The 55,590-nt window shown below is 69.5% G+C and carries 52 protein-coding genes and 1 pseudogene (2 of these 53 running past the window's edge); 26 read left to right on the forward strand and 27 right to left on the reverse strand.

The features are described from left to right. The 13 genes from EIM47_RS12525 to EIM47_RS12585 form a co-directional block, all read right to left on the reverse strand. Positions 1 to 889: the 5' portion of an efflux RND transporter periplasmic adaptor subunit gene (locus EIM47_RS12525; RefSeq protein WP_125077096.1), read on the reverse strand. The gene continues 659 nt to the left of window position 1, outside the view; the window shows 889 of its 1,548 coding nt (coding positions 1-889); its start codon is at positions 887 to 889; the stop codon falls past the left edge of the window. Beyond that, positions 886 to 2,208 (reverse strand): TolC family protein, encoded by a 1,323-nt coding sequence (locus EIM47_RS12530; RefSeq protein WP_240626232.1) that lies wholly within the window; start codon positions 2,206 to 2,208, stop codon positions 886 to 888. The genes EIM47_RS12525 and EIM47_RS12530 overlap by 4 nt, the downstream gene beginning before the upstream one ends. 126 nt (positions 2,209 to 2,334) lie before the next feature. Further along, positions 2,335 to 2,757 carry a hypothetical protein gene (locus tag EIM47_RS12535; RefSeq protein WP_019398947.1) on the reverse strand — a complete coding sequence of 141 codons (423 nt, stop codon included), beginning with the start codon at positions 2,755 to 2,757 and terminating at the stop codon, positions 2,335 to 2,337. 44 nt (positions 2,758 to 2,801) lie between these two features. Next, complete coding sequence (locus EIM47_RS12540; protein ID WP_276312193.1) at positions 2,802 to 5,225, reverse strand: heavy metal translocating P-type ATPase; 2,424 nt, start codon at positions 5,223 to 5,225, stop codon at positions 2,802 to 2,804. A 61-nt stretch (positions 5,226 to 5,286) separates the two neighbouring features. Beyond that, positions 5,287 to 6,216, reverse strand: a complete 930-nt coding sequence (gene copD / locus EIM47_RS12545) for a copper homeostasis membrane protein CopD (RefSeq protein WP_125077098.1) — start codon at positions 6,214 to 6,216, stop codon at positions 5,287 to 5,289. A 10-nt stretch (positions 6,217 to 6,226) separates the two neighbouring features. Continuing rightward, complete coding sequence (copC, locus tag EIM47_RS12550; RefSeq protein WP_125077099.1) at positions 6,227 to 6,610, reverse strand: copper homeostasis periplasmic binding protein CopC; 384 nt, start codon at positions 6,608 to 6,610, stop codon at positions 6,227 to 6,229. Positions 6,611 to 6,772: 162 nt separating this feature from the next. Continuing rightward, positions 6,773 to 7,087 (reverse strand): four-helix bundle copper-binding protein, encoded by a 315-nt coding sequence (locus EIM47_RS12555; protein ID WP_240626233.1) that lies wholly within the window; start codon positions 7,085 to 7,087, stop codon positions 6,773 to 6,775. A 106-nt stretch (positions 7,088 to 7,193) separates the two neighbouring features. Beyond that, on the reverse strand, positions 7,194 to 7,718 hold the full coding sequence (locus EIM47_RS12560) for a DUF411 domain-containing protein (RefSeq protein ID WP_240626234.1): 525 nt from the start codon (positions 7,716 to 7,718) through the stop codon (positions 7,194 to 7,196). 14 nt (positions 7,719 to 7,732) lie between these two features. Further along, a complete protein-coding gene (locus EIM47_RS12565; protein WP_125077100.1) occupies positions 7,733 to 8,242 on the reverse strand; it encodes a nuclear transport factor 2 family protein in 510 nt (169 codons plus the stop codon). A gap of 17 nt (positions 8,243 to 8,259) precedes the next feature. Further along, a complete protein-coding gene (locus tag EIM47_RS12570; RefSeq protein ID WP_039731392.1) occupies positions 8,260 to 9,030 on the reverse strand; it encodes a cytochrome c in 771 nt (256 codons plus the stop codon). A 13-nt stretch (positions 9,031 to 9,043) separates the two neighbouring features. Beyond that, complete coding sequence (locus tag EIM47_RS16120) at positions 9,044 to 10,216, reverse strand: copper resistance protein B (protein WP_276312194.1); 1,173 nt, start codon at positions 10,214 to 10,216, stop codon at positions 9,044 to 9,046. After that, a complete protein-coding gene (locus tag EIM47_RS12580; RefSeq protein ID WP_026010589.1) occupies positions 10,213 to 12,099 on the reverse strand; it encodes a copper resistance system multicopper oxidase in 1,887 nt (628 codons plus the stop codon). Before EIM47_RS12580 ends, EIM47_RS16120 begins: the two co-directional genes overlap by 4 nt. A gap of 104 nt (positions 12,100 to 12,203) precedes the next feature. Next, entirely contained in the window at positions 12,204 to 12,623 is a 420-nt protein-coding gene (locus tag EIM47_RS12585) for a CopL family metal-binding regulatory protein (RefSeq protein ID WP_125077101.1), read from the reverse strand. A gap of 281 nt (positions 12,624 to 12,904) precedes the next feature. On the opposite strand from EIM47_RS12585, the gene EIM47_RS12590 reads away from it, so the two are divergent. From EIM47_RS12590 to EIM47_RS12610, 5 genes are read left to right on the forward strand one after another with little or no spacing between them, the layout of a single operon-like run. Further along, positions 12,905 to 13,297 carry a hypothetical protein gene (locus EIM47_RS12590; RefSeq protein WP_125077102.1) on the forward strand — a complete coding sequence of 131 codons (393 nt, stop codon included), beginning with the start codon at positions 12,905 to 12,907 and terminating at the stop codon, positions 13,295 to 13,297. A gap of 54 nt (positions 13,298 to 13,351) precedes the next feature. Continuing rightward, entirely contained in the window at positions 13,352 to 14,632 is a 1,281-nt protein-coding gene (locus tag EIM47_RS12595; protein WP_125077103.1) for a TolC family protein, read from the forward strand. Further along, positions 14,629 to 15,600 carry an efflux RND transporter periplasmic adaptor subunit gene (locus EIM47_RS12600; protein ID WP_125077104.1) on the forward strand — a complete coding sequence of 324 codons (972 nt, stop codon included), beginning with the start codon at positions 14,629 to 14,631 and terminating at the stop codon, positions 15,598 to 15,600. The genes EIM47_RS12595 and EIM47_RS12600 overlap by 4 nt, the downstream gene beginning before the upstream one ends. 22 nt (positions 15,601 to 15,622) lie before the next feature. Further along, a complete protein-coding gene (locus EIM47_RS12605; RefSeq protein ID WP_164514612.1) occupies positions 15,623 to 18,799 on the forward strand; it encodes a CusA/CzcA family heavy metal efflux RND transporter in 3,177 nt (1,058 codons plus the stop codon). Position 18,800: 1 nt separating this feature from the next. Beyond that, positions 18,801 to 19,394: a cation transporter gene (locus EIM47_RS12610; protein WP_095208872.1), complete on the forward strand. Its 594-nt coding sequence runs from the start codon at positions 18,801 to 18,803 to the stop codon at positions 19,392 to 19,394. A gap of 8 nt (positions 19,395 to 19,402) precedes the next feature. Here EIM47_RS12610 and EIM47_RS12615 read toward each other — a convergent pair whose 3' ends face one another. Next, on the reverse strand, positions 19,403 to 19,798 hold the full coding sequence (locus EIM47_RS12615) for a helix-turn-helix domain-containing protein (protein ID WP_095208871.1): 396 nt from the start codon (positions 19,796 to 19,798) through the stop codon (positions 19,403 to 19,405). A 94-nt stretch (positions 19,799 to 19,892) separates the two neighbouring features. On the opposite strand from EIM47_RS12615, the gene EIM47_RS12620 reads away from it, so the two are divergent. Next, positions 19,893 to 20,513, forward strand: coding sequence for a cation transporter (locus EIM47_RS12620; RefSeq protein WP_125077106.1), 621 nt, complete (start codon positions 19,893 to 19,895; stop codon positions 20,511 to 20,513). A gap of 165 nt (positions 20,514 to 20,678) precedes the next feature. Here EIM47_RS12620 and EIM47_RS15830 read toward each other — a convergent pair whose 3' ends face one another. Both EIM47_RS15830 and EIM47_RS16185 read right to left on the reverse strand, forming a co-directional pair. After that, a complete protein-coding gene (locus EIM47_RS15830) occupies positions 20,679 to 21,122 on the reverse strand; it encodes a cation diffusion facilitator family transporter (RefSeq protein ID WP_233581687.1) in 444 nt (147 codons plus the stop codon). Positions 21,123 to 21,228: 106 nt separating this feature from the next. Then, a pseudogene (locus EIM47_RS16185) lies at positions 21,229 to 21,882 on the reverse strand (cation diffusion facilitator family transporter); the annotation flags it as partial. A 208-nt stretch (positions 21,883 to 22,090) separates the two neighbouring features. Here EIM47_RS16185 and EIM47_RS12630 point away from each other — a divergent pair. Further along, positions 22,091 to 24,571, forward strand: a complete 2,481-nt coding sequence (locus tag EIM47_RS12630; protein ID WP_125077107.1) for a glycoside hydrolase family 9 protein — start codon at positions 22,091 to 22,093, stop codon at positions 24,569 to 24,571. A 156-nt stretch (positions 24,572 to 24,727) separates the two neighbouring features. Here the strand turns inward: EIM47_RS12630 and EIM47_RS12635 are convergent, their stop codons facing one another. From EIM47_RS12635 to EIM47_RS12650, 4 genes are all read right to left on the reverse strand, one after another. Continuing rightward, positions 24,728 to 25,132: a DUF4124 domain-containing protein gene (locus tag EIM47_RS12635; RefSeq protein ID WP_125077108.1), complete on the reverse strand. Its 405-nt coding sequence runs from the start codon at positions 25,130 to 25,132 to the stop codon at positions 24,728 to 24,730. 199 nt (positions 25,133 to 25,331) lie between these two features. Further along, a complete protein-coding gene (locus EIM47_RS12640) occupies positions 25,332 to 26,651 on the reverse strand; it encodes a replication-associated recombination protein A (protein ID WP_232207922.1) in 1,320 nt (439 codons plus the stop codon). A 172-nt stretch (positions 26,652 to 26,823) separates the two neighbouring features. Beyond that, entirely contained in the window at positions 26,824 to 27,453 is a 630-nt protein-coding gene (lolA, locus tag EIM47_RS12645) for an outer membrane lipoprotein chaperone LolA (RefSeq protein WP_019398932.1), read from the reverse strand. A 168-nt stretch (positions 27,454 to 27,621) separates the two neighbouring features. Further along, positions 27,622 to 29,967: a DNA translocase FtsK gene (locus EIM47_RS12650; protein ID WP_125077109.1), complete on the reverse strand. Its 2,346-nt coding sequence runs from the start codon at positions 29,965 to 29,967 to the stop codon at positions 27,622 to 27,624. A gap of 212 nt (positions 29,968 to 30,179) precedes the next feature. Between EIM47_RS12650 and trxB the strand changes: the two genes are divergently transcribed. From trxB to EIM47_RS12675, 5 genes are all read left to right on the forward strand, one after another. Then, positions 30,180 to 31,133, forward strand: a complete 954-nt coding sequence (gene trxB, locus EIM47_RS12655; protein WP_019398930.1) for a thioredoxin-disulfide reductase — start codon at positions 30,180 to 30,182, stop codon at positions 31,131 to 31,133. A gap of 82 nt (positions 31,134 to 31,215) precedes the next feature. Continuing rightward, positions 31,216 to 32,358 (forward strand): GNAT family N-acetyltransferase, encoded by a 1,143-nt coding sequence (locus EIM47_RS12660; RefSeq protein WP_125077110.1) that lies wholly within the window; start codon positions 31,216 to 31,218, stop codon positions 32,356 to 32,358. 2 nt (positions 32,359 to 32,360) lie between these two features. Next, positions 32,361 to 33,098, forward strand: a complete 738-nt coding sequence (gene aat, locus EIM47_RS12665) for a leucyl/phenylalanyl-tRNA--protein transferase (RefSeq protein WP_019398928.1) — start codon at positions 32,361 to 32,363, stop codon at positions 33,096 to 33,098. Positions 33,099 to 33,176: 78 nt separating this feature from the next. Next, positions 33,177 to 33,395 carry a translation initiation factor IF-1 gene (gene infA / locus EIM47_RS12670; RefSeq protein WP_013535213.1) on the forward strand — a complete coding sequence of 73 codons (219 nt, stop codon included), beginning with the start codon at positions 33,177 to 33,179 and terminating at the stop codon, positions 33,393 to 33,395. 212 nt (positions 33,396 to 33,607) lie between these two features. Next, positions 33,608 to 33,979 carry a hypothetical protein gene (locus EIM47_RS12675; RefSeq protein WP_125077111.1) on the forward strand — a complete coding sequence of 124 codons (372 nt, stop codon included), beginning with the start codon at positions 33,608 to 33,610 and terminating at the stop codon, positions 33,977 to 33,979. A 115-nt stretch (positions 33,980 to 34,094) separates the two neighbouring features. Here EIM47_RS12675 and clpA read toward each other — a convergent pair whose 3' ends face one another. Both clpA and clpS read right to left on the reverse strand, forming a co-directional pair. After that, complete coding sequence (gene clpA, locus EIM47_RS12680; RefSeq protein WP_028915026.1) at positions 34,095 to 36,377, reverse strand: ATP-dependent Clp protease ATP-binding subunit ClpA; 2,283 nt, start codon at positions 36,375 to 36,377, stop codon at positions 34,095 to 34,097. A 117-nt stretch (positions 36,378 to 36,494) separates the two neighbouring features. Further along, entirely contained in the window at positions 36,495 to 36,815 is a 321-nt protein-coding gene (gene clpS / locus EIM47_RS12685; RefSeq protein WP_019398925.1) for an ATP-dependent Clp protease adapter ClpS, read from the reverse strand. Positions 36,816 to 36,924: 109 nt separating this feature from the next. On the opposite strand from clpS, the gene EIM47_RS12690 reads away from it, so the two are divergent. The 6 genes from EIM47_RS12690 to EIM47_RS15700 all read left to right on the forward strand — a co-directional run bounded on the left by EIM47_RS12690 (position 36,925) and on the right by EIM47_RS15700 (position 41,111). Further along, positions 36,925 to 37,398: a hypothetical protein gene (locus EIM47_RS12690; RefSeq protein WP_019398924.1), complete on the forward strand. Its 474-nt coding sequence runs from the start codon at positions 36,925 to 36,927 to the stop codon at positions 37,396 to 37,398. Beyond that, entirely contained in the window at positions 37,398 to 37,838 is a 441-nt protein-coding gene (locus EIM47_RS12695) for an NUDIX hydrolase (RefSeq protein ID WP_019398923.1), read from the forward strand. Before EIM47_RS12690 ends, EIM47_RS12695 begins: the two co-directional genes overlap by 1 nt. Further along, entirely contained in the window at positions 37,835 to 38,965 is a 1,131-nt protein-coding gene (gene mnmA, locus EIM47_RS12700) for a tRNA 2-thiouridine(34) synthase MnmA (RefSeq protein WP_125077112.1), read from the forward strand. The genes EIM47_RS12695 and mnmA overlap by 4 nt, the downstream gene beginning before the upstream one ends. Before the next feature lie 10 nt (positions 38,966 to 38,975). After that, positions 38,976 to 39,587 (forward strand): high frequency lysogenization protein HflD, encoded by a 612-nt coding sequence (hflD, locus tag EIM47_RS12705; protein ID WP_026010585.1) that lies wholly within the window; start codon positions 38,976 to 38,978, stop codon positions 39,585 to 39,587. 88 nt (positions 39,588 to 39,675) lie between these two features. Further along, positions 39,676 to 40,869 (forward strand): methyl-accepting chemotaxis protein, encoded by a 1,194-nt coding sequence (locus EIM47_RS12710; RefSeq protein WP_125077113.1) that lies wholly within the window; start codon positions 39,676 to 39,678, stop codon positions 40,867 to 40,869. Between the two features lie 59 nt (positions 40,870 to 40,928). Next, on the forward strand, positions 40,929 to 41,111 hold the full coding sequence (locus EIM47_RS15700; protein WP_028915029.1) for a hypothetical protein: 183 nt from the start codon (positions 40,929 to 40,931) through the stop codon (positions 41,109 to 41,111). A gap of 520 nt (positions 41,112 to 41,631) precedes the next feature. Here EIM47_RS15700 and EIM47_RS12715 read toward each other — a convergent pair. After that, positions 41,632 to 44,406, reverse strand: coding sequence for a bifunctional diguanylate cyclase/phosphodiesterase (locus tag EIM47_RS12715; protein WP_125077114.1), 2,775 nt, complete (start codon positions 44,404 to 44,406; stop codon positions 41,632 to 41,634). A 133-nt stretch (positions 44,407 to 44,539) separates the two neighbouring features. Here EIM47_RS12715 and EIM47_RS12720 point away from each other — a divergent pair, with 133 nt between their 5' ends. Next, on the forward strand, positions 44,540 to 46,570 hold the full coding sequence (locus tag EIM47_RS12720) for a PAS domain S-box protein (RefSeq protein ID WP_125077115.1): 2,031 nt from the start codon (positions 44,540 to 44,542) through the stop codon (positions 46,568 to 46,570). A 6-nt stretch (positions 46,571 to 46,576) separates the two neighbouring features. Further along, entirely contained in the window at positions 46,577 to 48,301 is a 1,725-nt protein-coding gene (locus EIM47_RS12725; protein ID WP_125077116.1) for an EAL domain-containing protein, read from the forward strand. Between the two features lie 12 nt (positions 48,302 to 48,313). Here EIM47_RS12725 and EIM47_RS12730 read toward each other — a convergent pair whose 3' ends face one another. From EIM47_RS12730 to flgA, 4 genes are all read right to left on the reverse strand, one after another. After that, positions 48,314 to 49,501 carry an ATP-binding protein gene (locus EIM47_RS12730; protein ID WP_019398915.1) on the reverse strand — a complete coding sequence of 396 codons (1,188 nt, stop codon included), beginning with the start codon at positions 49,499 to 49,501 and terminating at the stop codon, positions 48,314 to 48,316. 84 nt (positions 49,502 to 49,585) lie between these two features. Further along, entirely contained in the window at positions 49,586 to 49,930 is a 345-nt protein-coding gene (locus tag EIM47_RS12735; RefSeq protein ID WP_019398914.1) for a flagella protein, read from the reverse strand. Positions 49,931 to 49,935: 5 nt separating this feature from the next. After that, complete coding sequence (flgM, locus tag EIM47_RS12740; RefSeq protein ID WP_019398913.1) at positions 49,936 to 50,241, reverse strand: flagellar biosynthesis anti-sigma factor FlgM; 306 nt, start codon at positions 50,239 to 50,241, stop codon at positions 49,936 to 49,938. Between the two features lie 89 nt (positions 50,242 to 50,330). After that, complete coding sequence (gene flgA / locus EIM47_RS12745; RefSeq protein WP_125077117.1) at positions 50,331 to 50,975, reverse strand: flagellar basal body P-ring formation chaperone FlgA; 645 nt, start codon at positions 50,973 to 50,975, stop codon at positions 50,331 to 50,333. 95 nt (positions 50,976 to 51,070) lie between these two features. Between flgA and EIM47_RS12750 the strand changes: the two genes are divergently transcribed. From EIM47_RS12750 to EIM47_RS12775, 6 genes are all read left to right on the forward strand, one after another. After that, positions 51,071 to 52,018: a chemotaxis protein CheV gene (locus EIM47_RS12750; protein WP_019398911.1), complete on the forward strand. Its 948-nt coding sequence runs from the start codon at positions 51,071 to 51,073 to the stop codon at positions 52,016 to 52,018. Positions 52,019 to 52,119: 101 nt separating this feature from the next. Continuing rightward, positions 52,120 to 52,539: a flagellar basal body rod protein FlgB gene (gene flgB / locus EIM47_RS12755; protein WP_019398910.1), complete on the forward strand. Its 420-nt coding sequence runs from the start codon at positions 52,120 to 52,122 to the stop codon at positions 52,537 to 52,539. 13 nt (positions 52,540 to 52,552) lie between these two features. Next, a complete protein-coding gene (gene flgC, locus EIM47_RS12760; protein ID WP_019398909.1) occupies positions 52,553 to 52,960 on the forward strand; it encodes a flagellar basal body rod protein FlgC in 408 nt (135 codons plus the stop codon). Positions 52,961 to 52,971: 11 nt separating this feature from the next. Next, complete coding sequence (locus EIM47_RS12765; RefSeq protein ID WP_028915036.1) at positions 52,972 to 53,640, forward strand: flagellar hook capping FlgD N-terminal domain-containing protein; 669 nt, start codon at positions 52,972 to 52,974, stop codon at positions 53,638 to 53,640. Between the two features lie 32 nt (positions 53,641 to 53,672). Further along, entirely contained in the window at positions 53,673 to 54,893 is a 1,221-nt protein-coding gene (gene flgE, locus EIM47_RS12770; protein WP_028915037.1) for a flagellar hook protein FlgE, read from the forward strand. A 111-nt stretch (positions 54,894 to 55,004) separates the two neighbouring features. Next, on the forward strand, positions 55,005 to 55,590 hold the 5' portion of the coding sequence (locus EIM47_RS12775) for a flagellar basal body rod protein FlgF (RefSeq protein ID WP_019398906.1). 164 nt of this gene lie beyond the right edge of the window; only the first 586 of its 750 coding nucleotides appear in the window; the start codon lies at positions 55,005 to 55,007; its stop codon lies beyond the right edge, outside the window.

The raw sequence follows: 55,590 nt of genomic DNA on the forward strand, positions 1-55,590 counted from the left end.
CCGGCTGCACGAACGTCACCGTGCCGTCGAAGCGACGGCCGGGCAGGGTGGTGGATTCGAAACGCGCGGCCTGTCCGACCCGCAGCTCCGCCGCCTGCGCGGCTGGCACGTGCGCCACCGCCCACACCGTGGACAGGTCCGCCAGCCGCAGCACGGTCTCGCCCGGCTCGAAGCGCGCGCCCTGCACGACCGGCTTCTCGATCACCACCGCGTCCGCCGGCGAGGTCAGCACGAAGCCGCCGTCGCCCTGTCCGAGCTGGCGCGGGGCGATCTGCCAGTTGCGCAGGCGGGCCACCGCCGCATCGCGCAGGCGCGTCATCGAGGCGGCGCTGACCGGATCGCTCTGCGCGAGCTTGCGCGCCGCCGCATCGGCGACGCGGTACTCCTGCTGCGCCGCCATCAGCTCCGGGCTGTACACGCGCATCAGCGGCTGGCCGCGGCGCACGCGCATGCCGGTCTGGTCGGCGTACAGGCGCTCGATCCAGCCTTCGAAACGCGGTGCGATCGCGTACTGCCGGGTCTCGTCGATCTCCAGCGTGGCGCTGGCGCGAATGCCTGCGGCCAGCGGCGCGCGTTCCACCACCGCCGTGCGCACACCGAGCGTCTGCACCTTCTCCGGCGTCAGCACGACGGTGCCGGGTGCGGTGGCCTCCTCGCCTTCGTAGACGGGGATGTAGTCCATTCCCATCGGGTCCTTCTTCGGCACCGGCGAGGTGTCCGGCAGGCCCATCGGGTTGCGGTAGTAGAGAACCTTGCGCGTGGGGCGGCCGGTGTCGGCCTGCGCCGGCGCGGCGGCCTGCTCGCGCGAGGCGCGGCCGGCGAGCCAGCCGACGGCGAGCGCCGCGGCGGCCACGGACAGGGCGAGGACCAGGGTCCGGAAGCGGGTCATCGGGTGTCTCCTTCGAGGGCGCGCACGGCGGCGGCGCCCAGCAGTTCGTCGCGCAGGGCATCCACGCGGGCGAGGTCGGCGCCTTGCCAGGCGTCCAGTGCTTCCAGCAGCGTGCCGAAATCGACTTCGCCCACCTGGTAGCTCGCCAGCGCGGAGCGGAAGTTGGCGTCGGCCTGCGGCAGCAGCGTGTTCTCGATCAGCTCGCGACGTTCGCGTGCGCTGGTCCATTGCGACCAGGCGGAGGCGCCGCGTTCCTCCACGGCCCGCAGCGTGGCGTCCCTGCGGGCGAGCGCTGCTTCTTCGAGCAGGCGCGATTCGCGCTCGCGTTCGCGGCGGGCGCGCTGCTGGAACGGGATCTCGACCTCGAGCATCAGTTCGGTGCTCTCGATACCGTTGCCGAGCTGCATCGCGCCCACGCCCACGGTGATGTCGGGAAACCGGTTGCGACGCTCCAGCACCACGTTCGTACGGGCGGCCTCGGCGCGGGCCTGCTGCGACCGTACCGCCGGATGCGCATCAGCGCCGTCCAGCGCCTCGGCGAGCGAGGCGCTGCGAACGAACAGTCGCGGCGCCTCATCAGGGGTCGCCAGCGGCGCGTCGGCGCGGCGGCCCAGCACCGCGTTCAACGTGGCGGCGGCCTCCTGCTTGACGGCGAGGCGTTCGATCCGCTCGCGCTGTAGGCTGGTCTGCTCGACCTGGGCGCGGATGGCATCCTGCTGCGCCGCGCGACCCAGGGCGTAGCGCACGCCGGCTATTTCCTCGACCTGGCGGAGCAGGGCGATGCGGCGGTCGAGCACGGCCACGGCCTGATCGGCATGCCAGTAGCGCACGTACGCCGCTTCAGCCTCTGCCAGCAGGTCGCGCGCCGCGGTGATGCGGTCAAGCCCGACCGCGACCGCGTCCTGGCTGGCCGCGGTCCGCGCCAGACCACGCTTGCCCCAGAGCGGGAAGCGCTGGCGCAGCGCGTAGTTCACCTCGCGCTCGGCACCGGCGGTGCGCCAGGGCTTGTCCGGATCGAGGCCGCGGAATCCAACCGAGGCCATCGGATCGGGCAGGGCACCTGCGGGAAGGATCCTCGCTTCGGCGGCCTGGGTTTCGAAGTCCATGGCCCGCAGCTCGGGGTTGTGTTCCAGAACCCAGGTGCGGATCGACTCGAGGCTGTGCCCCGGGATGGGTTCGGTGGCGGTCGCGGGCAGCGCCAGCGTCCACAAGCCGCCGGCGAACACGCAGGCAAGCAGGTGCCGGAGCAGTGGCCGACGGCGGAACAGCGGGTAAGGGTGCAGGCGCCTGGCCTGCATCGGGTCGAACAGGGATGCCATATCAGTGTCCTTGGGCCGACACGACGCAGGTCGCTCGGACGAGGCAGGAACACATGCCGTGACGCGCACGGCACGAACGCACAGCACTGCGCCGCACCGGTGTGCGGAGCAGTTAGCGTCCGGGCATCAGATCAGCAGGAGTGCCGCGGGATGGGCGGTGGGGCGGTGCCAGGCGGGCCTGGGTGGCGAATCCACCCATGTGGACGTGACACCCGGTGCACCATCCCCACTCTCGGCGACTGCGAACCAGGAAAACCATGCTCCGACAAGGAGCGGCGGAATCGAGGGGATGCGCCCACTGTCCGCCGAGATGCCACCCTCGGTGCAGTGCGCGTCGCACAGGGCCTTGCTCGCCGAGGGGAGCTCGGCATCGCAAGCGTGGCCATGGTCGTGTCGGGTGTCGGTGGCGGCAGCGACAAAAGCCGCCGGCGTACCTGGGAGATCCAGGCACTCGCCATGGCCGGCCAAAGCGAACTGGGACCAGAGCAGCGCCGCCATCGCGAGGAGGGCGGTGCGCTGGAACCAATTCCGATGGCGGATGCGGACCATGACTTGAGCTTACCTCTTACCAGGACCGATGCAATTGACTCAAGTCAATCCCTGGCGAGGCCCAAGGTACGGTCCCGCACGGGTGCCGTCGGCGAGGGCGGTACGCCGGCCGACTTGGCCAGGCGAAGTGCATTGGCCACCACCGATACCGAACTCAAGCTCATTGCCAGCGCCGCGACCATCGGACTCAGCAGGATCCCGAACGCGGGGTAGAGCACCCCGGCCGCGACCGGCACCCCAAGCGCGTTGTACAGGAACGCGAAGGTGAGGTTCTGCTTCATGTTGGCCACGGTGGCCTGGGAGATCTTGCGGGCGCGCAGGATGCCGCGCAGGTCGCCCTTGACCAGGGTGATCTGGGCGCTGGACATCGCGACGTCGGTGCCCGTGCCCATGGCGATGCCGACGTCGGCGGCGGCCAGCGCGGGAGCATCGTTGATGCCGTCGCCGGCCATCGCCACCCGCCGGCCTTCGCCCTTGAGGCGCCGCACCAGCTCGGCCTTGTCCTCGGGGCGGACTTCGCCATGCACCTCGTCCAAGCCCAGCTCGGTGGCCACGGCCCGTGCGGTGGTGAGCCCGTCACCGGTGGCCATGATGATGCGCAGCCCGGCGGCGTGCAGCTCATTGATGGCGGTCGCGGCCGACGCCTTGATCGGGTCTGCGACCGCGATCAGACCCGCCAAGCGACCGTCCACGGCGAGGAACATGGCGCTAGCACCCTCGCGGCGCAGACGCTCGGCGACGTCGACATGCGCACCGGGATCGGCGCCCATATCATCCATGAGTGCGGTATTGCCCAACGCAAGCGCGTGACCCGCTACGGTTCCGCGCACACCCATGCCGGTCACCGAGTCGAAGTCCTCCACGCGGTCGAACTCGAAGTTCCGGCGTCGGGCCTCGGCCACGATGGCATCGGCCAGCGGATGCTCGCTGCCCTGGTCCAGGCTGGCCGCCAGGTGCAGCACCTGGTCGGCGTCGAAGCCCTCGAAGGCCACGACTTCCTTGAAGGCCGGGCGCCCTTCGGTGAGCGTGCCGGTCTTGTCGACGATCAGGGTGTCGATGCGGCGCATATGCTCGATGGCTTCGGCATCGCGGAACAGCACGCCCACCTGCGCCGCCTTGCCCGTGGCGACCATGATCGACATCGGCGTCGCCAGGCCCAGCGCGCAGGGGCAGGCGATGATCAGCACCGAGACCGCGTTCAGGATGGCAAAGGTCCAGGCCGGGTCCGGGCCGAAGAAGCCCCAGATGAAGAAGGTGGCCACCGCGATCGCCAGCACTGCGAGCACGAACCAGTAGGCGACGGTATCAGCCATCCGCTGCATCGGCGCGCGGGAGCGCTGCGCCTGCGCGACCAGCTGCACGATCTGCGACAGCACCGTATCGGAACCCACCTTGGCGGCGCGGATCACCAGTGCGCCAGTGCCGTTCTGGGTCGCGCCGATGACCTGGTCGCCCGCGGTCTTCTCGACCGGGATCGGCTCGCCGGTGAGCATCGATTCGTCGACGCTGGAGCGGCCCTCGACCACTTCGCCATCCACCGGCACCTTCTCGCCCGGGCGCACGCGCAGGCGGTCGCCGACGTGCACGTGGGTCAGCGGGATGTCTTCCTCGGTACCGTCGGGGTTGACCCGCCGTGCTTCCTTGGGCGCGAGACCGAGCAGGCCCTTGATCGCCGCGGAGGTGTTCGAACGTGCCCGCAGCTCCAGCATCTGGCCCAGGAGCGTCAACGATACGATTACCGCTGCCGCCTCGTAATACACACCGACGCGCCCGTGCTCGGTAAACGACGGCGGGAACAAGCCGGGTGCCAGCGTGGCGACCAGGCTGTAGCCAAAGGCGGCCGCAACGCCAATCCCGATGAGGGTGAACATGTTCGGGCTGCGGTTGCGGATCGACTGCACGCAGCGCTCGAAGAACGGCCAGCCGGCCCACAGCACGACCGGTGTGGTCAGGACCAGCTCGACCCAGGTTTGCAGGTCGATCGACAGCGGCAGGATCTGCACGCCGCCCAGCACGATACGCGGAAGGTACTGGCCGAACATGGCCAGCACGAGCGTCACCACCGTCAGCGGAAGCGTCCACCAGAACCGGCGCGAGAAGTCGCGAAGTTCCGGATTGTCGTCGTCCTCCAGGTTGGGCATTTCCGGCTCCAACGCCATGCCGCAGAAGGGACAGTTGCCTGGACCCTGTTGTCGAACTTCCGGGTGCATCGGGCAGGTGTAGATGGCGCCGGGCCGTGCCACCTCGGGTTCGTCCCGGGACGTCAGGTAGCGCTCGGGATCAGCCACGAACTTCGCGCGGCATCGCTCCGAGCAGAAGTGAAAATGGGCGCCGGCGTGGTCCGCATGATGCGGCGTGGTGGCGGGATCTACCTGCATGCCACAGACCGGGTCGGTTACCCGTCCATCTGCAGTCTCGACAGGGACAGCGCCTGCGGAGTGATGGTCATGGGACGACGGTGAGTTCATGCCGATGCTCGCTTTAGTGGGGATGGACTGCCAAGGCAGTGTGCCATTGGGGGTTACACAGCTATTCGGGGCTGAGCGTCCCGAGCACTGAAACAACAACCAGGATCAAGATGGCCAGCGCGGCCTCAGCCGTAACACTCTGCCGCAAAGCCCGCACCTCCTGCGCGGGATCTCCGCTGGTCAGCGCCCGTCCCAGGCGCGGCACCAGCGTCCATCGGTGCAGCGCTCCCAAACCCAGCATTCCAGCGAACAGGGCCAGTTTGAACAGCAGCAACTTCCCGTAGGTGCTCTGAAACAGGGCCGACAACGACCACGCAGTGAGATCCCCGTAGTGCGCGATGCCGGACACGACGAGCGCAGCAACGAAAATCGTTCCCAGCGTCGAAAATCCATGCAGAAAGTCATGCGTTGATCGCAGACGCCCGCTGCCGGAGGCCTCCTTGCCGCGCAGGAGCATCCCCAGGAACATCAGGACCGCTGCGATCCAGCCGCCTGCCGCAAGAAGATGGACAAGGCCCGCAGCAAGCCGGACCGCGCCTGCCACGCCCTCACCAGCGGCCGCGTGGCCGTTCCATGCCAGAGAAGCGAGTGCGCCGCCCGCCAGCGTCACCGCCAGCGGGAAGGCGGGCTCCACCTTCCCGCGGCGACGATGCCATCCAAGCACAAACATCAGGGCGAGCAGCAGCGCGCCTCTCGCCATCGCTGCCCGGCCCGCGGACGTCTCGAGCAGATACCAGCCAAGCGATCCGCGATCAACGTCGGCGACCGGCATTCCCATGATGCCCGCGGTCTTGAAGACGACTTCGGCCCCGGTGAGCACGAGACCGACGGTGGCACTCACCAACAGAACGCCCATAAGTGGCCATCCGGCCAGGGCATCGGTGAGTGCCGCTCGACGCGAACCGTACCACCCGAGCAATGGGACCCCGAAAAGCACCATGAGAACAAGGTATTCCAGGAATCTCAGTGCATAAGCCGACAGGTCGAGCATTTGTGGCTTCTCAGCGCACCGTGAAGCTGAAACTGCCCGTCATGGGGTGGTTGTCGCCACCGACTGCGCGGTATTCCACGGTATAGACGCCCGGAGCCAGCGGCTGGGGCAACTTGGCACGCAGGGTCTTGCCGTTGTTGACGATCTCGGTCGTGAAATTCTCGATCGGCATGGTGGAACTGCCGTGCTTCATGAGCAACTTGAGACGCGACGCCCGCGGAATCAATGTTTCGTTGAATACGAGATCGATCTGGTCTGGCGAGGCCACCACCGCATTTGCCGCCGGTGTGGACTGCTGCAGCGCGGCGTGGGCGTGCGCGATCTGCAGGGAGAACTGCCCAGCCGCAATCGCGAGGACGAGCGCGAAGGACCGAAGGACGTTTGATGATCTCATAGTGATTAATCCTCATTGCGAATGTGATGCTAAGCCCCGTTGGGGGCCGTGCTGTGTTGGACCCGACATGCGTTGGATGTCGGGCTGTCACCGAAAACACGGTTGGTCAGCTTTGATATTGCAGATGAGGATCCCGCCTGCTCAGGCGGGATCCTCGACGCGTCAAGCCGCCATGGCGCTGCAGCTTTCCGCGCAACGGCGACAAACTTCGGCGCAGCGCGCCATCTCCGGGTCGTTCATGGCGTCGCATGCATCGGCGCACTGGCGGCAGACCTCCGCGCAGGCACCGCAAACCACGTCGTGAACGCTGGCACCGCGCAGCATCGCGTCGGCACTGGTTGCGCAGATATCGGCACACGTCGCAAGGAGTGCGATGTGCTCCGGGGCCGCGTGGGCACCTCCTTTGGTCAGGCAATAGTTGATGGTCTCCAAGCAGATCGCATGGCATTGCGTGCAGTTGTCGATGCACTCGTTCATGGCCTGGGACCGGTGTGCCGCGGAATGGTGAGTCATGTGGTTCTCCTTCTTCCTCGCGGACGAGAATCGGCGCGCCCGCAACACCGCCCCCTGTTCCTGCACCGGATCAGTGCTGTGCGAACGGTTCAGTGGTTCCGTCGTGACGGACCAGCTCGACCGTGTACGGCTGTTGTCGCCCGGCAGGGACCTCCATGCCCGGCGAGCCGAGCGGCATTCCCGGCAGGACCAGGCCGCGTGCGTCCGGCTTTTCTTCGAGGAGGCGCTTGATGTCCTCGGCCGGGACATGGCCTTCGATAAGGTATCCGCCGACCTCGGCCGTGTGGCAGGAGCCCTTTGCATAGGGGACACCCAGGCGCTCCTTGACCGGACCCAGGTCATCCATGTCGTGCACATCCACGGTGAAGCCCGCCTTCTGCACGTGGTCGACCCAGCTACCGCAACACCCGCAGGTCGGAGTCTTGTGGACGGTCATGCGTGGCAGGGCAGCGGGAGTGGCGTCGGCTGTTTCAGAGACGACCTGTGCAGCGGGTGCGATGGTGGATTGCGCGGGTGTATCCGCCTGGGTGCAGGCACCCAAGCCGGCGACCGCAAAAGCCGCCCACGCCAGTCGGTTCAATCTGCAGGCTTTCATTTCCGGTTCTCCGCTCAGCGCCTGGTCCGCGAGGACCAGTGGATGTGGACGATCCGCCAGCCGTCGGCGGTCTGCTTCAGCACCATCGTTTCGGTGCTCTGGACGGTCAGTGGCTTGCCGTCCTGCTGGGCGTGCAGCTCGCTTTCGGTTCCGACCCACGCGAACTCGCCAGCGGTTCGTGCACGCTGACGGAGCAGCTGGCGATGGGCGCCCTTGAGGAACGCCGCATCGCTGACTGCGTGATGGTCCATGTATTCCTCGCGGCTGCGTTCTGCACCTCCGGACTCGAGGATGAGAACGTCGGCAGCGAGCAGGGCTTCGACCGTGGCCAGGTCGCCGCTGGAGAGGGCGGCGTTGAAGCGCTCCGCCACGTCGACGGCGGCCTTCGCGGCGGCCGGCACGTCTACGTCCGCCGCTGCCGCAACGGCGGGGTGATGTGCATGCGACTGTGCCGTCTGCGCCATTGCGGGCGACACCATTGCCAGCATCAGCGCGAGGCCAGACGAAATTGCTGTTGCATTCATTGTTCAACTCCAGGTTTTCAGTGAGTGTGCGCAGGGCCGTCTTCGGCCTCGGTCATATGGGGTGAAGGTGGAGACTGCACTTTGCCATCGGCATGGCGATGCTCTACCGCGCGGACTTCTGTGTCGGTAACACGCTTTCCGTGGTCATCGTCCATACCCGGCGACTGCGCGTGCGGCATCGCGTCGCTCCCGGCTGTGGGCTGGGCAGGGTGATCCTCCGTCGCCGCCTCGTCATGGTCGTCGTCGTGTGTCTCGCCGCCGCCATGCGCGTGGCCTTCGCTGCTGTCGACCAGTTCCGTGTATGCAGCCGCGTCGAGCGTGGGCAGCACCTGCAGGAACGCGGCCATGTTCCATATGTACTCGTCCTCCATGTTCTTGCCCCAGGCGGGCATGCCGCTGGCCTTGATCCCGTGCTTGATCACCCAGAACGCTTTGGCCACGTCGACCTTGTGTTTACTGAGGTCCGGCGGGGCCGGATACAGGCCCTGGCTCAACTCGGTTTCGGCCATCGACGGGGCCAGGTGGCACCCGGCGCACATCGCTGCGTAGTTGCCCGCGCCCTGCACGATTCTCGCTGGATCGTCCAGGCCCGGCGGGACGTCCAACCTTCCCGCACGCGCCAGGATGGAGCGCTCGCGTGCGGTTTCGAGCAGGAAATACACGGGCTTCGTGTGCATGTCATCGGCGGCGACGTTGTACACGCCGCCCCAGATGAAGCCCGCCGTACCGGCCACGACAACCAGCGGAACCCCGATCAACCAAACACGCTTGCGAGTCTTCGGTTGCATACGAGTACTCCGATCAGAACCAGATCCTCACGCCCGCCACGATACGGGTGTCCTCGACATCACCGGACTCCGCGCGACGGAAGTCTGCGGTTCCGCCGTAGGCACGCTCCCAGACCACGCCGACATACGGCGCGAACTGTCGATGGAACTCGTAGCGCAGCCGGAAACCGGCTTCGACCTTGCTCAGTCCGCTGCCGATTCCAACCGCCGGATCATCCTTGCTCCAGGCTTCGCCCTCGATCAGCCACTGGCCGATCAACCGGTTGGTGAACAGCATTTCGTATTCGGCTTCCGCGCCGAGACCGACCTGGCCGGACTCGCCCACGTAGGCGGTCGCTTCGACTTCGAACTTGTACGGGGCGAGACCGATGACACCAAGCGCGGCATAGGTGCGCGATGGACCGCCGTCGAAACCGAAGTCATGGCGGACACCGGCGACCGCGTCCCACCAGGGGGCGATGGCCCGACCGTACAGGACTTCCACATCCGCCGACTCGGTGGATCCGCTCGCACGCTCGCCCTCGCTGCGGAGCCAGAGCCGGTTCAAGTCGGAGCCGACCCAGGCTTTCGCTTCCCAGGCCATGCCGGTGCCGTCCTCATCCGCGTCCCAGGCCTCAAGCCGGTCAAGCGACCAGTAGGAGTTGATCGATTCGCCGTGCATTACGTGCGCATCGAGGTCCTGGAACGCCGCGGCCCGATCGGCCGCGGTGATGGCAGGAATGGGCTCGTGCGGCTCCGCGTTCGCCGGGAGATCCTGGCTGGCACCAGGCTGATGGCCCATGGACGCGTGGTCCATGCCGGAGTCATCCATTCCGGAGTGATCCATCGTGGAGTGATCCATCGTGGAGTGATCCATCGTGGAGTGATCCATCGTGGAGTGATCCATCGTGGAGTGATCGCTGCCGGCAGTGTCCGTAGCCCCGTGTTTCATGGCGCCGTGGTCCATGTTTCCGTGGTCCATGGTCCCGTGATCATTGGAGCTTTTGTCTGTCGGAGTCGGCTGATGTCCGGCGTGTGGGTCAACAGGTTTGGGTGACGATGGTGTCGCAGCGGGCTTCGCTTCCGGGTGGTGCGAGGCGTGGTCCGTCTCCTGCGCCCACGCCGGCGCGAAGCCCGCTGCGAGAGACAATGCGGAGGCCAGGCCGACGGCCAGGGGATGACGACTTGAAAGGATCATGGCGTTCATTCCTCCACCCGCACTTCGCGGAACATGCCGGCTTCCATGTGGTAGAGCAGGTGGCAGTGGTAGGCCCAGCGGCCAAGGGCATCCGCACGCACGCGGTAGCTGCGCTTGGTGCCCGGCGGCATGTCGATGGTGTGCTTGCGCACCATGAAGTTGCCCGATTCGTCCTCGAGGTCGCTCCACAGGCCGTGGAGGTGGATCGGGTGCGACATCATCGTGTCGTTGACCAGCACGATCCGCATGCGCTCGCCGTAGTTCAGGCGCAGCGGTTCGGCATCAGCGAACTTCACTCCGTTGAACGACCAGGCGAAACGCTCCATGTGCCCGGTCAGGTGCAGCTCGACCGTGCGACCGGGCTCACGCCCGTCCGGGTCGCTGAACGTGCTGCGCAGGTCGGAGTAGGTCAGCACGCGGCGGCCGTTGTCGCGTAAGCCGATGCCCGGGTCATCCAGCCTGGGCGCGGGCGCCATCGTCTGCATGTCGACCAGGGGGTTGCCGGTTTCGGTGGCAGGGTGTTCCTGCATGCCGCCGGCACCGTGGTCCATCCCGGCCATGCTCCCGCCGGTGCCATGATCCATGCCGGCCATGCTTCCGCCGGCCATTGCGCCTCCAGCCATCGCCGACATGTCGTGACCGCTGTGATCCATGCCGCCGGTTGCACCACCGGCCATTGCGCTGTGAGACATCGAAGACATGTCATGGCCGCCGCCACCCATTCCGCCGTGGCCCATGTCGTCCATGGTGAGAATCGGCTTGGGATCGACGTTGGGCACGGGAGCCCGCAGCCCTTGCCTGACGGCGAGCGTGCCGCTGACGTAGCCGGTACGGCCGCTGTCCTGGGCGAAAATGGTGAACGCATCCTGCCCGGTGGGTTCGACGATGACGTCGAAGGTCTCGGCGGTGGCGATGCGGAGCTCGTCGACCGAAACCGGATGCACGTACTGTCCATCGGCTGCGACCACGGTCATCTTCAGGCCCGGGATCCGCACGTCGAAGTACGTCATCGCGGAGCCGTTGATGAAGCGGAGGCGGACCTTCTCGCCCGACCGGAACAGCCCGGTCCAGTTGCCGAGCGAGGTCATGCCGTTCATGAGGTAGGTGTAGGTGTTGCCGTTGACGTCCGACAGGTCGGTCGGCGTCATCCGCATCCGGCCCCACATCTTGCGGTCTTCGACCGTGGCGGCCAGGCCGTGCTGTTTCACGTCGGCGAAGAAGTCGCCAACCGTCCGCTTGGAGAAGTTGTCGAAATCCGACCGCTTCTTGAGCCGGGCAAACAGGCGCTTCGGATCGAGGTCGGTCCAGTCGCTGAGCATGACCACGTAATCGCGGTCATAGGCGAAGGGCTCGGGCTCCAGCGGCTCGATCACCAGCGGCCCGTAGAGGCCGGCCTGCTCCTGGAAACCGGAGTGGCTGTGGTACCAGTAGGTGCCGCCCTGTACGACGTTGAAGCGGTACTGGTAGGTCTCGCCGCGGTTGATGCCGTTGAAGCTCAGCCCGGGCACCCCGTCCATGTCGGCCGGCAGCAGGATGCCGTGCCAGTGGATCGACGTCTGGTCGCCATGGATCGAGCCGGGGGGCAGGGCATTGCGGACCCGCAGGGTGACCGTGGTGCCCTCGCGCCAGCGCAGTAGGGGCGCTGGGATCGATCCGTTGACCGTGATCGCAGGGCGCGTGGCACCGGTGAAGTTCATCGGCGTCTCGCCGATGGTCAGGTCGAAGTCGGTGCCCGAGAGCACATTGGGGACGCCTTCGGCCTTGACGGCCCAGCTGGAGCGGGGCCACAGGCCGAGGGCTGCAACGGCGCCTCCGGCGGCAAGGCCTTGGACAAAGCGGCGGCGCGACGGGGCGGACAGCCCCTCGGCGCGGCCGAAAAGATCGGATGACATGGGAACTCCGAGAGAGTGACGAGGGCTCGCGAGGCGAGCGTTTCCCTGTCGGTGCGGAGCAGCGAACAGGGCCCATCAGCGCCTTAAAAGGCGCGCAGGGACACTTAGCCGATCGGAGGTCGGAAGAGATTGGTCAGGGCCGCGGACGCGTGCACCGACAGGAAGGGTTCGGCGGTGTGCCGGTACCGGATGGTGAAATCGGCGAGTGCCGACCCGGCGATTGCCGCTGAACAACAGTGGTGCATGCAGGCACCACAATTGCCCGTCTCACAACAGTCGCCCAACGGTGGTGCTGTCCCGGTGTGATCAGCGGCCTGCGGATGATGGTGGTCGTCGGTCACCGGAGCGATCACTCCGGCCCCGTGGCAGTCGGCCGCTGTCTGCGTCGCTGTCACGTGGGCGGCGTCACCCGGGGAGTTGCTCAGGTGCTCCGTCATGTGCATGGACGCGCCAGCGATGCCCGGACCGTTCGCCAGCAAGGCAACGATCAGGAACAACCGCATCATGAGCGCGCGGAAAGGCATGCGCTTGAGTATACGTCCCGAAGTAAACGCCGGATGAATACAGCGACAACGCATCGGGGTCGGTGTTCGGGTGTCCGCCCTATCACTCCCACGCGCGTGCAGATAGTGGTCGCTGTCGCCGTTTTCGAACCGCAGAAGAGGCGGTCATCAAGGCATCGGAAGGGGTCACCAACGTCGAAAAGCGCGCGCTTGGCGTGCATGCCCGTCGGCTTATCTCAGGGAAGCCTCGGAACGCCTTGGGTGATTGTGTAACAAGCGGTAGATCGGGTAGCTTCCGCGCAATGTCCCGGTTTCGCTTCCGTTCGCCGCCTATCGCCGCGCAGGCTGTGCTCCTGGGGCTGCTAGTGTTTGGCCTCCTGTTGCAGCCCGTGATCGCAGCTGTGGGCGAGATCCACGCCCTTGCGCATGACCCATCCGGGACCCATCAGCATGAACTGCGCACCGGCATCTCCGATGGGGAGCAAGCCGTGCCTGGCGAGCAGGGTCAAGGGGAGTCCGAAACGCTGCACATGTTCGTCCACTTCGCGCATTGCTGCGGCTTCACTGCAGCGTTGCTGCCCGGGGTAGCGCAACTGTCCGCGCTATCCCCCGCGGGCCAGCTGATGGCCACGAAGCCCGTCCTTTTGCCGTCGGCGCACCTGTCGAGCCCGTTCAAGCCTCCGATCTACGCGTGACCCCTCTGTCGGCGAGTCGCCGACCGTTGTCGTCCCCCTAGCTCGGAGCAATCCATGAATTTTCGATTCGCGGCCAAGGCCGCGTTCGTCGTCGTCTGTGCCGTGGCCTTTCCCACGCACGCGAGCGACACCCTGACCCTGCGCGACGCTTTCCAGCGCGTAGCTGATACCCATCCCGATCTTCGGCTGTTCAGTCCCCGCCGCGACGCGCTGGAAGCGGAGCTGGAACGTGCGTCCCTGCGTCCAGCGCTGTTCGGCGGCGTCGAAGTCGAGAACGTGCTTGGAAGCGGCGCCGCAAGCGGCGTGTCAGGCGCAGAGGTCACCCTGACATTGGCTTCCGTGCTGGAGCGTGGGGGCAAGCTGGACGCCCGCCGCGTACTTGCCCAGAGCCGGATCGACACCCTGGCGGTGGAGCGCGAGGGTCGGCGCCTGGACCTCCTGGCGGAAGTCGCCCGACGCTATCTGGCGGTCGTGGCGGCGCAGCACCAAGGCGCCATCGCCCGCATGGACATTGAACAGCGGGACCGCACCGTCACTGCGGCCCGACGTCGTCACGAGGCCGGAGCCTCGCCGGAGGCCGTCGTGCTGACCGCCGAAGCGGCCGCGGCACGTGCGCGGCTAGAACTGGCTCGGGCGGCGCAAGCCGAAATGGCCGCGCGCCAGCATTTGGCCGCATTGTGGGGTGAACGCAGCCCGACGTTCCAGGTCGCAGGAGGAGACCCCCTGGCGCTGCCCGAAATTGCGGACTTTGCAGAGCTCGCTGCCTGGCTGCAGCGCACACCAGAACTCGCCCAGTTCGTCGACGAGCGGCGTGTGCGCGAGGCCCGGCTCCAGCTTGCTCGCAGCGAGGCGATCCCAGATCTGAATTGGCAGGTCGGTGTGCGTCGCATGTCCGACGACAACGATTTCGGTCTGATCGGGAGCGTTTCCATCCCGTTCGGCACACGGGGCCGCGCCCAGCCCGGGATTCGTGCTGCGCAGGCTGAGCTGGCGGGACTGGAGATCGAGCGCGAGGCAGCAGGGTTGTCCCTCTATTCGACCTTGGCCGAGGCACACGGGCGCTTCGAGGTGGCCCGCCTGGAAGCACAGCGGCTAGGTGAGGACGTGCTTCCACGTCTGGCCAAGGCCGAAGCCGCGGCCGCCACCGCGTACCGCGCAGGCGCCGCCAGTTATCTGGAGTGGTCGAGCCTGCAGGCGGAGCACGCCGCCGCACGGCAGCAACAGCTGGCGGCGGCGCTGGAAGCCCAGCGCGCCCTGATCGAGATCCAGCGGCTGACCGGCCAGGCATTCGTCGCCGGCCCGGGCCTGCAACACAACCAAGGAGCAACCCCATGAAGCCTGTCCACCTGATTCCGGCACTGGCGCTGGCCTTGGTCCTCGCAGCCTGCGGTGGCGAGCCGGACCAGCCGGCCAAGGACGCACATGCGAACGACGCCGCCGACCACGGAACGGAGGCCGACGAACACGGCCATGAGGCGGATGAAGTCGCCAGCACGGTCATCCCTGCGGAAATCGCTGAAAAGTCCGGTATCAAGACCCAGCCGGCCGGCCCCGGCGTGATCGCCGACGAGCATGAGGTGCAAGGCCTGTTGACCCCGGTCGAGGGGCGTGTTGCGCAGGTCACCGCCCGTTTCCCGGGCCCGATCCGCTCACTGCGCGCCAATGTCGGAGACCAGGTTCGCGCCGGCCAGATGCTGGCGACGATCGAGAGCAACCTGAGCCTGAGCACCTACAGCGTCGCCGCGCCGATCTCTGGCGTGGTCGTCGAGCGCAGTGCCTCGGTCGGCGGCTTGGCCGGCGAGGGCGCGCCGCTGTTCGAGATCGCCGATCTCTCGCAGCTCTGGGTCGACCTCCACATCTTTGGCGCCGACGCCCAGCACATCCAGCCCGGCGTGCCGGTGACGGTCACCCGCATGAGCGATGGCGAGACCGTCCGAACCACGCTCGAACGCGTGCTGCCGGGCATGGCCACCGCCAGCCAGAGCACGGTGGCCCGCGCAACGATCGACAACGCCGACAACCAATGGCGGCCGGGAACGGCGGTCAAGGCGCGGATCACGGTCGCGCAGGAGCCGGTGGACCTGATGGTGCCGCTGACCGCGCTGCAGTCGATGGATGGCCAGGAGGCCGTGTTCGTACGTGAGGGCGAGACGTACCTGACCCGACACGTCGAACTCGGTGCCCGCGATGCCACGCAGGTGCAGATCCTCTCGGGCCTGAGCGAAGGCGAGGAGGTGGTCGTCGCGGAGAGCTACTTGATCAAGGCGGACATCGGCAAGGAGGGCGCGGCGCATGACCACTGACGCCGTAGCCCTCCAGCCGGGCCTGCTGGAGCGAATCGTCCGGTTCTCGATCCGACATCGCTGGATGATGCTGGTGCTGACCCTCGGGCTGATCGGCGTGGGCATCTGGAGCTTCACCCGGCTCCCGATCGATGCAACGCCCGACATCACGAACGTCCAGGTACAGATCAACACCGAGGCGTCCGGCTACTCGCCACTGGAGTCCGAGCAGCGGGTTACCTACCCGATCGAGACGGCACTCGCCGGCCTGCCGCGCCTTGACTACACGCGATCTCTGTCCCGATACGGTTTGTCGCAGGTCACAGTGGTGTTCGAGGACGGCACCGACCTGTACTTCGCCCGGCAGCAGGTGGCCGAACGCCTGCAGCAGATCCGCTCGCAGATCCCAGAAGGACTGGAGCCCGAAATGGGGCCGATCTCGACCGGGTTGGGCGAGATCTTCCTGTACACCGTCGACGCGGCGCCCGGGGCGGCCAAGCCGGACGGCACGCCGTGGACCGCCACCGACCTCCGCACCCTGCAGGACTGGGTCATCCGGCCGCAGATGCGCAACACACCGGGGGTGACCGAGGTCAACACGATCGGCGGCTTCGAGCGGCAGATCCACATCACGCCGGACCCGTCCAAGCTGGTTGCACTCGGCTTCACGCTGCAGGACATCGTCGACGCGGTGGCGGCCAACAACCAGAACATGGGCGCCGGTTACATTGAGCGCAACGGCCAGCAGTACCTGGTGCGCGTGCCCGGCCAGGTCGGCGGGATCGACGAGATCCGCAACATCGTGCTGGACCGGCGCGAAGGCCTGCCGATCCGGGTGGCCGACGTGGCGCAGGTGGGTGAAGGCCCGGAGCTTCGTACCGGCGCGGCCACCCAGAACGGCGAAGAGGTCGTGCTGGGCACAGTGTCGATGCTGGTGGGCTCCAACAGCCGCACCGTCGCGCAGGCCGCGGCGGCGAAGCTGCAGGATGCGAACGCGAGCCTGCCGGAAGGCGTCACCGCGACGGCGGTCTACGACCGCACCGGGCTGGTCGAACGCACGATGCAGACCATCTCGAAGAACCTGATCGAGGGTGCCTTGCTGGTGATCGTGGTCCTGTTCCTGCTGTTGGGGAACTTCCGCGCCGCGCTCATCACCGCAGCCGTCATCCCGCTGGCCATGCTGTTCACCATCACCGGGATGGTGCGTGGCGGCGTGTCGGGGAACCTGATGAGTCTCGGTGCGCTCGACTTCGGGCTGATCGTCGATGGCGCGGTCATCATCATCGAGAATGTTCTGCGGCGGTTTGGCGAGATGCAGCACCGACTTGGGCGGACGTTGACACGCGAGGAACGCAACGACCTGACGGCCACTGCCACGGTCGAAGTCATCCGGCCCAGCCTGTTCGGCATATTCATCATCGCCGCGGTATACCTGCCGATTTTCGCGCTGACCGGGATCGAGGGAAAGATGTTCCACCCGATGGCGATCACCGTGGTGCTGGCCCTCACCGGTGCAATGGTCCTGTCGCTGACCTTCGTTCCCGCGTCCATCGCGATCTTCATGGGTAACCGCGTCGAGGAGAAGGAGAACAGACTGGTCCAATGGACGCGGCGGCGCTATGAGCCGTTGCTTGCGTGGTCGCTTCGCCGGCAAAACTGGGTCCTTGGCGGGGCACTGATGCTGGTCGTCGTGTCCCTGCTACTCGCCACACGCCTGGGCAGCGAGTTCATTCCCAGCTTGGACGAGGGCGACCTCGCCATGCAGGCGATCCGCATTCCCGGAACGGGCCTGGAGCAGTCGGTGAAGATGCAACTGGCCGTGGAAGAACGCCTGATGCAGGTTCCGGAAGTCGAGCGTGTCTTCAGCAGGATTGGCACGGCGGAGGTGGCCACCGACCCGATGCCACCCAACGTGGCGGACACCTACCTGATGTTGAAACCACGCGGGCAATGGCCCGATCCACGCAAGCGCAGGGATGTGCTGATCGACGAAATCGAAGCCGCAGTGGCCACGCTGCCAGGCAACAACTACGAGTTCTCGCAACCGATCGAGATGCGGACCAACGAGCTGATTTCGGGGGTGCGTGCGGATGTGGCGATCAAGGTGTTCGGTGACGACCTGGACACGCTGGTCGAAGTGGCCGAACAGGTCGAGGCGGCTGCCAGGCAGGTCGAGGGCGCGGTCGACGTCAACACCGAACAGGCAACCGGCTTGCCACTGCTGACGATCGTCCCGGATCGTGCGGCGCTGGCGCGCTTTGGCCTGAATCCGGGGGTCGTGCAGCAGACCATTGCCACCGCGGTCGGTGGTCAGGTTGCCAGCCAGCTGTTCGAGGGCGACCGCCGCTTCGACATCGTGGTCCGGTTGCCGGAACAGATGCGTGTCGATCCGACTGCCCTTCAGGATCTGCCGATCCCCTTGCCCGACGTTGCGAACGCGGACCGGTCGAGCCTGGAGCCACGCTGGGCGACCGCGCGGACCGTACCGCTGCGGGAGGTCGCGAAGATCGAAAGCCTGCTGGGGCCCAACCAGATCAACCGCGAGAATGGAAAGCGTCGGGTGGTGGTCACCGCCAACGTGCGTGATCGCGACTTGGGTAGCTTTGTCGAAGAGCTGCAGCAGCGCGTCGGGCAGCAGGTGGACGTGCCCGAGGGCTACTGGATCGACTACGGCGGCACGTTCGAGCAGTTGATCTCGGCCAGCCAACGGCTCGCAGTCGTGGTACCGGTGACGTTGGTCCTCATCTTCGGCCTGTTGTTCATGGCGTTCGGTTCGGCCAGGGATGCGGTGATCGTGTTCAGCGGGGTGCCGCTGGCCCTGACGGGCGGTGTGGCCGCACTGGCACTGCGCGGCATCCCGTTGTCGATCACCGCAGGCGTCGGCTTCATCGCGCTGTCCGGCGTGGCCGTGCTCAACGGCCTGGTCATGATCGCCTTCATTCGCAACCTGCGCGAACAAGGCCAGTCGCTGGACGACGCGGTCTTCAACGGCGCCCTCGGGCGGCTGCGGCCCGTGCTGATGACCGCCCTGGTCGCGTCGCTCGGCTTCGTCCCCATGGCGCTCAATGTCGGCGCGGGCGCGGAGGTGCAGCGTCCGCTCGCCACCGTCGTGATCGGCGGGATCGTGTCTTCAACGCTGCTCACCCTGCTTGTCCTGCCCACCCTTTACCGTCTTCTGCATCGCGGCGACGCAGCGAAGCCGCAACTGGAGGCCCACTGAGTTGAGTGAAGAGAAGATCGAGATACACGACGCGCACCAGCGCCGGATCCTGTTGATCGTCCTCGCCCTGAACCTCGCGCTTGCCGCGGGGTTCGGGGTCACGGGCGTCGCCGCCGGCTCAAGCGCTCTGATCGCAAATGGACTGGACAATGCGTCCGACAGCGCCGTCTACATCATCACCCTGCTCGCACTCAGTCGCTCACAAGCCTGGAAACGGTCGGCGGCCAAAGTGTCCGGCTGGCTGCTGATCCTGTTCGCCGCTGGGATCCTGGTCGACGTGGGCCGTCGGTTCCTGGGTGACGCCGAGCCCATTGGTACGACGATGATGGTGATGGCGCTGGGGGCCGGCCTGGTAAACGCGACATGCGTGTGGCTGCTCAAGAAAATCCGGCAGGCCAATGTGAACGTGCGTGCCGCGACGACCTTCAGCACCAACGATTTCATCGCCAACGCAGGCGTGCTCGTGGGTGGCGGACTGGTGCTGTGGACCGGGCGGGCCTGGCCCGACCTCGTCGTGGGGCTCGCAGTGGCGGCGATCGCCCTGAAAGGGGGCATCGAGATCCTGCAGGATGCCCGTGGCGAAGAGGACGCTTGAGTGCCGACCTAGGATGGCGGGTGGCGCAGCGTGTCGAGGATGGCGCACTGGCCGCGCTCGCCGCCGCTGCAACTGCCAATCACCCGTTCGAGCTCCGAGGCCATCCGCTGAAGGTCGTTTAGCCGGTTCCGGATGTCCAGCAGGTGCCCGCGGGCAAGACGGTCGACATCCTGGCAGGACAACCCGTCGTCTTCGGCCAGGCCCAGCAGGCTGCGGATCTCCTCCAGCGAGAAGCCCAGTTCGCGTCCGCGGCTGATGAAGCGCAGCCGATCCGCGTCGGCGGGACGGTAGTCGCGATACCCGCCCGCCGTGCGCGGCGGGGCAGGCAACAACCCGATGCGCTCGTAGTAGCGCACGGTTTCGGGATGGCACCCGCTGCGCTCCGCGACCTCTCCGATCTTCATGGGCTTGACTCTGTAGCGACTCCGGGGTTTAGGATCGCCGACCTGGAAGCGGGCCGCAAATCCTCGGACGCCCGCTCGACTCGGAGACATGATCATGAGTGATTCGTGCGGCTGCGGAAGCACGGTGGATATCCGCGCCCTGGAGGCGGGGCAGCGGCGCGTGTTGATGATCGTGCTGGCAATCAACATCGCCAGCTTCGTGATGATGATCACCGCAGCGATCTACAGCGGCTCGTCCTCGTTGCTGTCGGGCAGCCTCGACAACCTCGGTGATGCGTTGACCTATCTGCTGAGCCTGGCAGTGATCGGCGCGAGCCTGCGCGCCAAGGCCAGGGTGGCGTTGTTCAAGGGATTGCTGATCCTCGGTGCCGCGGTTGCGGTCGCCATCCAGATCGGCTGGCGCCTGGCCCACCCGGAGGTGCCGATCTTCGAGGCCATCGGCATCGCCGCCGTGATCAATCTTGCGTTCAACGCCTTGTGCCTGTGGCTGCTTACCCCGTACCGATTCGGCGACGTGAACATGGCGTCGGCGTGGGAGTGTTCGCGCAACGACATTTATGAAGGCTTCGCAGTGCTCTTGGCTGCCGCCAGTGTGTGGATGTTCGACGCCGGCTGGCCGGATCTTGTTATTGCGACGGTGCTGCTGCTGATGTTCCTGCGCTCGGCGTGGCGGGTGTTGCGTTCGGCGTTGAAAAGCTATCGGGAAGCGGCGTAAGCCTGTCAAAATGGTGATGTCGGGAGAAGATGAGTTCATGCCGGGTACTCCGCGAGATGGACGGATGGCCAAGGCAGTGCGGCATGACCGTCCGGTAGCTGCATCCCGCCCCTGCGCGCCCGTCGAAACCAGATGCGCACGCCGGCGCCTCCAGCAGCTTTTCGGCTACAGGGCCATGTCTTCGTAGCTGCGGGGATGGGAAACCGGTTCCAGGTGCCCGGTCACGCGCATGGCGGGAAACTCCGCCACGATCTTCTCCACCAAGTCTTCCATGGCGTCATGCCCGCGCAGCACCGTCCAGTCGCCGGGTACCAGCATGTGCATCTCCATGAACTGGCGGGCCCCGGACTCGCGTGTGCGCACGGCGTGGAATTCGATCCGGCCCGGTTCGGCGTGCGCGTCCAGGATGGCCTGGATCCGGGCGTTGTCCTGCGGAGACAAGGTCGCATCCATCAGGCCGGAGGCGGATTCGGACATCAGCCGGTAGCCGGTGACCAGGATGTTCACGCCCACCAGGATCGCGATCACCGGATCCAGCCAGTTCCAGCCCGTCAGCCACGCCAGCCCCAGGCCCACCACGACGCCGACCGAGGTGTACACGTCGGCCATCAGGTGCTTGCCATCGGCACGCAGGGTGATGGAGCGATGCCGGGTGCCGACCTTTGATCAGGATCCGCCCGACGACGCCGTTGAGGACAGCGGCCACGATCGAAATGGCGAGGCCGATGCCGAGCGATCCCAACGGCCGCGGGTTGAGCAGGCGATCGATGCCCAGGTAGATGATCGAAGCCGCGGCGACGAAGATCATGATCCCTTCCAGCGCGGCGGAGAAATACTCCACCTTGCTGTGGCCGAAGTGGTGGTCGTCGTCGGCCGGCCGTGCGGCGATGGTCAGCGAGACCAGGGCGACGATGGCGGCCACCAGGTTGACCATCGATTCGGCGGCGTCCGACAGCAGGCCCACCGAGCCGGTGATCGCCCAGGCGCTGCCCTTGAGCAGCACCGTCAGCACCGCGGTCACGATGGCCAGCCAGGCGTATTTCCTCAGGTCCGGAGTGGCTTCGGCCGGTCTGCCATGGGGTTTCATGGAGACTATTGTCCGCTGCGACCGCGGGCGGGGCCAACCGCGCATGTCGCGCAGTCGGCAGGTCCGCTCAGAACCTCGACCGCCCGCAGCAGGCGTCGTCCTTCCGGCGCGGGTCGGCACCGCTTGTGCGCCGGTCGATCCTAAGCGGAGCGCGCATAGGCTGGCAGGCATCAGGTCCACACGATGAGAAGGGCACAGCAAGCCCCGAGCCAGCCGTCCTCGTCCGTAAGCACGTTGAGCAAAGGCCGTTTCCTGTTGAGGAAGCAACACTCTATGTACCATCGAACAAAGGCTCTGTTGCGGACGGAAGGCTCCAATCTAGGACTTCTACGCAACACCGGGAGAAGTACTAGATTTTCGCATAATGCACATTATGTTCTAAGGCGAGGCGCCGCATGACACACTGCAGCGAGCCCTTCCTGCCCGTTATCGCTACCTTCTGCCCCGGTTGCCGGTCCGGCCGGTCCTCATCGCATTCCGGGGAGACTCCATGCACCACAAGCGCAGGTTCGGGCTGGCCGTCGCGGTCGTGCTCGCGTTCCAGGCCGAGGCGGCTTCCAGCCTGAAGCTCAACGAGCAAGGCTACTTCGAGGCGCCTGGGCTCAACGTCACCGTGTTTGCCGACATCTACCCGGATGGGCACCAGACCGGCGTGACCGTGATCCAGCATGGCGAGCGCGTTGCTGCCAATGGCGACCTGCGCCTGGAGCCTTCGCCCGGCCAGTGGTCGCCGGTCCCGGCCGGCGACGGCAAGGCCAGCTTCGATCCGGCTACCGGCAGCCTGGTCCAGACCCTGCGCTATCCGGACCCGGGCAAGGACCGCAAGGGCTTCAACCCGATCGAGTATCCCGACCTGCACTTCAGCTACAAGGTGGCGGTGACGCCGCTGGACGGGCATTCGTTCCAGGTCTCGGTGCACCTGGACCAGCCGCTGCCGGCCGAATGGGAAGGCAAGGTCGGGTTCAACTTCGAACTGTTCCCGGGCGACCTGTTCGGCAAGTCGTTCCTGATGGACGGCAAGTCCGGCACCTTCCCGCGCCAGGCCAACGGGCCGGTGGCGGTGGTCGAGGGACATACGATCACCGCGCCGCTGGCCAGCGGCCGCACCCTGGTGGTGGCGCCGGAAAACCCGCTGCAGCGGCTGAAGATCGAGAGCCGCAGCGGCCGCCTGGACCTGATCGACGGCCGCGGCAACATGAACAACGGCTGGTACATCGTGCGCGAGGTGACCCGCCCGGGGGCCACCCGCGACGCGTTGACCTGGGTGGTGACGCCCAACGTCGACCCGCAGTGGCGCTACGAGCCGGTGGTGCAGGTCTCGCAGGTCGGCTACCGCCCGCACCAGGCCAAGACCGTGGTCATCGAGCAGGATCCGCGCGACCGCAAGGCCGACCCGCTGGTGCTGTACCGGATCGGCGAGGATGGTCCGCGGGAAGTGGCGCGCTACACGCCCAGGCCCTGGGGCAAGTTCCTGCGCTACCACTACCTGACCGCCGACCTGAGCGAGGTCCGCGAGCCCGGCAGCTACCAGCTGTCCTACCGCGGCAAGTCCACCCACGTCTTCCGCATCGACGACGATGTGTTCGACCGCGGCGTCTGGCAGCCGACGCTGGAGTACTTCCTGCCGGCGCAGATGTGCCACATGCGGGTCACGGAGAACTACCGCACCTGGCACGGCCTGGACCACATGGACGATGCGCGCATGGCAAGCCCCGGCGTGCACTTCGACGGCTACGAACAGGGCCCGGACACCCTCACCCGCTTCAAGCCCGGTGACCGCATTCCCGGCATGGCGGTGGGTGGCTGGCACGACGCCGGCGACTACGACCTGCGCATCGAAAGCCAGATGGGCACGATCAAGCTGCTGGCGCAGATGGTCGAGGAGTTCGGCCTGGACCACGACGCCACCACCATCGACCAGGCGCGCAAGGAAACCCGGCTGCTGCGCCCGGACGGGGTGAACGACGCCATCCAGCAGATCGAGCACGGCCTGCTCAACGTGCTGGCCGGCTACCGCGCCCTGGGCCGTACCTACCGCGGCGTGATCGAGCCCACGTTGGAGCAGTACGTGCTGCTGGGCGACGTCACCACGCAGACCGACAACCTCGCCTACGACCCTGCCCTGCCCGCCGGTGCCCGCACCGGGACCACCTCCTCGCTGCAGGACGACCGCTGGGTGTTCACCGAGGACAACCCCAACCGCGAGCTGGAGACAGCCTCGGGCCTGGCGGTGGCGGCGCGGGTGCTGGAGCCCTCGAATCCGGCCATGGCCAAGGAAGCGCTGGACGCGGCGATCGATCTCACGGCCAGGGCGCTGGACCGGGCGACCAGCATCGGTGCGAAGGTGGCGGCGCTGTCCGAGCTGGCGGTAAGCACCGGCGATCCGGCCTACGTGGAGAAGCTGGTTGCGCTGAAGCCGCAGATCGTGGAGGCGATCGACAAGACCGGCCCCTCGCTGGCGGTCGCCCTGCCCCTGGTCAGGGATGCCGACTTCCTGCGCGAGGTCGACGCCGCGGTCGCGGCGCACCAGGCCAAGCTGGCGGACGATGCGACCAGGACGCCCTACCGCGTCCCCTACGTCCCGTACATCTGGGGCGCCGGCTGGGACATCCAGCGCTTTGGCGTGGACCAGTACTACTTCCGCAAGGGCTGGCCGCAGCACACCAGCGACGCCCTGCAGATGGACGCGCTGAACTTCGTGCTGGGCGTGCACCCCGGCAAGGTCACCGAATCCTTCGCCTCGGGCGTGGGCGCGAACTCGGCCACCGTCGCCTACGGCACCAACCGCGCCGACTGGAGCTACATCCCCGGCGGCGTGATCTCCGGCACCGCGCTGATCCGGCCCGACCTGCCGGAGCTGAAGATCTGGCCGTACTTCTGGCAGCAGCGCGAATACGTGATCGGTGGCGGCGCGGAGAACTTCATGTTCCTGGCGCTGGCGGCGGCCAGCCGCCAGCAGGCCGGGAAGTAGGCCGGGAAGTAGGCCGGGGCCTGTCCGGAACGGAGTGCCGGCGGGGCAGCGTGGCGCCATCCCGGTCCGCGTCGGGCACGATGTTGCTTCCCTCCCCCGGGCGGCGGGAGGGGCGCCCTGCCTGGCCCGGCCGGGCAGGCAATCCGGGGCTTGCCGCTATTTCCCACAGGCGTCGGCCACCAGCTGGTCGAGCCGGCGGCGCAGCTCGATGGAACGCTGGCCAACGCGCTCGTTCCGCAGCACCGAATCGCGGTGGCGGCGCGCGGCCTCGCAGCGGTCGTCCGCGGCGGTGGATGTGCCGATGCGCCGGGAAGCCGTCGCGTAGCCTCGCCGCCCGGTTTCGCGCGCACTGCGGCTGTCGCGCGCCGCCGGCAACTGCATGGGCGCAGGCGGCGCGTACTGGCCGTGGTCCCAGGTGCGGGCCGGCTGCTGGCCCTCGCCGCATGGCGCGGACTGGTAGCTGACGCCGCCGTCGGCAGCCACGCATTTATGGATCTGCTGGGCGGATGCGCCGCTGGCCGGCAGCCATGCCAGCGCGACGGTAATCAGGATCCTGTGCATTCCCTTGCCTCCCCTGGTGTCCGGCGGCCGGTCCGGTGGCCGCCACGGACTGGCGAAGATATACACCCGCCAGGCCGCGGCCGGACACCACCTGCGGGCAACGCCCTTCTGCCGGTCGGACGTGCTCGTCCCCTGGTTGCGACGGGAGGATGTCCGCGGGCGAAGAGGGTAGCCGGCTGGCAGGCTGCGGCGCGGCGGCTCAGCCGCCCTTCCCCGCTTCCGGCTTGCCGCGCCGCCGCCGCGCCTCCTCGCGCGCCTCGCGCAGGCGGTCCAGCTTCTCCTTGAGCTTGATCTCCAGGCCGCGCTCCACCGGGCGGTAGTACACGCGCTCGCCCATCACGTCCGGGAAGCCGGTCTGGTCGAGGGCAACGCCGCCCTCGGCGTCGTGGTCGTACTGGTAGCCCTTGTTGTAGCCCAGCTGCTTCATCAGCTTCGTCGGCGCGTTGCGCAGGTGCATGGGCACCTCGGCCGTGCCGTACTGGTGGACATCGGCCTTGGCGGCGTTGTACGCGGCGTAAGCCGCGTTGGACTTGGCGGTGCTGGCCAGGTAGATCGCGACCTGGGCCAGGGCCAGGTCGCCCTCCGGGCGGCCGAGGCGTTCGAAGGTGTCCCAGGCATCGATGGCCATCTGCAGGGCGCGCGGATCGGCCAGGCCGATGTCCTCCACCGCCATGCGGGTCAGGCGCCGGGCCAGGTACGCCGGATCGCAGCCGCCGTCGAGCATACGCGCCAGCCAGTACACCGCCGCGTCGGGATTGGAGCTGCGCACCGACTTGTGCAGCGCCGAGATCTGGTCGTAGAACTGCTCGCCGCCCTTGTCGAAGCGGCGGGTGCGGTCGGCCAGCACCTGCAGCAGGGTCGATTCGGTGATGCGCCCGCCCTCGTCGGCGGCCAGTTCGGCGGCGATCTCCAGCAGGGTCAGGGCGCGGCGCACGTCGCCGTCGGCGGCCGCGGCGATCTCGCGCAGGGCGCCCTCCTCCACCTCGATCCCCTGGCCGCCGAGGCCGCGCTCGCCGTCCTCCAGTGCGCGCCTGAGCGCGGCGACGATGTCCTCGGCCGAGACTGCCTCCATCACGTGCACGCGGCAGCGCGACAGCAGCGCGGAGTTGAGCTCGAACGAGGGATTCTCGGTGGTGGCGCCGACGAACACGATGCTGCCGCGCTCGATGTGCGGCAGGAACGCGTCCTGCTGGGTCTTGTTGAAGCGGTGCACCTCGTCCACGAACAGCACGGTGCGGCGCCCGGCGTCGAAGCGCTGGCCGGCCTCGGCCAGCACCTGGCGCACCTCGGGCAGGCCGGACAGGACCGCCGAGATGGCGCGGAACTCGGCGTCGGCATACTGGGCCAGCAACAGGGACAGGGTGGTCTTGCCGCAGCCCGGCGGCCCCCACAGGATCATCGAATGCACCCTGCCCGCCTCCACCGCGCGGCGCAGGGCCGAGCCGCGCGCGAGCAGCCGGCGCTGGCCGACCATCTCGTCCAGGCTGCGCGGCCGCATGCGCTCGGCCAGCGGGCGCATGGCCTCCTGGCGGGCGGGATCGGCGGGCGTTTCCGGTGTGGGCGCCAGCAGGTCCTGCTCGGCGGCGGCGGTGCGACGGGTGCGGCTCATGCGCCCATGATAGAGCGCCGGGGCCCCGTGCCGGGGCCGCGCAGCCTGGCAAGGCCGGCGGATTGGGTCGCCGGCCGCTGGCTCAGTGGCCGACCACGTCCACGCCCTTGGCCGGAGTGAACCTGAAGGTGCCGGCAGCGAAGGACGGGTTGCGCTTCCAGCCGCTGAAGCGCAGTTCGGTCTTCTGCCCGACCAGGTCGACCACCTGCATGCGCGCCAGGCCCTGCGGGCCGAAGCCCAGGCGCGCCATCTGGAAGCTGGCCTCGGTGTCGACCTTCGGAGTCAGGGTCAGCCATTCCAGGCCCTCGCTGGGCACGGCTTCCTCGCTGACGTCGAACTGGCGTTCCAGCCGCGACGGTTCGAACAGCGCCACCAGCGGGCTGTTGCGCTCTTCCTCGCCCTGCGGCTTGACCGTGGCCTGCTGCAGGTCCGGCTCGTACATCCAGACCTTCTGGCCGTCGGCCACGATCAGCTGCTCGAACGGCTTCTGGTACTCCCAGCGGAACAGGCGCGGCGCCGACACGGCGACCATGCCGCTGCTGCGCTCCTTGCTGCGGCCGTTGGCGTCGAACACCTGCTGCTCGAAGCGCCCCTCCAGGCCCTTGAGGCCGCTGGTGAAGCGCACCAGCTCGTCGCGCGCGCCGGCGAGGGCCGGTCCGGAAACCAGGACCAGGGCGAGGAGTCCGAGACCGAAGCGGAAGCGATTGGACATGGCAGCAGTGTTTCGTATCGGGGTGGGCGGAAGTGTGACGCCGCGAAGCTGAACAAGGAGGCGAGGCCGGGAGTATTGCCTGCCCCCTGGATGGCGGCGCCAGTCCGGTACCCGGGCCCTGGGCGGCTGGCGGCCTGGCCGAAAGCATCGGACCGGCGGCCGACGGCCTCAATCGCGCGGCGGCGGCGGGGCCAGGACGCTGCGGTCGCCGTTGTGTTCCGGCGCGCTGACCACGCCGGCGGCCTCCATCGCCTCGATCAGGCGCGCGGCGCGGTTGTAGCCGATCTTCAGCCGGCGCTGCACGCCGGAAATCGAGGCGCGGCGGGTCTCGGTGACGATGCGCACGGCCTCGTCGTACAGCGGGTCGGATTCGTCCCCGCCGCCGCTGCTCTCCGGCAGGCCGGTGGCGCCAATCACCACGCCGTCGCCCAGGGTCTGCACCTCGTCCAGCACGCCGTCGATGTACTCGGCCTTGCCGCTGGCCTTGAGGTGCTCGACCACGCGGTGCACCTCGTCGTCGCTGACGAACGCGCCGTGCACGCGCTCGGGCATGCCCGTGCCCGGCGGCAGGTAGAGCATGTCGCCGTGGCCCAGCAGGGTCTCGGCGCCGGACTGGTCGAGGATGGTGCGCGAGTCGATCTTGCTGGAGACCTGGAAGGCGATGCGGGTCGGGATGTTGGCCTTGATCAGGCCGGTGATCACGTCCACCGACGGGCGCTGGGTGGCCAGGATCAGGTGGATGCCGGCGGCACGCGCCTTCTGCGCCAGGCGGGCGATCAGCTCCTCCACCTTCTTGCCGACGATCATCATCATGTCGGCGAATTCGTCGATGAAGATGACGATGAACGGCAGCGGCTCCAGCGGGCGCGGCGCCTCGCCCAGCTCCGGGTTCGGCTTGAACAACGGGTCCATCAGCGGCTGGCCGGCGTCGATCGCGTCCTTGACCTTCTTGTTGAAGCCGGCCAGGTTGCGCACGCCCACCGCGCTCATCAGCTTGTAGCGGCGCTCCATCTCCGCCACGCACCAGCGCAGGCCGTTGGCGGCCTCCTTCATGTCGGTGACCACCGGCGCCAGCAGGTGCGGAATGTCCTGGTAGACGCTCAGCTCGAGCATCTTCGGGTCGATCATCAGGACCCGCAGTTCCTTGGGCGTGGCCTTGTACAGCAGGCTCAGCACCATGGCGTTGACCGCCACCGACTTGCCCGAGCCGGTGGTGCCGGCCACCAGCAGGTGCGGCATGCGCGCCAGGTCGGCCACGGTCGGACGGCCGGCGATGTCCTTGCCCAGGGCCAGGGTCAGCACGCTGGGCGACTTGTCGTATTCCTTCGAGCGCAGCAGCTCGGAGAGGAAGATCATCTCCCGGCTGGTGTTGGGGATCTCCAGGCCGATCACCGACTTGCCCGGGATCACGTCGACCACGCGCACCGACTTCACCGACAGGCCGCGGGCGATGTCCTTGTCCAGCGAACTGATCTGGCTGACCTTCACGCCCGGGGCCGGCTCCAGCTCGAAGCGGGTGATCACCGGGCCCGGATAGGCGCCGACCACCTGCACGTCGATGCGGAAGTCCTTGAGCTTGAACTCGATCTGCCGCGACAGGACCTCCAGGGTCTCCTCGGAATAACCCTTGGCCTGCGGCTTGGGATCGTCCAGCAGCGACAGCGGCGGCAGGCCGTCCGGGGTACCGCCGGCGCCCTGGAACAGCGGGATCTGGGTCTCGCGCTTGGCGCGCTCGCTCTTCTCCACCACCGGCGGCGCCGGCGGTTCGATCCGCACCGGCTCGCGCTTCGCCTGGCGCTGGGCCTCGCTCTTGCGGACCTCCTGGCGCTCCTCGCGCAGCTCGCGGGTGCGCTTCCACTCCTCGGCCTGCTGGGTCTTGCGGCGCAACAGTTCCGGCAGCGCCAGCACCCCGGCGCCGATCTTCTCCATCACCCAGAACCACGACAGACCGGTGGCCAGGGTCACCGAAACCAGCAGCAGCACGATCAGGAACAGGTTGGCGCCCAGCGGGCCGAAGCCGGCCTGCAGGGTCTTGCCCAGGGCCTGGCCGATCACGCCGCCGGCGCGCGCCACGTCCTGGGCGTACACGCCGATCAGGCGCACGTGCAGCATGCCGGTGGCGCCGAACAGGAAACCGAAGGTGCCGACCAGGCGCAGCGCCGGCCCCAGCTCGTCCTCCTCGCCCAGGCCGAACAACGCGATCCACGCCACCGCGCCCAGCGCCACCGGCACCAGGAACGCGGCATAGCCGAACAGGAACAGCAGCACGTCGGCGATCCACGCGCCCGCGCGGCCGCCGAGGTTCTGCACCGGCGCGACCACGCTGCCGCTATGCGACCAGCCCGGGTCGGTCGACGAATAGGTGAACAGGCAGGCCAGCAGGTACAGCAGCGCCGGCGCGATCACGATCAATGCCAGGTCCCGCCACAGGCGCTGCCGCGCGGGACTGGCCACGCCGGCTTCGCGCGACTTGCCGCGGGTGGACTTGCTGCGTTCCGTCAATGCCTTGGCCACGTCGCTCCGCAAACTTGAACTGGCTGCAGGAATCCTGCGTTAGGCATTGATCTTAAACGAATCTGCCGGGCCAGTCACAGGAAATCGCACGCCATCGCGCCAGCGGCCGCCGGCCGCAGCCCGGCAACCGTTCGCCTTGATTCGCATGTGCCCGGCCGCCACTCTATGCGCGGCCCTGCGAAGGGTCCCCTTCTTTCCCCGAACGACTATACATGACCGCTCCCAAGCACTCGCGCCTGCTCATCCTCGGTTCCGGCCCGGCCGGCTGGACCGCCGCCGTCTACGCCGCCCGCGCCAACCTCAAGCCGGTGGTGATCACCGGCCTGCAGCAGGGCGGGCAGCTGATGACGACCACCGAGGTCGACAACTGGCCCGGCGACGCCCACGGCCTGATGGGCCCGGACCTGATGGCGCGGATGCAGGCGCATGCCGAGCGCTTCGACACCGAGGTGGTGTTCGACCACATCCACACCGCCGACCTGTCCAGGCGTCCGTTCACCCTGGTCGGCGACAGCGGCACCTACACCTGCGACGCCCTGATCATCGCCACCGGCGCCACCGCCAAGTATCTGGGCATCCCCTCCGAGGAGAAGTACAAGGGCCGTGGCGTGTCCGCCTGCGCCACCTGCGACGGCTTCTTCTACCGCGACCAGGACGTGGTCGTGGTCGGCGGCGGCAACACCGCGGTCGAGGAGGCGTTGTACCTGTCCAACATCGCCCGCAAGGTCTACCTGGTCCACCGCCGCGATACCCTGCGCGCGGAAAAGATCATGCAGGACAAGCTGTTCGCCAAGGTCGAGGCCGGCAAGATCGAGCCGGTCTGGCACCACGTGGTGGACGAGGTGCTGGGCGACGACGCCGGCGTGACCGGCGTGCGGGTCAAGTCCACCCTGGACGGCAGCACCCGCCAGATCGCCGCCCACGGCTTCTTCGTGGCCATCGGCCACCAGCCCAACACCGGCCTGTTCGAAGGCCAGCTGGCCATGGACAACGGCTACATCACCATCCGCTCGGGCCTGGGCGGCAACGTCACCGCCACCTCGGTGGAAGGCGTGTTTGCCGCCGGCGACGTGGCCGACCAGCACTACCGCCAGGCGATCACCTCGGCCGGCTTCGGCTGCATGGCCGCGCTGGACGCCGAGCGCTTCCTGGACAAGGGCGCCTGAGGCGACCGATGAAGGCCGGACGCTGCTATCCCGGTGGCGTCCTGGCCGGCGCGCGCCGCCGCGGTCGCGGGATGGCGCGTCCATGAGCGCCGGGCTGCGCACGCGCTGGCTTGATGGCCTGGCCCGGGTCCCGGCCAGGCAGTGGGATGCCTTGCACGACGGCGGCAATCCCTTCGTGGCCCACGCCTTCCTCGAAGGCCTGGAACGCCACGGCTGCCTGCGCCCCGGATGGGGCTGGACGCCGCGCCATCTCACCCTGTGGGACGGCGATACCCTGGTGGCGGCCGTGCCCGGCTATCTGAAGACCAACTCGCACGGCGAGTTCGTGTTCGACCATGCCTGGGCCCGCGCCTATGCCGGGCACGGCCTGGACTACTACCCCAAGTGGCTGTGCGCCGTGCCCTACTCGCCGGTCACCGGGCCGCGCCTGCTGGCGCGCGACCCGGCCGTGCGCGGGGCCCTGGTACGGGCGATGTGCGCGCTGGTCGAGGACGAAGGGCTGTCCTCGGCCCACGTCAATTTCCACCTGCCGGCCGAGTCCGGGGCCTTCGATGCGGCCTGGCTGGAGCGCACCGACGTCCAGTACCACTGGCGCAACCCGGGGCACTGGCGCCGGTTCGACGACTACCTGGCGGACATGGACCATCGCCACCGCAAGAACATCCGCCAGGAGCGTGGCAAGGTAGCCAGCTCCGGGATCACGTTCCGGCGCCTGCATGGCGACGAGGCCGGGCCCGACGAACTGGATGCGATCCACGGCTTCTACCTGCAGACCTTCGCCGAATACGGCAACGCGCCCGCGCTGACCCGGGACTTCATCGGACATCTTGCGCGAACAATGCCGCGCAACATGCTGATAATTCTTGCCTATCTGGATGGATCGCCGGTTGCCGGGGCGCTCTGCCTGCGCGGCGGCGACACCCTCTACGGACGCTACTGGGGCAGCCACCTGCGCCTGCCGGGCCTGCACTTCGAGACCTGCTACTACCAAGGCATCGAGTACTGCCTGGAGCAGGGCCTGGCCCGGTTCGAGCCGGGCGCGCAGGGCGAGCACAAGCTGGCGCGCGGCTTCCTGCCGGCGTTCGTGCACAGCCGCCACTACATCGCCCATCCCGCGTTCCGGGAGGCGCTGGCCACCTGGTGCGCCGAGGAGCGCCAGACGGTGGAGCGGTATGCGCGCAGCCTGGGCAGGCACGGGCCGTTCCGCACGGCGGAGGGCGGCTGAGCATGGCCATGGCGCGCTTCCCCCGCCTGCTCGGCCCGGACGATCCATTCCCGCCGGTGGACCAGGCCCTGCGCGAGCCGGACGGGCTGCTGGCCATCGGTGGCGACCTCTCGCCGGAACGGCTGCTGGCGGCCTATGCCCAGGGCATCTTCCCCTGGTACTCGGAAGGGCAGCCGATCTTGTGGTGGAGCCCGGATCCGCGCATGGTGTTCCGTACCGATGGGGTACGCCTGTCCACCCGCTTCCGCCGCCAGCTGCGCCACAGCGCCTGGCAGGTGCGGGCCGACACCGCGTTCGACGCGGTGCTGGCGGCCTGTGCCGAGACCCCCCGCCGGGGCCACGACGGCACCTGGATCCTGCCGGAGATGCGCGCCGCCTACGCCCGCCTGCACCGGCTGGGGCATGCGCACTCGATTGAGGTGGTCGATGCCGGTGGCCGCCTGGTCGGTGGCCTGTACGGAGTGGCGGTGGGGCGGATGTTCTACGGTGAAAGCATGTTCAGCGCCTGCTCCGGCGGCTCCAAGGTGGCCCTGGCCGCCCTGGCCCACCGCCTGTGCGGCTGGGGCTGGCCGCTGCTGGACGCACAGGTGGAGAACCCGCACCTGGTCTCCCTGGGCGGCGAGCGCTGGCCGCGCCCGCGGTTCCAGGCCGAGCTGTCGCGGCTGACCGCCCTGCCCGGCATGGTCGGCAGCTGGACCACCGCCTTCGGCCTGCTGCCGGCCTCCGCGCTGGCTGGCTGAACCGGCTGTTTTGCGCCGCAACGGCTTTCCGCGTAAAATTGCCGCCTTTAACGCCCTGCTCGCGCAAATCGGAAACGCATGTCGAAAGACGATTCCATCGAGTTCGAAGGCACTGTCATCGAGACGCTGCCCAATACCACCTTCCGGGTACGCCTGGAGAATGGGCACGAGATCATCGCCCACATCTCCGGTCGCATGCGCAAGAACTACATCCGCATCCTGACCGGCGACCGCGTCAAGGTCGAGATGACGCCCTACGACCTGACCAAGGGCCGCATCACCTATCGCATGAAGTGAGCCCCGCGGCGTGCCTGGCGGCACGCATGGCCCCGCTCACGGCAAAGGCGGCCGCAAGGCCGCCTTTTTTCGTGCGCCGGTTGCGCCCAGGCATTGCGCGGCGTGCCGCCAGGGGTGGCCGGAGGTCGGTGTCACCTCAGGCAGATTCCGCGGCGGCGGCGCGGCACTAGCGTGGAATGCGGTCCAATCCGGGCCGTCTTCCGAGCAGTGCCATGAAGCCCCTTGCCCGTACCGTCCTCCTGCCGCTCGTGCTCCTGTGCGCCGCCCCCCTGGCGCAGGCTGGCAGCGGCGCCCCGGCCGAACAGCCCGGCTGCGTCCACCTTGGCCAGGACCAGCAGATCACCCGCCAGGGCAACGCCCGCCAGTTCCTCCTGCGCGACGGCCGGGCGCAGTACCAGGTCACCCTGCAGCGCGACTGTTCCGCCCTGCCCGCCGCGCGCGTCGGCCTGATCGAACGCAACGGCGCGCAGCACCTGCTGTGCCAGCGCGGTTCGGCCCTGCATACCGACCGCGGTACCTGCGAGGTGGCGCGGGTGCAGCGTATCGAGCCTGTGCTGGAGCAGGTGGCGGACAGCCGCGAGTGAGCCGGCCGGTCGCCGCCGCGTGCCGGCACCCGGAAGCGACAAGGCCGGCCATCCCGCGCGTCCTGGGCCGCGGAATGGCCGGCCTGGCGGCCGTGCCCGGGTAAGCCGGCTCGGCTCAGACCGTCGCCGGCAGCAGCTTCTCCGGTTCGGACTGGGCCTCGACCACCAGCTCGCCGTCGACCACGTCGATGTGGACGCGGCCGCCGTTGACCAGCTTGCCGAACAGCAGCTCGTCGGCCAGCGGGCGCTTGATCCGGTCCTGGATCACGCGCGCCATCGGGCGGGCGCCCATCAGCGGGTCGAAGCCGTGCTGGGCCAGCCACTCGCGCGCGTTCGGCGAGGCGGTCATGGCCACCCGCTTCTCGTTGAGCTGCATCTCCAGCTCGATCAGGAACTTGTCCACCACCCGCAGGATGTGCTCGAAGGCCAGCGGCTGGAACTGCACCACCGCGTCCAGGCGGTTGCGGAACTCCGGGCTGAAGGTGCGGCGGATCACTTCCATCGCGTCGGTGGAGTGGTCCTGGCGGGTGAAGCCGATCGAGCGCCGCGAGGCCTGGGCCGCGCCGGCGTTGGTGGTCATCACGATCACCACGTTCTTGAAGTTGGCCTCGCGCCCGTTGGTGTCGGTCAGCACGCCGCGGTCCATGACCTGCAGCAGGATGTTGAAGATGTCCGGGTGGGCCTTCTCCACCTCGTCCAGCAGCAGCACGCAGTGCGGCGTCTTGACGATCTTCTCGGTCAGCAGGCCGCCCTGGTCGAAGCCTACGTAGCCCGGGGGCGCGCCGATCAGGCGCGAGACCGAGTGCGGCTCCATGTACTCGGACATGTCGAAGCGCACCAGCTCGATGCCCAGCTGCAGGGCCAGCTGGCGGGTCACCTCGGTCTTGCCCACGCCGGTGGGGCCGGCGAACAGGAAGTTGCCGATCGGCTTGTCCGGGTTGCCCAGGCCGCTGCGCGCCAGCTTGATCGCCGAGGCCAGGGTCTCGATGGCCGGGTCCTGGCCGAAGATCACCATCTTCAGGTTGCGCTCCAGGTGCTGGAGCACGTCCTTGTCGGTGGCGCTGACCTGCTTGGCCGGGATCCGCGCCATCTTGGCGACGATGGTCTCGATTTCCTCGACGTCGATCAGCTCCTTGCGCGCGCCTTCCGGCAGCAGGCGCTGGCGGGCGCCGGCCTCGTCGATCACGTCGATGGCCTTGTCCGGCAGCAGGCGGTCGCCGATGTGCTTGACCGACAGGTCCACCGCGGCCTGGATCGCCTCGTCGGCGTAGGTCACGCCGTGGTGGGCCTCGTACTTGGCCTTCAGTCCCTGCAGGATCTCGTAGGCCTCGCCCACCGTCGGCTCGACGATGTCGATCTTCTGGAAGCGGCGGGCCAGCGCCCGGTCCTTCTCGAAGATGCCGCGGTATTCCTGGAAGGTGGTCGAACCGATGCAGCGCAGCTCGCCGGAGGCCAGCGCGGGCTTGATCAGGTTCGAGGCATCCATGGTGCCGCCGGAGGCGGAGCCGGCGCCGATGATGGTGTGGATCTCGTCGATGAACAGGATCGCGCCGGGGATCTTCTTGACCGCGGCCAGCACGCCCTTCAGGCGCTTCTCGAAGTCGCCGCGGTACTTGGTCCCGGCCACCAGGGCGCCCAGGTCCAGCGAGTAGATCACCGCGTCGGCCAGCACCTCCGGCACCTCGCCGTCGACGATGCGCTTGGCCAGGCCCTCGGCGATGGCGGTCTTGCCCACGCCGGCCTCGCCCACGTACAGCGGGTTGTTCTTGCGGCGGCGGCACAGCACCTGGATGGTGCGCTCGATCTCGTCGGCGCGGCCGACCAGCGGGTCGATCTTGCCGGCCCGGGCCTGCTCGTTGAGGTTGGTGGCGTACTCGGTGAGGACGTCGGTCTTGCCCTCGCCCTCGCCGCCCTCGGCGCGCCCTTCCCCGTCCGGGGAGGCGGCGCCCGGCTCGGGCTCGTCGCCCAGCTTGGCGATGCCGTGCGACAGGTAATTGACCACGTCCAGCCGGGTCACGTCCTGCTGGGTGAGGAAGTAGACCGCGTGCGAGTCCTTCTCGCCGAAGATCGCCACCAGCACGTTGGCGCCGGTGACCTCCTTCTTGCCCGAGGACTGCACGTGGTAGACGGCCCGCTGCAGCACGCGCTGGAAGCCCAGGGTGGGCTGGGTGTCGCGGCCGTCGTCGTCGGCCAGGCGGGAGACGGAAGCCTCGATGGCCTGCTCCAGGTCCACCCGCAGGCGTTCGAAGTCGGCACCGCACGCCCGCAGCACGGCCTGGGCCGAGGGGTTGTCGAGCAGGGCCAGCAGCAGGTGCTCGACCGTCATGAACTCATGACGGGCTTCGCGCGCCCGCTTGTAGCACTGGCCGATGGTCTGTTCGAGGTCTTTGCTGAACATGGCTCGCTCCGGCGGTTTGCCAACAATATGCGGCCTGCCACCGGCAATTCCAGCGTGCCGGCGCAACGCCGTGTTCAGCCGGCGGCAGGCCGGCGCCCGGGCGGGGCATCCCGCGGGTCAGGCCTTCTCCATCGTGCACAACAGCGGGTGCTGGTTCATGCGGGAGAACTCGTTGACCTGGGCTACCTTGGATTCGGCCACTTCGCGCGTGAAGACACCGCAGACGCCACGTCCCCGGGTGTGGACGTGGAGCATCACCTGGGTGGCGCGCTCCAGGTCCATGCCGAAGAACTGCTGCAGCACGGCCACGACGAAGTCCATGGGGGTGTAGTCGTCGTTCAGCAGGATCACCTGGTACATCGGTGGCGGCGCGACTTCAGGCCGGCCGGTATCGACCAGGGTGCCGTGTTCGTGATCGTGGCGGGGGTTGCTCGACATGTACGGGATTATACGTTCCGGCGCGCCACGCGACCCCAAAGGCGCGGCGGATGGACGCGGCCGCCGCGGCTGCCGGACAATTCCCCGATCCTTCCCCCCGGATGCCCGCATGAGCGCCCTTCCCCGCCTAGCCGCCGCGCTGCTGGCGCTGGCCCTGCCCCTGTCCGCCGCGGCCGCGGGCCCCGACCGCGCGGTCGCGCGCATGCTCGACCAGCTCGGCCACGCCTACGAGGTGGACGAGGACGGCGACTTCCGCCTGGTCCTCGGGCTGGAGGACGAACGCTCCCAGGTGGTCATCGTGCGTTCGCCGGTGGAGACCTTCGGCAGCCTCCGCGTGCGTGAGGTGTGGTCGCCGGCCTGGTCGGCCGCGGGCGCGTTCCCGGTGGCGGTGGCCAACCGCCTGCTGGAGGCCTCGGCCGGGCAGAAGCTCGGTGGCTGGGTGCGCCAGGGCGACTACGCGGTACTGGTGATCCAGCTGCCGGCCGACGCCGGCGCGCAGGCCCTGGACGACGTCATCGCCTACGCCGCGGCCGCCGCCGACCTGATGGAGCTGGAACTGGGCGACGGGAGCGACGACTACTGATGGCCTGGCATCCCCACGTCACCGTGGCCAGCGTGGTCGCCCGCGAAGGGCGGCTGCTGCTGGTCGAGGAGCGGATCGACGGCCGCCTGGTGCTGAACCAGCCGGCCGGGCACCTGGAGCCGGGCGAGAGCCTGGCCGAGGCCGCCGTGCGCGAGGCCCTGGAGGAAACCGGTTGGGACATCCGCCTGGACGCCTTCATCGGCTGCTACCAGTGGAAGGCCCCGGACGGCAGCGACTACCTGCGCTTCGCCTTCGCCGGCACCGCCCTGCTCCACCACCCGGAGCGGACTCTCGATGAAGGCATCGAGCGCGCCGTGTGGCTGGCGCCGGACGAACTGCTGGCCGAATCCGCCCGCCACCGCAGCCCGCTGGTCTGGCAGGTGGCCGCCGACTGGCTGGCCGGGCGGCGCCAGCCACTGGACCTGGTGCGGCAGCTGTGAGCACGCCGCCGCGCACTGTCGTCGGCGTGTCCGGCGGCGTCGATTCCTCGGTGGCCGCGCTGCTGCTGGCCCGCGCCGGCGAGCCGTTGGCCGGGCTGTTCATGCAGAACTGGGACGACGACGGCAGCGGCGAGTGCCGCGCCGAGGAGGACCGCCGCGATGCGGTGGCGGTGTGCGGCCGCCTCGGCATCCCGTTCCATTTCCGCGACTTCTCGAAGGAGTACTGGGCCGGGGTGTTCGAGCACTTCCTGGCCGAGTACGCCGCCGGGCGCACGCCCAACCCGGACGTGCTGTGCAACCGCGAGGTCAAGTTCAAGCACTTCCTCGACGCGGCGCGCGACCTGGGGGCCGAGCGCATCGCCACCGGCCACTACGCCCAGGTCGTGCACGAGGGCGGACGCTGGCGGCTGCTGCGCGGCGCCGACCGCGACAAGGACCAGAGCTACTTCCTGCACCAGCTGGGGCAGGAACAGCTGGCGGCCACCCTGTTCCCGATCGGCCACCTGCCCAAGGCGCAGGTGCGCGCGATCGCACGCGAGGCCGGGCTGCCGACCCACGCCAAGAAGGATTCCACCGGCATCTGCTTCATCGGCGAGCGCGACTTCCGCCAGTTCCTCGGCCGCTACCTGCCGGCGCAGCCGGGCGAGATCCGCGACCCGCAGGGGGTGCGGATCGGCACCCACCCGGGGGTGTTCTACTTCACCCTGGGCCAGCGCGAGGGCCTGGCCATCGGTGGCGTGCGCGGCCGCCCGGCCGCGCCTTGGTACGTGGTCGGCAAGGACGTGGCCGCCAACATCCTGTACGTGGACCAGGACCGCGACAGCCCCTGGCTGATGTCCAGCACCATCCGCACCGAGGCCATGCACTGGATCGAGGGCGCGGCGCCGGCGTCGGAGTTCGAGTGCAGCGCCCAGGTCCGCTACCGCCAGCAGGAAGAGCCGTGCCGGGTGCGGGTGCTGGACGACGGCAGCCTGTCGGTGCGTTTCCTCCGCCCGCAGCGGGCGGCGACCCCGGGGCAGTCGCTGGTGCTGTACGACGGCCCGGCCTGCCTGGGGGGCGCGGTGATCGCTTCCACCGATGCCCCGGTGCCGGGCGATGCCGGGCGGGCGGCTGTGGTCGCCAGCTAGAATACCGGCCATGGAAAATCCCCATAGCGATCGCGTGCTGGCGCTGGCCGGCCTGGCCCAGTCCCTGCAGCAGGTGCGGCGCATCGCCGAGACCGGCCACAGCGACACCGGCGCCGCCCAGCCCGTCCTGGACAGCGTGTTCCGGATCGACGCCCCTTCCGCCGCCGACGTCTACGGCGGCGTGCCGGCGCTGGCCCCGGGCCTGCGCCTGCTCGACGCCTACCTGGCCAACCGCGCCGACGACCCGCTGCTGCCGCGCCTGGCCCTGGCCACGGTCCAGCTGGAGCGCCGCTTCTCCGGCGAGCCGGCGACCATGCAGGCGGTGGGCAACGGCATCGCCGGCCTGGCCGCGCGCGCCGAGGAACTGGGCAGCACCCACCCGGAGGTCCTGTCCGCGCTTGGCGCCCTGTACGCGGACACCATCAGCCACCTGCGGCCGCGGATCATGGTCCAGGGCAACCCGCACTACCTCGGCCAGCCCGGCGTGGTCTCGGAGATCCGCGCCCTGCTGCTGGCGGCGGTGCGCTCGGCGCGGCTGTGGCGCCAGCTCGGCGGCAGCCAGTGGCACTTCCTGTTCGCGCGCAAGGCCATGGCCGAAGCGGTGCGCATGCATCGCAACTGAGCACCAGTTCGCACTGGCAGGGGGCGCAGCGGCTAAAGGCAAGGGGTCTACGGCCGATACTGCGAACGAGGTTCCGCAGAGATCACCCATGGATTCCCGTTTGCTCTTCCGCATGGCCGCACCGCTGGTGCTGACCCTCCTGGCTCCCATCGCGATCGGTTTCGACTGGCCGGCTCCGGTGCGCTGGGCGATCCTGACCACCCAGACGCTCGCCTGGTTCGGCTTCGCCGCCTGGCTGCTGCTGCGTGGCTCCGCCTCTTCCGGACCGTCGCGGGAACATGCGCGCGTGATCCGCGAGCAGGAGCAGCTGCTGGGTGAGCTGCGCAACTTCGTCGGCAAGGAGATCGAAGGCTCGCGCAGCGAGATCGACCGCGCCCGCGAGCTGATCCGCCAGGCGGTCGCCGGCCTCGGCGGCAGCTTCGACGCGATGAACCGCAAGTCGCGCCAGCAGAGCCAGGCCATGGCCCGGCTGATCGCCGACCAGGACGGCAACGGCGGGGTCGACGTGGCCCGCTTCGCCCAGCACGCCAGCTCGCGCATGGAGCAGCTGGTGGAGGCGCTGGAGCAGGTCGCCGGCCAGAGCACGACCACGGTGCAGCACATCGACCAGATGGCCCAGCACCTGGACGGCATCTTCGCCCTGCTGGAGGACGTCAAGTCGATCGCCGACCAGACCAACCTGCTGGCGCTGAACGCGGCGATCGAGGCGGCCCGCGCCGGCGAGGCCGGCCGCGGCTTCGCGGTGGTCGCCGACGAGGTGCGCAACCTGTCCGAGCGCTCGACCACCTTCAACGAGCAGATCCGCAAGCTGGCGCACAGTTCCAAGGACGCCATCGCCAAGGTGCGCGAGACCGTGACCCAGATGGCCTCGCGCGACCTGGACCGCTCCCGCGAGGCCCGCGCCGAAGCCGCGCAGATGCTGCAGAACGTGGCCGCGATCAATGCCTCGCTGAGCGAGGGCATGCGCGAGATCTCCGACTGCGGCCGCGCCATCGACGGCTCGGTGGCCGAGGCGGTGCGCGCCCTGCAGTTCGAGGACATCGCGACCCAGGCCCTGGGCGGCGCGCACCTCCACCTGGACCGCCTGGACACGATCAACCGCGAGGCCATGGCCCTGCAGGAGCTGCTCCAGCGCAACAACGGCAGCGACGACGTCGAGCTGATCCGCGCCCTGCAGAAGCTGGGCCAGCGCCTGCGCGAACTGCGCGGCGAGTGGGAGCAGCCGCCGCACAAGCCGGTTACCCAGCAGAGCATGGGCGCCGGCACGGTGGAGCTGTTCTGAGCCCCTCCGGCACCCGCACCAACCCGGCAGGCCCCGGCTCCGCACCGGGGCCTGCTGCCGTGCAGGCCCCGGAAAACGCGGCCGCACGCAGCACGGCGCTGATGGCCCGGCTGGAGGCCATGGCCCTGCAGGAACTGGCCCTCGCCGCTGCGATCGGTTCGCCTGCCGCGGCCACCGACCCGCTGCTGGCCTGCGTGGACTGGGACCTGGGCGTGCCCGGGCTACCCTCCCCGGCGGCCTGATCCCGGCCCGTGTTCCCGGTCGCGGCGCGCGACCGGCTTCCCTTCCCGCCCGCACGGCCAGGTTCCCCAAGGCTCGTGTTCTCGACCGGCCGCGACGCCCCGGAACGATCGCAGCCTGCGCCCGGACATGCCTGGCGCTCCCGGATCGACGACCCGCCACGCGCGACTGGCCCCGATTCCCTGATGCGGCCTTGTCCGCGCTACGCGTCGCGGACCGGTGCGTCGTACTTCAATAATGGCGCGGGGCCGTGGCAGCCCAGGCGTCGCCGCGCTCCAGCAGGTGCCGCGCTGCTGCGGTGCCCGCGCACTGGTGGGGGTGGCGCGTCGCCACGCGCTGCAGGCTCACCGCCGGGCTGCCTTGGGGCCCACTTCGCATTGCGGGGTTCCCGGGTGCGGCCTTGCCCGGACCACACGATGGCGGAGCCGTGCCGGGACAACGAAGGCACGGGGCTGGCGGCGGCGGAAAGCACGACGCCGGCAAGCGCCGGCGTCCGTGGTGCCGGGATCCGGATCGGCGCCCCTACTTGAGCGCCACCGGCCGCGACCACTCGATCACGCCGGCCTCGCTGGCCTGGCGCAGCCACTGCGCCAGTTCACGCGGCGGCAGCGGCCGGGTGTGCACGTATCCCTGGACCTCGTCGCAACCCCATTGCCGCAGCTGATCCTGCTCCTGCATGGATTCCACGCCCTCGGCCACCACCCGCATGCCCAGCGCGTGGCCGAGGTGGATGATGGCCTGGGTGACGCCGCCGGCATTGGCGTCGTGCAGCATGCCGCTGACGAAGCTGCGGTCGATCTTCAGCCGCTGCACGGGGAAGCGGTTGAGGTAGTGCAGGTTGGAGAAACCGGTGCCAAAGTCGTCCACCGCCAGCTGGATGCCGTGGCGTTCGAACACCTTGAAGCAATGGCGCAGGCTCTCGCTGTCCAGGATCAGGGCGGACTCGGTCAGCTCCAGCTCCAGCCGCGCCGGGGGCCAGCCGGCGCGCTGGCACAGCGCCACCACGCGTTCGGCGAAGCCGCGGTCGCGCAGCTGCAGGCCGGAGACGTTGACCGCGATGCGGCCGAAGTCCAGGCCGGCCGCGTGCCAGGCCACGGCCTGGCGGCAGGCCTCGGCGATGACCCACTCGCCCAGGCGCACGATCTCGCCGCACTGCTCGGCGATCGGGATGAACTCGCCCGGGTGGCAGGTGCCGCCCGGCCGGTGCCAGCGCACCAGCGCCTCGATGCCCGGCGCGTGGCGGTCGTTGATGCTGATCTGCGGCTGGTAGACCAGCGAGAATTCCTCGCGCTCCAGCGCGCCGCGCAGGGTGTGCTCGATCTCCAGCCGGCGCCGGGTCTGGCGCTGGATCTCGGCATCGTGCATCTGCAGCGAGTTGCGGCCGCGCTCGCGGGCCACGCGCAGGGCCGCGTGCGCGGCGCGCAGCAGCTCGTCGAAGGCGTTGCCGTCCCCGCCGAGCACCGCCACGCCCACGCTGGCGCCGGCCTTGAGCAGTTCGCCGGCGAACGGCAGCGGCTCGGACAGCGCCGCGATCAGCTTCATGCCGACGGCCTCGGCGCGGGCGGCATCGGCGCGCAGCATGACCATGAACTCGTCGCCGCCGAGGCGGCCGAACAGGTCGTGCTGCGACAGCGTCGCGTGCAGGCGCCCGGCCACCGCCTTGAGCATGGCGTCGCCGGCGGCGTAGCCGAAGGTGTCGTTGATGTTCTTGAAACCGTCCAGGTCCAGCAGCAGCAGGGCCAGCGGGGTCGCGCCGGTGGCCAGCGCGTCCTCGATCGCCTCCTCGGCCTGGACCCGCAGCAGGAAACGGTTGGGCAGGCCGGTAAGCAGGTCGTAGTGCGAGAGCAGCTCGATCCGCTCGCTGGTCTCGCGCTCGCGGCTGATGTCGCGGAACAGGGCGACGAAGCGCTCCGACAGGCCTTCGCGGCGGTCCAGCTCCAGGGTCACCTCGACCCAGACGCGCTGGCCGCCGGGGCGGTAGAAGCACAGTTCCAGGCGTTCGGCCGGGCCGCCGCCGGCCAGCCGCGCCAGCGCCGCCTCGAAGGCGTCGCGCGAGTCGCGGGTGTACAGGGCCAGGGCGTCGTCCAGGGTGATCGGGCCCGGTGGCAGGCCGTGGATGCGGTAGCACTCGTCGGTCCACTGCACCCGGCGGGTGGCGCACTCGATCTCGCAGCCGCCGATGCGGCCGAGCGCGGAAACCCGGTCCAGCAGCTCGGTGCGCCAGCGCAGCAGCGCATCGGCGTGGCGCTGCGCGGTCACGTCCTGGAACTGGCCCAGCACGCGCTCGATGTGCCCGGCCGCGTCCAGTTGCGGGCGCGCCCAGGCCTGCAGGTGCAGCGGCTGGCCCTGGGCATCGGTGAGCTCCAGCACGAAGCGCACCGGCTGGCCGTCGCGGCGCATGCGCTGCCAGGCACGCCGCAGCGCGGCCGAAGCCTCGCGCGGCATCCGCCGCAGCCAGGCGCGGGCGCTGTCGCGGTCGCGCGGCGGGTGGCCCAGCAGGCGGTAGAACTCGCGCGGCCACCAGCCGCTGTCGGTGGCCGGGCTCCACGACCAGGAGGTGATCCCGGCCAGGCGCTGGATTTCCTCCAGCAGCGCCTGCTGCCCGCGCAGCCGTTCCTCCAGCTGCTTCTGTTCGTCGATCGCGGTATGCGTGCCGATCATCCGCAGCGGGCGGCCGTCGGCGCTCCAGGCCACCACCCGGCCGCTGTCGCGGACCCAGCGCCAGCTGCCATTGCAGTGGCGCACGCGGTGTTCGCAGGTGTAGGCGTCGGTGCGGCCGTCCAGATGCGCGCGCAGGGTCTGGCGCAGGCGCTCCACGTCCTCCGGGTGGACCATCGCCAGCGCCGATTCCAGGCTGCTGTCGAGCACGTCCTCGGCGGTGAAGCCGAGCATGGCCCGCCAGGTCTCGGAGCGGAAGATGCGGTTGGCGCCGATGTCCCAGTCCCACAGCCCGTGGCCGGCGCTGTCCAGCGCCACCTGCCAGCGGCTGGCGCCTTCCGGGTCGGGGATGCTCAGGGTGTAGGCGATGGCTTGGCCGTCGGGGCCGCGCACGGCGCGCAGCCAGCCGTCCAGGCGCCGGTCCGGGCCCGGCAGGCTGCAGGCCACGGCCTGGCGCTCGCCGGCGGCCAGGCTGGCGCGCAGGTCCTGCAGCAGCGGGGCATAGCGGGCCGCGGCATCGGGCAGGGCCATGGCCTGGGCCGCCGGGTTGGCGGCGATCGGACGGCCCTCGGCGTCGAGCACCAGCAGGGCACTTTCGATCGGGTGTTGCAACAGGCTGGCAATTGCGCCGGAATCCACGCCCTGCTCTCTCCAAACTCCCCCGGGGGGCTCCCGGGGCGGTCATGCCGTTAACGGCATCGGCGCGGCGTAGTTGAGCCCGGCACGGGCGCCGGCGCTGGTATGCTTGCGCCTCTCGTTCCGGGGCAAGCCGATGGCACAGCACGACCGGTCCGGGGTGCCCGGGCCAGCCGAGGACGTGGCGGACGCCAAGGTCCGCGCACGTGCGCTCGCGATGCGCATCCCGTTGCTGTACCTGCTGTTCGGGATCCTGTGGATCCTCTTCAGCGACCGCGCGCTCGCCCTGCTGGCCACCGACACGGCGGCCCTCACCCGGCTGCAGTCGTGGAAGGGCGCCATCACCGTTGGCATCAGCGCGGCGCTGCTGTACGTCCTCACCTATCGCCTGCTGCACCGGCTGCTGCGCGCGGCCGACCGCGCGCGCGCGTCGGAAAACCGCCGCCGCGAGATGTTCGAGGCCAACCCCAACCCGATGTTCAGCTGCGACATGCAGTCGCTGGAGATCGTGGATGCCAACCCGGCGGCCGCCGATTTCCTCGGCTGGCCGCGCGAGCACCTGCGCGGCATGGCGGTCGGCAGGTTGTGGCGCGACCGCGAGGAGCTGGCCGCGGCGGTGGCCGAGGTGCGCCAGAATCCCGGCAAGCCGCACGTGAAGCTGGCCAGCTTCACCGCGCGCGACGGCCGCGTCCGCCACGTGGAACTGCGCAGCACCGACCTGCCGCCCTCGCCCGGCGGCGCGCCGCGGCGGCTGGTCGTGCTGCTCGACCGCACCGCCGAGGAACAGGCGCGGCTGCGGCTGCTGGAGGCGCAGCAGCTGGCGCGGCTGGGCTCCTGGGAGCTGGACCTGGCCACCGGCGCCACCCGCTTCTGCCCGGTCATGCGCCAGCTCACCGCGCATCCGCCGGGACCGGACCGCCGGCTGACCGAGGTCCTGGTCGGCGCCGACGCGGCCAGCCACGCGCGCCTGGAGCGCATGCTCGAGGAGCTGGCCTCCGGCGCCCTGCCCCACCTGGACCTGCTGCTGCCGGTGCTCGGTGCCGGCGGCCAGGAGCGCCTGCTGCACCTGCGCGGCCGCCGCCGGGAGGAACAGGGCCACGCGATCCTGCGCGGCACGGTGCAGGACGTGACCGAGGAGCAGCAGACCCGGCGCCTGCTCGGCGAGCGCGAGCAGCAGTTCCGCGAGCTGGTCCGGATCCTGCCCGACGGGCTGATGATCCTGCGCGAGGAGCGGGTGTTCTACGCCAACCCGGCCTGCGCCGGGCTGTTCGGCCGCGCCCCGGAGGCGCTGATCGGCGAACCGCTGGCGGGCTTGGTCGAGCCGGCCGACCTGCCGGCGCTGCGCGACTGGCTGCGCGGCGAACTGGCCGAGGCCTCGCCACGCATGCGCCGCAACGGCGGCGAGCCGTTCCGGGTGGCGCTGTCGCGCGCCGCGGCCCGTTACGGCGGCCAGGACTGCCAGCTGCTGCTGGTGCGCGACCTCAGCGAGCCGGAGCGCATGCGCGACGCCCTGGCCGGGGTCAACCGCGAGCTGCAGGCGATGGCCGGGCGGCTGTTCTCGGCCCAGGAGGACGAGCGCCGCGCGATCTCGCGCGAGCTGCACGACGACGTCGGCCAGGCGATCACCGCGATCAAGCTGTCGGTGCACGCGGCCATGGCCGAGGAGGACGCGGAGCGGCGGCGCGAGGACCTGCAGGAGGTGGTCGCCACCGCCGACGCCACCCTGGACAAGCTGCGCAACCTGTCCATGCTGCTGCGCCCGCCGCAGCTGGACGCGCTGGGCCTGGAAGCGGCGCTGCGCTGGCACGCCGGCAGCCTGTTCCGCAACCAGCCGGTGGTGCTGGCGCTGGACGTGGCGCCGCTGCCGCGGCGCCCGGAGCGCGAGGTCGAGCAGGCGTGCTTCCGCATCGCCCAGGAAGGGTTGACCAACATCCTGCGCCATGCCGGCGCCAGCCACGTCACCCTGGCCCTGTCCGGCGACGAGGAGTCCTTGCGCCTGCACATCCGCGACGATGGCCGCGGCTTCGACCAGGCCCAGGCCGGCGGCCTGGGCCTGGTGATCATGCGCGAGCGCGCGCAGAGCGCGGGAGGGCGCCTGAGCATCCACAGCGCGCCGGGCACCGGCACCCGCATCGAGCTGCTGCTGCCCTACGCCGCGCGGGGTTGAGGACGCGTGCTGCCTACGTCTCCCGCCATCCACGAACTTCCCGCGCCCGGCCGCCTGGGCGCCGGCCACCCGGTGCTGCAGGAACTGGTCGCGCAGGCGCGCAACGGCGGCCCGCCGCTGATGGCCCTGCACCTGGACATCGACCACTTCGCCTCGGTCAACGAGAACATGAGCTTCGAGGTGGGCGACCAGGCGCTGGCCGAGCTGGGCCGGCGCCTGCACGCCCTGCTGCAGGGCCGCGGCCACGTCTGGCACCACGGCAGCGACGAGTTCGTGGCGGTGGTGCCGCTGCAGCCGGGGATGCCGGCGCCGGAGCAGCTGGCCGAGGAACTGCTGGTCGAGGCCGAGGCGCCGCTGAGCGTGCTGCCCTACACCCTGTTCCTGAGCACCAAGGCCGGGGTCGCGATCTGCCCGCAGCACGCCACCGACGCCGACGGCCTGCTGCACCTGGCCGAGATCGCCGCGCGCCAGGCCAGCCACGTCGGCGAGCGCATCCAGATGTACGGCGGCGCCAGCCTGCAGACGGTGCACAACGAAAGCCTGATCGCGCGCCAGATCGTCGACGCGGTGCCCAACGGCGAACTGCGCCTGCGCTTCCAGCCGGAGATCAGCGCCCGCGACGGCCGCGTGGTCGGCATGGAGGCGCTGCTGCGCTGGCAGTCCCCCACCCTGGGCCTGCTGGTGCCCGAGCGCTTCATGCCGGTGGCCGAGCGCCTGGGCGTGATCGTGCAAATCGGCGACTGGGCGCTGCGCAACGCCATCAACCAGGCCCGCGCCTGGCGCGACGCCGGCTTCGACGACCTGTTCGTGGCGGTCAACGTCTCCACCCTGCAGCTGCTGCGCCCGGCCTTCGTCGACGAGGTACTGGCGATGCTGCGCCAGGCCGGGCTGCCGGCCGAGAGCCTGCTGGTCGAGATCAACGAGAGCACCCTGGCCGCCAGCGTGGCGCCGGTGTACGACGGGCTGGCGGCGCTGCGCCGCGAGGGCGTGCGCCTGGCCCTGGACAGCTTCGGCACCGGCGACTCCAGCCTCAGCGCGCTGGTCCGCTACCCGGTGGACATGCTCAAGATCGACCGCAGCTTCATCCGCAGCGCGCCGGCCGGCGAGCGCGAGACGGCGATCGTGCGCGCGATCATCGCCATGGGCCACCAGCTCAACATGAAGGTGATCGCCAACGGCGTGGAGAGCGAGGCCCAGCTGGGCTACCTGCGGCGCAGCGACTGCGACCTGTTCCAGGGCTACCTGTTCGGCGAGCCGATGCCGGCCGAGTCGGCGGGCATGGTCCTGCGGCGGCGCTACATGCGCCCGGAGCTGTTCGCCTCGACCAAGCAGGACCAGACCCTGCTGCTGGTGGACGACGAGGAGAACGTGCTGCGCTCGCTGGTGCGCCTGTTCCGCCGCGACGGCTACCGCATCCTGGCCGCCGGCAACGTGCGCGACGCGTTCGACCTGCTGGCCACCAACGAGGTCCAGGTGATCCTCTCGGACCAGCGCATGAGCGACATGAGCGGCACCGAGTTCCTGGGCCGGGTGAAGACCCTGTACCCGGACACGGTGCGCATGGTGCTGTCCGGCTACACCGACCTGGCCACGGTGACCGAGGCGATCAACCGCGGCGCGATCTACCGCTTCCTGACCAAGCCCTGGAACGACGACGAGCTGCGCGAGCACATCCGCCAGGCGTTCCGGACCCACGCCGAGCGCCAGCCGCTGCGCCCGGAAGGCCCCTGAGCGGCTGCCGCCTCAGGCGGCCGCGCGCGGCTGCCGCACCGGCAGTACGATCCGGAACTTCGAACCCTGCCCGGGCTGGCTGTCCACGTCGATGCGGCCGTGGTGCTTGGCGACGATGCCGTAGGAGATCGACAGGCCCAGCCCGGTCCCCTTGCCCACCGGCTTGGTGGTGAAGAACGGGTCGAAGATGCGCTGCATCACCTCCGGCGGGATGCCCGGGCCGCTGTCGGCGATCTCCACCCACGCCTCGTCGCCGGCGTGGCCGGTGGAGATGCGGATGGTGCCGCGCTCGCCGATGGCCTGGCCGGCGTTGATCAGGATGTTCATGAACACCTGGTTGAGCTCCGAGGGCAGGCACTCCACCGGGGGCAGCTGGCCGTAGTCCTTCTCCAGGGTGGCGTGGTACTTGAGCTCGTTCCAGATGATGTTGAGGGTGGACTCCAGGCCGGCGTGCAGGTCCACCAGCTTCCACGACTCGTCGCGCTCGGAGCGCGAGAAGTCCTTGAGGTCCTTGACGATCCGGGTCACCCGCTCGATCCCCTCGCGCGACTCGGTCATCAGCTGCGGCAGGTCGCGGGCGATGAAGTCGATGTCCAGGCGCGAGCGGGTCTGGTCGATCTCGGCCAGCATCGCGCGCGGGTCTGGCGAGCGCAGGGCGCGCTCGTAGGCGTCGATCAGCGCGAACAGGCTGTGCAGGTATTCCTGCAGGCTGCCCAGGTTGGAGTGCACGTAGCCGATCGGGTTGTTGATCTCGTGGGCGACGCCGGCCGCCAGCTGGCCGATCGAGGCCAGCTTCTCGGCCTGCAGCAGCTTGGCCTGGGCCGCGGTCAGGCGCACGTTCAACTCGGCGTGGCGGCGCAGCAGGTCCTGTTCGTACACCTGCACCTTGCGCAGGTCGGTCAGCAGCACCAGGTACCAGCCGCCCTCGTCCGGGCAGTAATACGCGTGCACCAGCAGGATCGAGTCCTTGCCGAAGGACAGGTGCCCGCTCCAGCGCCCTTCCGCGCGCGCCTGCGGCAGCGCGTCGCGCGGCAGCAGCGCCTCCAGGGTCAGGCTGCCGTCGGTCCCGCCCGGCGGGCAGTCCTGGCACAGGGCCGAGGCGGCGGGATTGGCATAGGCCAGGGTCCCGGATCCGCTGAACAGCAGCACGCCTTCCTGCAGGCTGTCGCCCAGGCGGTCGAGGATTGCGGGGGAAGGCATCAGGCCTTCGCGGTTTCGATATGGCATGGCGCGCGGCGCGGCTCCGGTGAAACACCGGATTCTAGCGGCGGGGAGCGCGCCGGGTCAGGCGACCGCGAGGTCGCGGCTGGCGCGCAGCTGCTGGGCCTGGCCGTGGGCGTCGTAGGCCGGGGCGCTCTCGGCGCGGCCCAGGTGGCGCAGCGCCCAGTTCACCTCGCGCCGGCGGCGCGCCAGCAGCGCACCGTTGCGGCGGTTGGCTTCGGCCAGCTCGGCCAGGCGCTCGGCCTGGCCCTGGGGCAAGGCTTCCTCCAGCTCGCGCAGGGCCGCCAGCTTCTCGGCGGTGGAGCGCATCAGCAGCTCCACGTCGTGGTCCAGCAACGCGCGGCGCTCGTCGGCCAGCGCGGCGGCCAGGCGGTCGAGGGCGGCGTCGGTGGCGGCCGGGGCGGTCATCGGGATCAGCCGAGCAGGCGGTCCATCTCGAGCATGCGATCGGCGATCTTCGCCGGATCGATCCGGTAGCTGCCGGACTCCAGCGCCTGGCGCACTTCGGCCACGCGCGCGGCGTCGACCGCGGGGGCGACGGCCAGCTCGCGCTGCAGGGCCTGCAGGCTGGCGGCTTCGCCGGTCAGGCGCAGGCTGTCGCCGGCGCGGGTGGCTTCCACCGGCTCCGACCGGTCGGCGCCGGCGGCGGCAGTGCGGCCGACCTGGACCGTGCTGCGCACGGCCTGCGGCGGGAGGCTGCCTTCGATCTTCTGGCTCATGGGAATGAGTCCTTGGGCGGGGTACGCGCTGGGTATCGGCATGCGTCGGCGGGAACTTTAGAGCTGGAGCACGGATTTCGTGCCGGCGTTCAGGGAGTGACCAGCACATCCCCGCCGGGGGCCACGCGCCCCTGCAGGATACGCCGGGAAGAAAGGTTTTCCACGCTGACCCGCTCGTCCACCGCGGCGTCGCCGAGGGCGCGGCCGGCCACCCGGACCTCCACCCCGCCGCGGCGCGAGACCAGGGCGACCCGGTCGCCGCGGCGCACGATCCGCGGCGCGGCCAGGTCGCCGGCGCCCAGCACGGTGCCGGCGACCATGGCGCGGCGTGCCACCTGGCCCACGGCCTGGGCCGGGTCCGACAGCGGGGTGCCGGCCAGGCGCGAGGTGTCGCGCTGGGCGGTGGACAGGGCGTCGGCGGCCAGGGTCTCGCCGGCGGACACGCCGCGCGCCAGCACCACCACCTGCTGGCTGCGGCGCTGGCGGACCGGCACGTAAAGCCGCCAGCCGCCCGGGCAGGACACCTCCACGGTGGACGCGGTGGACTGCCGGCCCTGTAGCGGCGCCGCGCAGGCGGGCATGCGCAGCGCCGGGTCCAGGCTGGCCTCGCCCTCACCGCCCGCCGCGGCGAGCGCGGCCTCGCGGATCGAGTCCACCGGCTGGTACGCGGTGGCCGACGCCCAGGCCACCGGCCAGGCGAGCAGGAGTGCGAGGAATCGACGCGGGCGGAGCATGCAGGCCTTCGGTCGCGGGGAATCTGCCCGGCTCTTGCAAGCGGCGTGCCAGACGCCCGGCTCAAGCGTCGCCGCCCCCGGCCGATACCGCGGGCATGACCCACAACCTGCTCAACCGCATCGACCAGCGTACCCGGCTGGCCGGCCACAACCGCCTGGCGCTGTTGCTGTTCCGCCTGGGCGGGCGCCAGCTTTTTGGCGTCAACGTGTTCAAGGTCCAGGAGGTGCTGCGGCGGCCGCCGCTGTTCCAGCTCCCGGGCCTGCCGCCGCAGTTCGCCGGCGCGGCCGACGTGCGCGGCCGCTCGGTGCCGGTGCTGGACCTGGGCCTGGCGATCGGCCACCCGGAGCGGCTGGCGCCCGGCGACGAGGGCACCCAGTACCTGGTGGTCACCGAGTTCAACCGCTCGGTGCAGGGCTTCCTGGTCAGCGACGTGGAGCGGATCGTGAACATCGCGGTGGAGGACATCCATCCGCCGCCGGACCTGGGCGCCGACAGCACCTACCTGACCGCGGTGACGCGCTTCCAGGGCGAGCTGATCCAGGTGCTGGACGTGGAGAGCGTGCTGGCCGACATCACCCAGGCGCGGATGGACGCCACCCTGGAGCCGGAGATGGCCCTGCCCGCCGACGCCCCGCCGATGCAGGTGCTGGTGGTGGACGACTCGCGCGTGGCGCGGCAGCAGATCCGCAGCGTGCTGGACCAGCTGGGGGTCGGGGTCACCCTGCTGTCCGACGGCCGCCAGGCGCTGGAACACCTCCTGCAGGTGCTCTCCAGCGGCGAGGACCCGTGCAAGCGCTACGCGATGATCATCTCCGACATCGAGATGCCGGCGATGGACGGCTACACCCTGACGACGGAAATCCGGCGCAACCCGGGCCTGGCGGGGCTGTACGTGCTGCTGCACACCTCGCTGTCGGGCGTGTTCAACAACGCCATGGTCGAGCGCGTGGGCGCCAATGCCTTCGTCGCCAAGTACAGCCCCCACGAGCTGGCCGACCACGTGCTGACGCGCCTGCGCCAGGTCGCCGCCGAGACGGCCTGAGCCCCTCCGGCCGGCGCCCGCGCGGCCCCGGCAACGGACTTCCGGCGGGTTCTGGCACGCGCCTTGCCTGAGCACTGGCGACCTTCCGCGATGGAGTCGCCATGTTCAACCCGATCTCTTCCTATATGGGTGTCCACGCCGACGCCCTGCCCCTGCGCGAGCAGCGGATGAAGCTGATCGCCAGCAACCTGGCCAATGCCGACACCCCCGGCTACAAGGCCCAGGACCTGGACTTCAATGCCGCCCTGGACGCCGCGACCCGCGCCCGCGAAGGGCGCGCCGCCGGCGGGCCTGGCGTGCCCGCGGCGACCCACGAACGCCACATCCAGGACGCCATCGCCACCGGCGCGGCCCCGTTCCAGTACACCCGCCGGGCCTCCCAGCCCAGCCTCGACGGCAACACCGTCGACCCGGACATGGAGCGCGCCGCCTACGGCCGCGCGGCGCTGGAGTACCGCGCCTCGCTGAGCTTCGTCGAGGGCAAGGTGCGCACCCTGCTCACCGCGATCACCGGCCAGTAACAGGAGTCCGAGCATGAGCAACCTCCCGATCTTCGACGTCGCCGGCTCCGGGCTGCACGCGCAGTCGGTGCGGCTGAGCACCATCGCCTCCAACCTGGCCAATGCCGACTCGGTGGCCGGCTCGCCGGAGGCGGTCTACAAGCCGCTGGAGCCGGTGTTCCAGGCGCAGGCCAGCGGTTCGGACCCGGCCCTGACCGGCGTGCGCGTGCGCGAGATCGCGCAGAGCGAGGCCCCGCCCGTGCGCCGCTACGAGCCCGGCCACCCGCTGGCCGACGCCGACGGCTACGTGTTCGCCCCGGACGTGGACCCGGTGGCGCAGATGGTCAACCTGATCTCCGCCTCGCGCAGCTACCAGGCCGGCGTGGAGGTCATCAACACGGCCAAGGAGCTGGCCATCGCCACCCTCACCATGGGCCGCTGAGGACATACCGCATGAGCGCGATCGCCAGCGACATCTATTCCAGCCTCGGGCTGGCCCCGGCCGCGACCGGCAACGGCGCCAAGAGCGACTCGCTGGGCCAGGCCGACTTCCTGCGCCTGATGACCGAGCAGCTCAAGCACCAGGACCCGCTGAACCCGATGGAGAACAGCCAGTTCCTGGGGCAGCTGGCGCAGTTCTCCACCGTGCAGGGCATCGAGACCCTCAATACCCAGGTCAAGGCGTTCTCGTCGGCGCTGAGCAGCGACCAGCTGCTGCGCGGCGCCGCCCTGGTCGGGCACGAGGTGCTGGTGCCGTCGGCGAAGGTCGCGCTGGGCGAATCCGGCGGCGCCAGCGGTGCGGTCGCCGCGCCCGACGCCGGCACGGTGCAGTTCACCGTCACCGACGCCACCGGGCGCACGGTCAAGGAGTTCAGCGTCCCGGCCAACCGCGCCGGCGAGGTTGCCTTCGCCTGGGACGGCACCAACCACCTCGGCGAGCGCGCGCCCGCCGGCAGCTACGGGATCACCGCCAAGTACACCGCCAACGACGGCAGCACCAAGGCGCTGGACACCTACGTCCGCGGCAAGGTCGACAGCGTCACCGCCGGCAGCGATGGCCTGTTCCTCGACCTCCCGGGCCTGGGCACCGTCCCGCTCGACTACGTGCTCCGCATCAGCTGAGCCGCACCACCCGAATTCCGCAGGAGTCCGCCATGAGCTTCACCACCTCGCTGTCCGGCATCAACGCGGCCAACGCCGACCTCAACGTCACCTCGAACAACATCGCCAACGCCAGCACCGTCGGCTTCAAGACCTCGCGTGCCGAGTTCGCCGACCTGTTCTCCACCACCAGCTACGGCCTGGCGCGGAACGCGATCGGCTCGGGCGTGAAGGTCAGCAACATCGCCCAGCAGTTCGCGCAGGGCAACATCGACCCGACCGGCCGCAGCCTGGACTTCGCCATCGACGGCGAAGGCTTCTTCACCGTGGTCAAGAACGGCGACACCCTCTACACCCGCGCCGGCAACTTCCAGCCCGACAGCAGCGGCTACGTGATCACCCCGGACGGCGCGCGACTGCAGGTGTACGCGCCCAACGCCAGCGGCGGCTTCGACGTCGGCCGCACCACCGACCTGAAGCTGGCCACCACCGACAGCCCGCCGCGCCAGAGCAGCCTGGTCGAGCTGATGGTCACCCTGCCCGGCGCGGCCACCGAGCCGACCGTGCAGCCGTTCGACCCGTCCGATGCCAACAGCTACAACGCCGGCAGCGGCGGCGTCACCGTGTACGACTCGCTGGGCGTGCCGCACGTGCAGGCCTCGTACTTCGTCAAGACCGCCAACCCGAACGAGTGGCAGGTCTACAACTACATCGACGGCAACCCGGTCGGCGCGCCGACCACGCTGCAGTTCGATTCCAACGGCGCCCTGGTGTCCCCGGCCGACGGCCGCGTCGCCATGGATCCCTACGCGCCGGGCACCGGCGCCGGCACCCTGGAGCTGAGCCTGGACATCAGCGGGAGCACCCAGTACGGCAGCAACTTCGCCCTGCGCAGCGTCAACCAGGACGGCGTGGCCTCCGGCAAGCTGACCGAGATCGACGTGTCCGAGGACGGCGTGGTCTATGCCCGCTACTCCAACGGCGAGGACGTGCCGCTGGGCCAGATTGTGCTGACCAACTTCGTCAACCCGCAGGGCCTGCAGGCGGTCGGCAACAACATGTGGGCGGCGACCTACTCCTCGGGCACGCCACGCAGTGGCACCCCGGATTCGTCGGACTTCGGCCGCATCCAGTCCGGCGCGCTGGAGGCCTCGACCGTGGACCTGACCGAGCAGCTGGTCAACATGATCACCGCGCAGCGCAACTTCCAGGCCAACGCGCAGATGATCTCGACCCAGGACCAGGCCACCCAGACGGTCATCAACATCCGGTAATTCGTGATTGGTGATTGGTGGTTGGAGGAGGCCAACGCGCTCCTCCAACCACCATCACTATTCCGGTCAGCCGGCTCTTTCCAATCACGAATCACGAATCACGGCCCGCCCATGGACAAAGCGCTCTACATCGCGATGACCGGCGCCCGCGCCTCGCTGCAGGCGCAGGGCACGGTCAGCCACAACCTGGCCAATGCCGATACCGCCGGGTTCAAGGCGGTGCTGGCCAATACCGAGGCCTTCCCGGTGCGCGGTGCCGGGTATCCGTCGCGGGTGGCGGCGCTGCACGTGGACCAGGGGTTCAATTCCAGCGTCGGCGCGCAGCGCGTCACCGGCAATCCGCTGGACGTGTCGCTGCACGCCGACCGCTGGCTGGCGGTGCAGGCGCCGGGCGGCGGCGAGGCCTACACCCGCGCCGGCAACCTGTCGCTGACCCCGAACGGGCAGCTGGTGACCGCCGGCGGCCATCCGGTGCTGGACCAGGACGGCAACCCGATCGCCCTGCCCCCGCACCAGGCGCTGGAGATCGGCCAGGACGGCACCGTGTCCATCATCCCGCTGGGCGAAGGCGCCGACACCATGGCGGTGCTGGGGCGTCTGAAGGTGGTCGAGGCGCGACCGGAGCAGCTGCAGCGCGGCCTGGACGGCCTGATGCGCAACATCGCCCCGCAGCAGCCGCTGCAGCAGGCACCCGGCA

The sequence above is a fragment of the Pseudoxanthomonas sp. SGT-18 genome (genome assembly GCF_003931645.1).
Lineage (GTDB): Bacteria > Pseudomonadota > Gammaproteobacteria > Xanthomonadales > Xanthomonadaceae > Pseudoxanthomonas.

Excerpts from the sequence above, each read along its gene's own strand:
- EIM47_RS12690 (WP_019398924.1), top strand. The coding sequence starts at position 36,925 with ATGAGCGCCCTTCCCCGCCTAGCCGCCGCGCTGCTGGCGCTGGCCCTG.
- EIM47_RS12540 (WP_276312193.1), bottom strand. The coding sequence starts at position 5,225 with ATGAACTCACCGTCGTCCCATGACCATCACTCCGCAGGCGCTGTCCCT.
- EIM47_RS12570 (WP_039731392.1), bottom strand. The coding sequence starts at position 9,030 with ATGCAACCGAAGACTCGCAAGCGTGTTTGGTTGATCGGGGTTCCGCTG.
- copC (WP_125077099.1), bottom strand. The coding sequence starts at position 6,610 with ATGAGATCATCAAACGTCCTTCGGTCCTTCGCGCTCGTCCTCGCGATT.
- trxB (WP_019398930.1), top strand. The coding sequence starts at position 30,180 with ATGACCGCTCCCAAGCACTCGCGCCTGCTCATCCTCGGTTCCGGCCCG.
- EIM47_RS12590 (WP_125077102.1), top strand. The coding sequence starts at position 12,905 with ATGTCCCGGTTTCGCTTCCGTTCGCCGCCTATCGCCGCGCAGGCTGTG.
- hflD (WP_026010585.1), top strand. The coding sequence starts at position 38,976 with ATGGAAAATCCCCATAGCGATCGCGTGCTGGCGCTGGCCGGCCTGGCC.
- EIM47_RS12615 (WP_095208871.1), bottom strand. The coding sequence starts at position 19,798 with ATGAAGATCGGAGAGGTCGCGGAGCGCAGCGGGTGCCATCCCGAAACC.
- flgE (WP_028915037.1), top strand. The coding sequence starts at position 53,673 with ATGAGCTTCACCACCTCGCTGTCCGGCATCAACGCGGCCAACGCCGAC.
- lolA (WP_019398932.1), bottom strand. The coding sequence starts at position 27,453 with ATGTCCAATCGCTTCCGCTTCGGTCTCGGACTCCTCGCCCTGGTCCTG.
- EIM47_RS12595 (WP_125077103.1), top strand. The coding sequence starts at position 13,352 with ATGAATTTTCGATTCGCGGCCAAGGCCGCGTTCGTCGTCGTCTGTGCC.
- EIM47_RS12730 (WP_019398915.1), bottom strand. The coding sequence starts at position 49,501 with ATGCCTTCCCCCGCAATCCTCGACCGCCTGGGCGACAGCCTGCAGGAA.
- flgC (WP_019398909.1), top strand. The coding sequence starts at position 52,553 with ATGAGCAACCTCCCGATCTTCGACGTCGCCGGCTCCGGGCTGCACGCG.
- EIM47_RS12765 (WP_028915036.1), top strand. The coding sequence starts at position 52,972 with ATGAGCGCGATCGCCAGCGACATCTATTCCAGCCTCGGGCTGGCCCCG.
- EIM47_RS12640 (WP_232207922.1), bottom strand. The coding sequence starts at position 26,651 with ATGCGCCCGCTGGCCGAGCGCATGCGGCCGCGCAGCCTGGACGAGATG.
- EIM47_RS12720 (WP_125077115.1), top strand. The coding sequence starts at position 44,540 with ATGGCACAGCACGACCGGTCCGGGGTGCCCGGGCCAGCCGAGGACGTG.
- EIM47_RS12660 (WP_125077110.1), top strand. The coding sequence starts at position 31,216 with ATGAGCGCCGGGCTGCGCACGCGCTGGCTTGATGGCCTGGCCCGGGTC.
- EIM47_RS12560 (WP_240626234.1), bottom strand. The coding sequence starts at position 7,718 with ATGAAAGCCTGCAGATTGAACCGACTGGCGTGGGCGGCTTTTGCGGTC.
- EIM47_RS12565 (WP_125077100.1), bottom strand. The coding sequence starts at position 8,242 with ATGAATGCAACAGCAATTTCGTCTGGCCTCGCGCTGATGCTGGCAATG.
- EIM47_RS12535 (WP_019398947.1), bottom strand. The coding sequence starts at position 2,757 with ATGGTCCGCATCCGCCATCGGAATTGGTTCCAGCGCACCGCCCTCCTC.
- EIM47_RS12620 (WP_125077106.1), top strand. The coding sequence starts at position 19,893 with ATGAGTGATTCGTGCGGCTGCGGAAGCACGGTGGATATCCGCGCCCTG.
- copD (WP_125077098.1), bottom strand. The coding sequence starts at position 6,216 with ATGCTCGACCTGTCGGCTTATGCACTGAGATTCCTGGAATACCTTGTT.
- EIM47_RS12600 (WP_125077104.1), top strand. The coding sequence starts at position 14,629 with ATGAAGCCTGTCCACCTGATTCCGGCACTGGCGCTGGCCTTGGTCCTC.
- EIM47_RS12750 (WP_019398911.1), top strand. The coding sequence starts at position 51,071 with ATGACCCACAACCTGCTCAACCGCATCGACCAGCGTACCCGGCTGGCC.
- EIM47_RS12675 (WP_125077111.1), top strand. The coding sequence starts at position 33,608 with ATGAAGCCCCTTGCCCGTACCGTCCTCCTGCCGCTCGTGCTCCTGTGC.
- infA (WP_013535213.1), top strand. The coding sequence starts at position 33,177 with ATGTCGAAAGACGATTCCATCGAGTTCGAAGGCACTGTCATCGAGACG.
- EIM47_RS12635 (WP_125077108.1), bottom strand. The coding sequence starts at position 25,132 with ATGCACAGGATCCTGATTACCGTCGCGCTGGCATGGCTGCCGGCCAGC.
- EIM47_RS12695 (WP_019398923.1), top strand. The coding sequence starts at position 37,398 with ATGGCCTGGCATCCCCACGTCACCGTGGCCAGCGTGGTCGCCCGCGAA.
- aat (WP_019398928.1), top strand. The coding sequence starts at position 32,361 with ATGGCCATGGCGCGCTTCCCCCGCCTGCTCGGCCCGGACGATCCATTC.
- EIM47_RS12710 (WP_125077113.1), top strand. The coding sequence starts at position 39,676 with ATGGATTCCCGTTTGCTCTTCCGCATGGCCGCACCGCTGGTGCTGACC.
- EIM47_RS15830 (WP_233581687.1), bottom strand. The coding sequence starts at position 21,122 with ATGGCCGACGTGTACACCTCGGTCGGCGTCGTGGTGGGCCTGGGGCTG.
- flgM (WP_019398913.1), bottom strand. The coding sequence starts at position 50,241 with ATGAGCCAGAAGATCGAAGGCAGCCTCCCGCCGCAGGCCGTGCGCAGC.
- clpS (WP_019398925.1), bottom strand. The coding sequence starts at position 36,815 with ATGTCGAGCAACCCCCGCCACGATCACGAACACGGCACCCTGGTCGAT.
- EIM47_RS12585 (WP_125077101.1), bottom strand. The coding sequence starts at position 12,623 with ATGCCTTTCCGCGCGCTCATGATGCGGTTGTTCCTGATCGTTGCCTTG.
- EIM47_RS16120 (WP_276312194.1), bottom strand. The coding sequence starts at position 10,216 with ATGAACGCCATGATCCTTTCAAGTCGTCATCCCCTGGCCGTCGGCCTG.
- EIM47_RS12580 (WP_026010589.1), bottom strand. The coding sequence starts at position 12,099 with ATGTCATCCGATCTTTTCGGCCGCGCCGAGGGGCTGTCCGCCCCGTCG.
- flgA (WP_125077117.1), bottom strand. The coding sequence starts at position 50,975 with ATGCTCCGCCCGCGTCGATTCCTCGCACTCCTGCTCGCCTGGCCGGTG.
- clpA (WP_028915026.1), bottom strand. The coding sequence starts at position 36,377 with ATGTTCAGCAAAGACCTCGAACAGACCATCGGCCAGTGCTACAAGCGG.
- EIM47_RS12630 (WP_125077107.1), top strand. The coding sequence starts at position 22,091 with ATGCACCACAAGCGCAGGTTCGGGCTGGCCGTCGCGGTCGTGCTCGCG.
- EIM47_RS12555 (WP_240626233.1), bottom strand. The coding sequence starts at position 7,087 with ATGAACGAGTGCATCGACAACTGCACGCAATGCCATGCGATCTGCTTG.
- flgB (WP_019398910.1), top strand. The coding sequence starts at position 52,120 with ATGTTCAACCCGATCTCTTCCTATATGGGTGTCCACGCCGACGCCCTG.
- EIM47_RS12530 (WP_240626232.1), bottom strand. The coding sequence starts at position 2,208 with ATGGCATCCCTGTTCGACCCGATGCAGGCCAGGCGCCTGCACCCTTAC.
- EIM47_RS12735 (WP_019398914.1), bottom strand. The coding sequence starts at position 49,930 with ATGACCGCCCCGGCCGCCACCGACGCCGCCCTCGACCGCCTGGCCGCC.